The 42,484-nt window shown below is 62.5% G+C and carries 40 protein-coding genes and 4 pseudogenes; 17 read left to right on the top strand and 27 right to left on the bottom strand.

What is annotated here, in order from left to right; all coding sequences use genetic code 11:
- Nucleotides 1-376: 376 nt before the first annotated feature.
- The 15 genes from GCT13_RS36770 to GCT13_RS36700 form a co-directional block, all read right to left on the bottom strand.
- Nucleotides 377-571, bottom strand: a complete 195-nt coding sequence (locus tag GCT13_RS36770; RefSeq protein WP_152766791.1) for a hypothetical protein — start codon at nt 569-571, stop codon at nt 377-379.
- A gap of 8 nt (nt 572-579) precedes the next feature.
- Nucleotides 580-2,124, bottom strand: coding sequence for a methyl-accepting chemotaxis protein (locus tag GCT13_RS36765; RefSeq protein ID WP_152766789.1), 1,545 nt, complete (start codon nt 2,122-2,124; stop codon nt 580-582).
- 74 nt (nt 2,125-2,198) lie between these two features.
- Complete coding sequence (locus GCT13_RS36760; protein ID WP_152766787.1) at nt 2,199-3,236, bottom strand: XdhC family protein; 1,038 nt, start codon at nt 3,234-3,236, stop codon at nt 2,199-2,201.
- Nucleotides 3,237-3,287: 51 nt separating this feature from the next.
- Nucleotides 3,288-4,646, bottom strand: a complete 1,359-nt coding sequence (locus GCT13_RS36755) for an MFS transporter (protein ID WP_152766785.1) — start codon at nt 4,644-4,646, stop codon at nt 3,288-3,290.
- Nucleotides 4,647-4,705: 59 nt separating this feature from the next.
- On the bottom strand, nt 4,706-6,367 hold the full coding sequence (locus tag GCT13_RS36750) for a UbiD family decarboxylase (protein ID WP_152766783.1): 1,662 nt from the start codon (nt 6,365-6,367) through the stop codon (nt 4,706-4,708).
- 202 nt (nt 6,368-6,569) lie between these two features.
- Nucleotides 6,570-8,042, bottom strand: a complete 1,473-nt coding sequence (locus GCT13_RS36745) for an NAD-dependent succinate-semialdehyde dehydrogenase (protein ID WP_152766781.1) — start codon at nt 8,040-8,042, stop codon at nt 6,570-6,572.
- A gap of 78 nt (nt 8,043-8,120) precedes the next feature.
- A complete protein-coding gene (locus GCT13_RS36740) occupies nt 8,121-8,714 on the bottom strand; it encodes a UbiX family flavin prenyltransferase (RefSeq protein ID WP_321574864.1) in 594 nt (197 codons plus the stop codon).
- Nucleotides 8,701-10,368, bottom strand: a complete 1,668-nt coding sequence (locus GCT13_RS36735; RefSeq protein WP_152766777.1) for a UbiD family decarboxylase — start codon at nt 10,366-10,368, stop codon at nt 8,701-8,703. The genes GCT13_RS36740 and GCT13_RS36735 overlap by 14 nt, the downstream gene beginning before the upstream one ends.
- A 112-nt stretch (nt 10,369-10,480) precedes the next feature.
- Nucleotides 10,481-11,209, bottom strand: a complete 729-nt coding sequence (locus GCT13_RS36730; protein WP_152766775.1) for an enoyl-CoA hydratase/isomerase family protein — start codon at nt 11,207-11,209, stop codon at nt 10,481-10,483.
- 65 nt (nt 11,210-11,274) lie between these two features.
- Nucleotides 11,275-13,641 carry a xanthine dehydrogenase family protein molybdopterin-binding subunit gene (locus tag GCT13_RS36725; RefSeq protein ID WP_152766773.1) on the bottom strand — a complete coding sequence of 789 codons (2,367 nt, stop codon included), beginning with the start codon at nt 13,639-13,641 and terminating at the stop codon, nt 11,275-11,277.
- Nucleotides 13,642-13,645: 4 nt separating this feature from the next.
- Nucleotides 13,646-14,167 (bottom strand): (2Fe-2S)-binding protein, encoded by a 522-nt coding sequence (locus GCT13_RS36720; RefSeq protein WP_152766771.1) that lies wholly within the window; start codon nt 14,165-14,167, stop codon nt 13,646-13,648.
- Between the two features lie 19 nt (nt 14,168-14,186).
- Entirely contained in the window at nt 14,187-15,068 is an 882-nt protein-coding gene (locus tag GCT13_RS36715; protein ID WP_152766769.1) for an FAD binding domain-containing protein, read from the bottom strand.
- A gap of 30 nt (nt 15,069-15,098) precedes the next feature.
- On the bottom strand, nt 15,099-15,797 hold the full coding sequence (locus GCT13_RS36710; protein ID WP_152766767.1) for an SRPBCC family protein: 699 nt from the start codon (nt 15,795-15,797) through the stop codon (nt 15,099-15,101).
- A 113-nt stretch (nt 15,798-15,910) separates the two neighbouring features.
- Nucleotides 15,911-16,705, bottom strand: a complete 795-nt coding sequence (locus tag GCT13_RS36705; RefSeq protein WP_152766765.1) for an alpha/beta fold hydrolase — start codon at nt 16,703-16,705, stop codon at nt 15,911-15,913.
- Between the two features lie 164 nt (nt 16,706-16,869).
- Nucleotides 16,870-17,274, bottom strand: a complete 405-nt coding sequence (locus GCT13_RS36700; RefSeq protein WP_152766763.1) for a carboxymuconolactone decarboxylase family protein — start codon at nt 17,272-17,274, stop codon at nt 16,870-16,872.
- Between the two features lie 140 nt (nt 17,275-17,414).
- Between GCT13_RS36700 and GCT13_RS36695 the strand changes: the two genes are divergently transcribed.
- The 5 genes from GCT13_RS36695 (at nt 17,415) to GCT13_RS36675 (ending at nt 23,295) form a co-directional block, all read left to right on the top strand.
- The gene (locus tag GCT13_RS36695) at nt 17,415-18,101 is read left to right on the top strand and encodes a GntR family transcriptional regulator (protein WP_152766761.1); all 687 of its coding nucleotides are present in this window, start codon (nt 17,415-17,417) and stop codon (nt 18,099-18,101) included.
- 304 nt (nt 18,102-18,405) lie between these two features.
- A complete protein-coding gene (locus tag GCT13_RS36690) occupies nt 18,406-19,704 on the top strand; it encodes an MFS transporter (RefSeq protein WP_152766759.1) in 1,299 nt (432 codons plus the stop codon).
- Between the two features lie 147 nt (nt 19,705-19,851).
- Complete coding sequence (locus tag GCT13_RS36685) at nt 19,852-21,261, top strand: uracil-xanthine permease family protein (RefSeq protein WP_227747203.1); 1,410 nt, start codon at nt 19,852-19,854, stop codon at nt 21,259-21,261.
- 164 nt (nt 21,262-21,425) lie between these two features.
- Complete coding sequence (locus GCT13_RS36680; RefSeq protein ID WP_152766755.1) at nt 21,426-22,037, top strand: porin; 612 nt, start codon at nt 21,426-21,428, stop codon at nt 22,035-22,037.
- 160 nt (nt 22,038-22,197) lie between these two features.
- Nucleotides 22,198-23,295: a porin gene (locus tag GCT13_RS36675; protein ID WP_152766753.1), complete on the top strand. Its 1,098-nt coding sequence runs from the start codon at nt 22,198-22,200 to the stop codon at nt 23,293-23,295.
- 53 nt (nt 23,296-23,348) lie between these two features.
- On the opposite strand, the gene GCT13_RS36670 is transcribed toward GCT13_RS36675, so the two are convergent.
- The 3 genes and pseudogenes from GCT13_RS36670 to GCT13_RS36660 all read right to left on the bottom strand — a co-directional run bounded on the left by GCT13_RS36670 (nt 23,349) and on the right by GCT13_RS36660 (nt 25,067).
- Complete coding sequence (locus GCT13_RS36670; RefSeq protein WP_193727850.1) at nt 23,349-23,816, bottom strand: hypothetical protein; 468 nt, start codon at nt 23,814-23,816, stop codon at nt 23,349-23,351.
- Nucleotides 23,817-23,943: 127 nt separating this feature from the next.
- Nucleotides 23,944-24,627: pseudogene (locus tag GCT13_RS36665) on the bottom strand (IS6 family transposase).
- A 182-nt stretch (nt 24,628-24,809) separates the two neighbouring features.
- Complete coding sequence (locus GCT13_RS36660) at nt 24,810-25,067, bottom strand: hypothetical protein (protein ID WP_152766751.1); 258 nt, start codon at nt 25,065-25,067, stop codon at nt 24,810-24,812.
- 201 nt (nt 25,068-25,268) lie between these two features.
- Here GCT13_RS36660 and GCT13_RS36655 point away from each other — a divergent pair.
- Nucleotides 25,269-25,700, top strand: a pseudogene (locus tag GCT13_RS36655) (IS6 family transposase); the annotation flags it as partial.
- Nucleotides 25,701-25,742: 42 nt separating this feature from the next.
- Here the strand turns inward: GCT13_RS36655 and GCT13_RS36650 are convergent.
- The 4 genes from GCT13_RS36650 to GCT13_RS36635 form a co-directional block, all read right to left on the bottom strand.
- A complete protein-coding gene (locus GCT13_RS36650; RefSeq protein WP_152766749.1) occupies nt 25,743-26,027 on the bottom strand; it encodes a hypothetical protein in 285 nt (94 codons plus the stop codon).
- A 127-nt stretch (nt 26,028-26,154) separates the two neighbouring features.
- A complete protein-coding gene (locus tag GCT13_RS36645; RefSeq protein WP_152766747.1) occupies nt 26,155-26,433 on the bottom strand; it encodes a hypothetical protein in 279 nt (92 codons plus the stop codon).
- Nucleotides 26,434-26,443: 10 nt separating this feature from the next.
- The gene (locus GCT13_RS36640; protein ID WP_152766745.1) at nt 26,444-26,653 is read right to left on the bottom strand and encodes a hypothetical protein; all 210 of its coding nucleotides are present in this window, start codon (nt 26,651-26,653) and stop codon (nt 26,444-26,446) included.
- A 26-nt stretch (nt 26,654-26,679) separates the two neighbouring features.
- Complete coding sequence (locus tag GCT13_RS36635; protein ID WP_152766743.1) at nt 26,680-26,925, bottom strand: hypothetical protein; 246 nt, start codon at nt 26,923-26,925, stop codon at nt 26,680-26,682.
- Nucleotides 26,926-27,235: 310 nt separating this feature from the next.
- Between GCT13_RS36635 and GCT13_RS36630 the strand changes: the two genes are divergently transcribed.
- The 7 genes from GCT13_RS36630 to GCT13_RS36600 all read left to right on the top strand — a co-directional run bounded on the left by GCT13_RS36630 (nt 27,236) and on the right by GCT13_RS36600 (nt 34,737).
- Complete coding sequence (locus tag GCT13_RS36630) at nt 27,236-27,556, top strand: hypothetical protein (RefSeq protein ID WP_152766741.1); 321 nt, start codon at nt 27,236-27,238, stop codon at nt 27,554-27,556.
- A gap of 172 nt (nt 27,557-27,728) precedes the next feature.
- Nucleotides 27,729-29,885 (top strand): ATP-binding protein, encoded by a 2,157-nt coding sequence (locus tag GCT13_RS36625; RefSeq protein WP_152766739.1) that lies wholly within the window; start codon nt 27,729-27,731, stop codon nt 29,883-29,885.
- Nucleotides 29,882-31,507 carry a response regulator gene (locus tag GCT13_RS36620; protein WP_152766736.1) on the top strand — a complete coding sequence of 542 codons (1,626 nt, stop codon included), beginning with the start codon at nt 29,882-29,884 and terminating at the stop codon, nt 31,505-31,507. The genes GCT13_RS36625 and GCT13_RS36620 overlap by 4 nt, the downstream gene beginning before the upstream one ends.
- Nucleotides 31,504-32,136 carry a response regulator gene (locus tag GCT13_RS36615; protein ID WP_152766734.1) on the top strand — a complete coding sequence of 211 codons (633 nt, stop codon included), beginning with the start codon at nt 31,504-31,506 and terminating at the stop codon, nt 32,134-32,136. Before GCT13_RS36620 ends, GCT13_RS36615 begins: the two co-directional genes overlap by 4 nt.
- A 165-nt stretch (nt 32,137-32,301) precedes the next feature.
- Nucleotides 32,302-33,180, top strand: a complete 879-nt coding sequence (locus GCT13_RS36610; RefSeq protein ID WP_152766732.1) for a type 2 periplasmic-binding domain-containing protein — start codon at nt 32,302-32,304, stop codon at nt 33,178-33,180.
- Nucleotides 33,181-33,400: 220 nt separating this feature from the next.
- Complete coding sequence (locus tag GCT13_RS36605; RefSeq protein ID WP_152766730.1) at nt 33,401-34,420, top strand: SGNH/GDSL hydrolase family protein; 1,020 nt, start codon at nt 33,401-33,403, stop codon at nt 34,418-34,420.
- 125 nt (nt 34,421-34,545) lie between these two features.
- Nucleotides 34,546-34,737: a hypothetical protein gene (locus tag GCT13_RS36600; RefSeq protein WP_152766729.1), complete on the top strand. Its 192-nt coding sequence runs from the start codon at nt 34,546-34,548 to the stop codon at nt 34,735-34,737.
- A gap of 15 nt (nt 34,738-34,752) precedes the next feature.
- Here the strand turns inward: GCT13_RS36600 and uppS are convergent, their stop codons facing one another.
- From uppS to GCT13_RS48710, 3 genes are all read right to left on the bottom strand, one after another.
- Nucleotides 34,753-35,493: a polyprenyl diphosphate synthase gene (gene uppS, locus GCT13_RS36595; RefSeq protein ID WP_152766726.1), complete on the bottom strand. Its 741-nt coding sequence runs from the start codon at nt 35,491-35,493 to the stop codon at nt 34,753-34,755.
- Nucleotides 35,494-35,589: 96 nt separating this feature from the next.
- Nucleotides 35,590-35,916: a hypothetical protein gene (locus GCT13_RS36590; protein ID WP_152766724.1), complete on the bottom strand. Its 327-nt coding sequence runs from the start codon at nt 35,914-35,916 to the stop codon at nt 35,590-35,592.
- Nucleotides 35,917-36,356: 440 nt separating this feature from the next.
- Nucleotides 36,357-36,500 carry a hypothetical protein gene (locus GCT13_RS48710; RefSeq protein ID WP_193727849.1) on the bottom strand — a complete coding sequence of 48 codons (144 nt, stop codon included), beginning with the start codon at nt 36,498-36,500 and terminating at the stop codon, nt 36,357-36,359.
- A 207-nt stretch (nt 36,501-36,707) separates the two neighbouring features.
- Here GCT13_RS48710 and GCT13_RS36585 point away from each other — a divergent pair, with 207 nt between their 5' ends.
- Nucleotides 36,708-38,417, top strand: coding sequence for an APC family permease (locus tag GCT13_RS36585; RefSeq protein WP_227747202.1), 1,710 nt, complete (start codon nt 36,708-36,710; stop codon nt 38,415-38,417).
- Nucleotides 38,418-39,795: 1,378 nt separating this feature from the next.
- Here the strand turns inward: GCT13_RS36585 and GCT13_RS36580 are convergent.
- Nucleotides 39,796-40,518 (bottom strand): annotated as a pseudogene (locus GCT13_RS36580) (IS6 family transposase).
- Between the two features lie 335 nt (nt 40,519-40,853).
- On the opposite strand from GCT13_RS36580, the pseudogene GCT13_RS36575 reads away from it, so the two are divergent.
- The 3 genes and pseudogenes from GCT13_RS36575 to GCT13_RS36565 all read left to right on the top strand — a co-directional run.
- Nucleotides 40,854-41,015 (top strand): annotated as a pseudogene (locus GCT13_RS36575) (IS66 family transposase); the annotation flags it as partial.
- A 377-nt stretch (nt 41,016-41,392) separates the two neighbouring features.
- Nucleotides 41,393-41,716 (top strand): hypothetical protein, encoded by a 324-nt coding sequence (locus GCT13_RS36570; RefSeq protein ID WP_152766722.1) that lies wholly within the window; start codon nt 41,393-41,395, stop codon nt 41,714-41,716.
- A gap of 12 nt (nt 41,717-41,728) precedes the next feature.
- On the top strand, nt 41,729-41,911 hold the full coding sequence (locus GCT13_RS36565) for a hypothetical protein (protein WP_152766720.1): 183 nt from the start codon (nt 41,729-41,731) through the stop codon (nt 41,909-41,911).
- Between the two features lie 13 nt (nt 41,912-41,924).
- Here GCT13_RS36565 and GCT13_RS36560 read toward each other — a convergent pair.
- A partial coding sequence (locus GCT13_RS36560; protein ID WP_152766717.1) for an IS3 family transposase occupies nt 41,925-42,484 on the bottom strand: 560 nt, incomplete at its 5' end.

The following is a 42,484-nucleotide window of genomic DNA, read 5'->3' as shown; positions in this document are numbered from 1 at the left end:
GAGTGCACGTTTGCGCCTGTCACTTCGTACAGACTCCCACACATCTGCTTCGCCCGTCCATTTACGCGACTGCACCGCTTCGTCACCGCATCACGGACCATCTGCCAGACAGTTCGACCACTCATCGGGCAACGTCCCTGAACATTGCGGGCCATCAATCACCATAGCCTTCGCCACTTCGACCACATCGGAGCACTCCGCGGTTTCCTCCCTTCTGGTTTGTCCAACGCCTGCCCGCATGCGCTGACGCGCGCTTGCGAGCCTGCGGACATGGGCAGGCGTCGAACAAACCTAAAGATCAGCGGACTTACCGAAGGCGCGGAAGAGGCCAGCTGCGGCGAGCTGAGCGAGGCCGTTTGACACAAAAACCGTCGTGCTACACCAACAATTCAGCGCGCGGACTAGATGTGGAAAGGTACCCGGTCTCGACCGCTGCTTCTGCCAGCATCGATTCGTCCATCGTGTCCGGATCGAATAGCGAAGAGACCAGCTCGAGGTATGTCTTCTCCTGGAGCGCTTTCGCTTCCGCTTCGATGCCGTCGAAGGTCGGTAGCAGTCGCTGCTCGACCACGCACACTATCAGTTCAGCCGGAAGATCGAGACAGCGTCGCGCAACACATTCGCCTGGTCGTCGAGTGACGCCGCAGTTGCGGCCGCCTCTTCTACCAGCGCAGCGTTCTGTTGCGAGACTTGATCCATCTGTGACACGGCGACACTAACCTGTTCGATGCCATCGCGCTGTTCGTCGGACGCGTTTGTGATTTCCCGCATGATCGTCGCGACACGTGAGATCGAATCGCTAATCTCCAGCATCGTCTCGCCTGCGACCTTGACGAGTTTTGAACCCGAAGCCACGCGCTCGGCCGAATCGTCGATCAGTGTTTTGATTTCCTTTGCGGCCGTACCGGCGCGCTGCGCGAGCGAACGCACCTCCAAGGCGACCACGGCGAAGCCACGTCCATGGTCGCCGGCGCGGGCGGCCTCCACCGCCGCATTGAGCGCGAGAATGTTGGTCTGGAAGGCGATGCCTTCAATGACGCCAGTGATTTCGCCTATCTTCTGCGAGCTACTGTCGATTTCCGTCATCGTATTGACGACATCGCTCACGACCTGCGAACCGCGCGCGCTTCTGTTATGCGCGGATTCGGTCAGCGTTTGCGCGGTGCGCGCGTTGTCCGCGTTCTGCCGGACTGTCGCGGTGAGCTGCTCCATGCTCGCCGCCGTCTGCTGCAGCGACATCGCCTGCTCCTCGGTGCGTTGCGAAAGATCGTTGTTGCCGGCTGCGATCTGCCGTGTTGCGGCGGCAATGGCTTCGGCGCCGCGCGTGACCTGCCGCACCGTCGCTTCGAGGCCGCCCTGCATCTGTTCGAGTCCGTCGACGATCTGTCCCATTTCGTCGCGCGTGCGCGCCTTCAGCGGCACAGTCAGATCGCCTCGTGCGATGCGCTGGAGCGCCGCAAGCAGGCTGGCGAGCGGCACCGCGATCGAACGGCGCAAGCCGTACGCGCAGCCCACGCAGACGATCAGCCCGAACGCGATCAGCGCCATGCCCGCGAGACGCAGCCGCGCATTGAACTGCTGCGCGACGGTGAACACCTGCTTGCCATGCTCGTTCTTCCAATGATCGAGCGCGTCGGTGGTCGTCGAGAGCACTGTCGAGAGCGGCGACATCGTTTTCGTTGCAATACTGTCCGCCGTCTCGCGATCGCCCCGCTTGAGCGCATTGGCCAACGGCACGATGCCACGTTGTGCCAGCGCAGAGCGCGCTTCATCGACGCGATTGGCGAGTACCTGCTCGTCGGGCGCAAGCGGGATGGCCCGATAGGTGCGCCACGCACGATCCGAGTCCGACAGATGGCCGAGTGCCTTCGCGACGGCCTCCACCACATCGGGGGCCTCAGGGTGCATCAGCGCGCGATCCAGCACCACGCGCGCGATCTCCAGCTCCAGATTGGCTCGCCCCACTGCAATCGATGCCGCCAGCTGGTTCGAATAGGCGTAATCCAGCGCATCGTTCGAACGCTCGATGCCGAGCTGGCCGAGCATGCCGATCGCGAGGATGAGCACGCCCAGCACGCCCATCACGGCCGACAACCGGCTTGAAATGGAGAGACGAGAAAACATGTTGCCCCCGATGTTTCAGTTTGGTCCTGAAAGACTTTTTTATCGTGCTGCGAAAGTTTCGCTACCCATCCGAATCAATGACGCTGCATGACGGCGCAGCTTGTCTTTTCGTTCATCGCGATATCCAGCGTCGCTTTAGCTTCTTCGACCCGGAATTCGCTCGGCAATGCCACGCCGTTCTTGACCGCCGTGACCTCGGCAAGTATCGACACGGCGATCTCCGGCGGAGTACGACTGCCGATATAAATTCCGACCGGCCCGCGCAACCGGACGAGTTCGCTTCTGTTGAGATCGAAATGCTTTTCGAGCCGCTCGCGTCGTGCGGCATTGTTCCGGCGCGAGCCCAACGCGCCGACGTAGAACGCGGGCGTTCTGACCGCCTCCATCAACGCGAGGTCGTCGAGCTTCGGATCGTGCGTCAACGCAATGACGGCGCAGCGCTCGTCGAGCTTCATGTCGAGCACGGTGTCGTCGGGCATCGTCCGCACGAGCGTCGTGCCCGGTACGTGCCAGGTGTCGGTGTACTCCTCTCGCGGATCGCAGACAGTCACTTGATAGTCGAGCCCGAGCGCAATCTGACAAAGGTAGCTCGAGAGCTGACCGGCACCGATCACGAGCATCCGGTAACGAGGGCCGTGAACGGTCAGCAGCCGGTGTCCGTCGAAATCGACGCCGTCGGTCGCGTGCGCGGGCACGAGTCGCGCCGCGCCGCTTTTCATGTCGAGCGAACGTGCAACGAGCTGCCCGGCGCCGACCCGGCGACACAGCTCGTCGATGCAGCTCGCGCGCGTCAGCGGCTCGAGTACCAGTTCGATCGTGCCGCCGCACGGCAGTCCGAAGCGATGCGCCTCTTCGGCCGAGATGCCGTACTTCATGGCTTCCGGGCACGTCTGCTCGATACCGAGCTGGCGCACGCGGTCGATCAGATCGTCCTCGATGCAGCCGCCGGATACCGAGCCGACCACCGAGCCGTCTTCGCAGATTGCGAGCATCGCGCCTTCGGGCCGCGGCGACGAGCCCCACGTCTTGACGACGGTGACGAGCAGCACGCGACGACCGCTTTCGATCCAGCGAACGCTCGCCTTCAGCACTTCGAGATTGACGCTATCCATAAAAATATCGACCGGTTGCCTGAGCTTGATGTGGGCTTCGGAAGAAGTCCGTTAATGGCGCGATAGCGCCGAGCGCAAGGTCATTTCTCGCGCTGCTTCCGGCGTGATAGCTCTGTTGAGCATGAAGCAGGCGACACCGGCCGCCAGCAACGGCAACGCACCGAGAAGAAAGATCGTCCCGATCGGCGTTCCGATGGCGATCAGGACACCGGCGAGCAGCGGGCCGACGATAGCGCCGATGCGCGCTACCGCGAAGGACGCGCCAGTCGCAGTCGAGCGGATGAAGGTCGGATAGATCATGCTCGAAATTGCATTGAGGCCGATATTCCCACCCAGAACGAGCAGACCCGAGAGCAGCGCCATCGACATGGTGAGACCGGCGCCCGTGCCGACGGCCAGCCCGAGGGCCGCCACAGGAACTGCGCCGAGGATCATGGTTAGCGTCATCACCGATACGCCCTTCCTGTCGATCATCCAGCCGAAGAACCAGCTGAAGCCGGCACCAAGCTGGAACAGCGCCTGGCTGCGGGCCGCATTGGCATAGCCGATTTCATCGGTCAGCAGCGTCGTCATCCACTGCGACAGGAAGAAGTGCGTGACGAAGGAAAGACCGAGCCCGAGCCACAGGAAGGCGGTCATGGCCGAACGGCCCTCGGTGAAGAGGTGCCTCACGGGAACACCCGTGCGCGCCTTCTCCTGGATGGTGAAGCGCGTGTCGTCCGCGAATTGCGCGCCAGGCTTCAGCTTGCGGGCATAGCCCAGGATGCGTTTGCTGGTAGGGTTGCGCAGCGTCAGGTAGCGGATCGATTCAGGCAGGCCCGCGAACAGAATGAGGCCCGCGACCACGGCGCCCGCGCCGCCCACGTAGAAGACCGAACGCCAGCCATAGGCCGGGATGATCTCTGCCGCGAGCAGGCCGCCGCCGGACGAGCCGGCGGTGTAGCCGAGGTAGAGGAGGGTAATGATCAGCCCTCGCTTACCCGAGCGGGCGTAGTCCGTGATCAGCGAGACGGCCATCGGCATGCCCCCGCCGATGCCGAGCGCCGCGCAGAAACGCAGGATCGACAGTTCGACCAGGTTATGGGCGAACGGCACGGAGAAAGTGAAGACGCCGAACAGCGCGGTCGCCAGCAGGATCGCGCGCCGCCGGCCGATGCGGTCGGCCAGCATGGCGAAGACGACGGACCCCACCATCCAGCCGACGATGCTGATGTTGAACACAGGCGTCATCAGGGCCCGGTTGATGCCCCATTCCTTGATGATGCCGGGGGCGGCGTAATTCAAAGCCTGGTTGTCGAAGCCGTCGGCCAGCATCACGAGGGCGCACAGAATGAAGAGGCTCACAGTGAACCAGCTTCGCTCCTGCGTCTCGACGACCTGGGCGATATCGACGGTGTTGTTTTGAGTCATGAACGTCTCCAAATGCCTCTGCTCCACGGGTTGTTGACTTTCGGCGAGCGCGTTGGCGCTTATTCGCCGTGACCGCCCGAGGCATCGCGCACCGGCGTTTCCGGCTTCACGCCGCCGCGCCGGTTTGCCCACGTACGTTCACCCGTCTTGCGCCAGCCGCCGGAGGTCGCCGCGTCTGCATATTCGTCCCAGCGCGTGTCCCAGTCGCCCAGGTGATAGCCGTGCCATGGCGGCTGCGGCGTGAGGCTGGGGAGTTCCAGCTCTTCCCAGATCTTGCGTGCCGCCGTCATGTATTGCTCCTTCGGCAGAGCGAGCGGCGGCATCGCGTGCTTCAGTGTCGCGTCGATCAGCAGCGTACTTTCGAGCGGCGCGCGACCGGACTTGGGGCCGTGGCCACTGGTGCGATAGGGCGTCACATGCAAGTCGTGCGTGAAGTCCGAGCGATAGGCCAGCGACCAGAAAATCGCATCGGCATTTTCCGGGTTGATGTCCTCGGAAACCGCGATGACGAGCTTGCCGCATTGCGCCTGCAGCGTCGCGGCGCCTTGCAGGCCGCGCCAGACTTCCGCCTGCTGTGTGCCGCGCGCAAACTGCAGGAAGATCACTTTGCGCAGGTTGGTCAGCGGCTCGTGCATTACTACGCGCTTGATGCCGCGCACGCCCATCACCTTGCTCAGATGCTCGAGGTACAGGGGCTCGTAGGCCACTTTCTTCAGCACGGAGCTTTCGCTAGGCGTGACCTGGCTGATGATCGAGACGAAGACGGGCTTCTTCTTCATCGTGATCGCGGTGACGTGCATCGACATGTTGTAGTCTTCGAGGGCGATATGGCCGTGGCTTTCGCCGAACGGGCCTTCGGGCTCGAGCGCGTCGGTGTCGATCAGACCTTCGATCACGATTTCGGCATCGGCGGGAACGACGAGATCGATGGTCTTGCAGCGCACCACTTCGACGGGCGCGCGCATCAGGCCGCCGGCCACTGCCATTTCATCCTGATCGATCTGTAGCTTCTGCGGGCCGGTGAACAGCACGGCGGGCGCGCAGCCCAGCACGATCGCGCAGGGCATCTTCTCGCCGTTGGCGCGATATTTTTCCCAGTGAAGATAACCCCCGGCACCCGACAAACGGCTCGCCATGCGCACACCGAGCCGGTTCTCCGACTTCAGGGCGGCGCGGTACGTACCCATGTTCTGGACGCCGCTTTCGGGATCTTTGGTCACGCAGAGCGTCGCGGTCAGATAGGGCGCTGCGTCGAAGCCGGGCGTGGAAACCGGCACGGGCAGGCGCGACAGACCTTTCTCCTTCAGCGCATCGCCGCTGATCACTACTTCCTGGCACGGCGCCTGTTCGACCATAACGGGCGGAACCGGCTCGGCGATCGCCTCCGTCCAGGCCTTGCCGATCTGCTCGACGGGCAGTCCCAGGCCGGTAGCGTAGATCTCGGGCGAAGCGGCAAGCCCGCCGATCAGCACCGGGATGTCATAAGTCCGGCCGTCGCCGTCAACCACGTTGGTGAACAGGAAAGCGCGGCGCTGATCTTCGTGCAGCCCGCCCTGAAACTGCCAGCGCGCGAGCGGGTGTAGCTCCGTATCCTTGTTGATCGGCCGGTCGATGCGGGTCAGCAGCCCCTTGGCCTCCAGCCGGGCGATATGGTCCTGCAAGTCGCGCGGTGCGCCCTCGGCGGTTGCCGTTCGCGAACGATCGTGAGGGGTTGATGACATTCCGTCTCCTAAATGTAAATTCCAGCGACTGGGTAAATCGGTGTGATTGTATGATTGCATGCCAATACTACAACTGTCAACGCGGCTTTACTGACTGACGCACGGCGCCACTGGTGGCGTCCGGACTGCCGTCATACGACGGCTGGGCGTCGGTTTTGCCACGATGAATCCGGCTGGTAGCCGGCTGCCGAAGCGGCATCGTTCAGACGCCACCCATGCACAGGTATTTGATCTCGAGATATTCCTCGATCCCATACGTCGAGCCTTCGCGCCCGAGTCCGGATTGCTTGACGCCGCCGAACGGTGCGACCTCATTCGAGATCAGGCCGGTGTTGATGCCGACCATCCCGTATTCGAGCGCCTCGGACACGCGCCAGATCCGGCCGATGTCGCGGCTATAGAAGTAAGCGGCGAGACCGAACTCGGTGGCGTTTGCGGCCGCGACGGCCTCCTGCTCGTCGCGAAAGCGGAAGAGCGGGGCGACGGGGCCGAAGGTTTCCTCCGTCGCGAAGCGCATCGACGCCGTGACGCCATCCACCACAGTCGGCTGGAAGAAGAGCTTGCCGGCGGCATGACGCTCGCCGCCCGTGAGCACCCGTGCGCCGTGCGCCACCGCGTCGGCGATATGTGCTTCGACTTTCTCGACGGCGGCCTCGTTGATGAGCGGGCCTTGCGTGACGCCGCTCTCGAAACCGTTACCGACCTTGATGCGGGCGACGGCTGCCGTGAATTTTTCGGCGAACGCGTCGTACACGCCGTCCTGCACATAGAAGCGGTTCGTGCAGACGCAGGTTTGACCGGCATTCCGGTACTTCGAGGCGAGCGCACCCTCGACTGCGGCATCGAGATCGGCATCGTCGAACACGATGAACGGTGCGTTGCCGCCGAGTTCGAGCGAGAGCTTCTTGATAGTCGGCGCGCACTGGCTCATCAGCATGCGGCCGACGGGCGTCGAGCCGGTGAACGAGAGCTTGCGCACGATCGGGTTGCTGGTCATCTCCGCGCCGATCGAGCGCGGATCGCCGACGACGACGCTGAACACGCCGGCCGGCAGGCCCGCGCGATGCGCCAGTTCGGCCAGCGCGAGCGCCGACAGCGGCGTGGCTTCGGCGGGCTTGACGATCATGGCGCAGCCGGCCGCGAGCGCGGGCGCGACCTTGCGCGTGATCATCGCAGCGGGGAAATTCCACGGCGTGATCGCGGCGCACACGCCGATCGGCTCCTTCGTCACCAGCATCCGCTTGTCGGCGGCCGGCGAGGCGAGTACGTCGCCGTCGATCCGTTTGGCCTGCTCGGCGAACCATTCGATGAACGAGGCCGCGTAGCCGATCTCGCCTTTCGCCTCGGCGAGCGGCTTGCCTTGCTCGGCCGACATGATCGTTGCGAGGTCGTCCGTGTTCGCGACCATCAGCGCGTGCCAGCGCTTCAGGATTGCCGCGCGCTGCGCTGCCGTGAGAGCGCGCCAGCGGCGCTGCGCGCGTTCGCCGGCTTCGATCGCGCGGCGCGTTTCGGCGCCCGTCATGAGCGGGACGTCGGCGATCTTCTCGCCGGTGGCGGGATCGTTGACAGTGAAGGTGCGCGCATCGTCGGCGCCGCACCATGCGCCGTCGACATAAGCGAGCGTGCGCAACAGGCTCGCGTCCGCGAGCCGGGAAAGCAGGTTGGATTCAGTCATGATCATCGCGAGAGGCGGCCCGCCGCGCGCGCAGCACGGCGGGCCTGTGAGGATGGAGAAAGCGGCGCGGCGCGCGCGTTACAGATCTTGCTGCGGCTCTTTCCAGCGCCTGACCACGCCGGTTTCGATGTCGAACAGATCGAGCATGCGGCCTACCGTGTGATTAACGATGTCGTCGATCGTTTGCGGCTTCTGGTAGAACGCCGGGACGATCGGCGCGATGACGGCACCCATGTCCGAGAGCTGTACCAATGTGCGCAGATGCCCGCCGTGCAGTGGCGTTTCGCGCACGCCGAGCACGAGACGCCGGCGCTCCTTCAGCACGACGTCCGCCGCGCGGCTGATCAGCGAACTCGTGATGCCCGTGGCGATTTCGCTCATCGAGCGCACCGAGCACGGCACGATCAGCATGCCCTTCGTCTTGAACGAGCCCGACGAAATGGCCGCGCCGATGTCGCCGGGCGAATACCAGTGCGACGCACGCGCGCGCAGATCGGCGGCGCGGATGTCGGTTTCGTAGGTCATCGTCAGTTCGGCGGCCTTGCTGATCACGAGATGCGTCTCGACGCCCGCCTCGGCGAGCAGTTCGAGCGCGCGAATCCCGTAGATCACGCCCGACGCGCCGGTGATGCCGACGATGATCCGTTCCGGAGTCCTCTTATTCGTTGCCACGATCGGCCTCGACGCCACGTACCGGCGAATTCGGCTCGACGCCGCTACGGCGGCGAGCATGGTAGGACGCGTCGCGCTGCATCCATTCGCCGCGCGTTGCCTGCTCGGCGTTGCGGTCCCATTCTTCCGACCAGTCGCCGAGCGAGTAGCCGTACCACGGCGACTCCGGCTTCAGCTTCGGCAGGCCGAGACGTTCCCACAGCAGCTTCGCGTTCTCCATGTATTCCTTCTTCGGCAGCGCGAGCGGCGGCATGGGCGCTTTCATTGTCGCGTCGATCAGCATGGCCGAATCGAGTCCGGTTGCGTGGTCCGAGCGCGGACCGTGGCCCGGCTCGCGGTACGGAATCGTCTTCACGTCCTCGACGGGATTGCAGCGATAGCCCATCGCCCAGAACACTGCGTCCGCGTTGTCGGGATCGATGTCGTCGTCGATCGCGATCACGAACTTGCCGATCGCAGCCTGCAGCGACATCGTGCCGTACAGCGCGCGCCAGACCTCGGTACGCTTCGCGCCGCGCTCGAACTGCAGGAATACGAACCGACGCAGATTCGTGAGCGGCTCGTGCAGCGACACTTTCTTGATGCCGCGAATGCCGAGATGGTCGCGCAGATGGCGCAGGAACATCGGCTCATACGCGAGACGTTTGATGACGCTCGATTCGGACGGCGTGACCTGCGAGATGATCGACGTCAGCACGGCATCCTTGCGGCGCGTGATCGCCGTGACTTCGATCGAGAGGTTGTAGTCTTCGAGCGCGACGTAACCGTGGCTTTCGCCGAACGGACCTTCCGGTTCGAGAAATTGCGGATCGACGTAACCCTCGACGACGACTTCCGCTTCGGCGGGCACCAGCAGATCGACCGTGCGGCCCTTGACGACGCGGATCGGCACGCCGGCGAGGCCGCCCGCGACACTCAGTTCATCGACGTTCGGGCGCAGCTTCTGCGGGCCCTGAAATGCGACGAGGGGCGGTGCGCCGAGCACGATGGCAACGGGCATCTTCTCGCCCTTCGCCGCGTACTTGCGCCAGTGATCGAGACCGCCCGCGCGCAGGTTCACGAGCATCATCATGCCGAGGCGCGTGGCCGACTTCAGGTGGCCGCGATACGTGCCCATGTTCTGCACGCCCGTTTCCGGATCGCGCGAGATCACGCCCGTCATCGTCATGTACGGCGCGGCGTCGAAGCCGGGCGTCGAGATCGGCAGCGGCAGCGATTCGAGGCCGTTGCCGGGACCCTCGAGATCCTTGCCTTCGATCACGATGTCATGCACGGGTCCGCTTTCGACCACGACGGGCGGCACGGGATTGTCGATCGCGCGATTCCATGCGTCGCCGATATCGTCGAGCGACGCCACGTTCATGCCGATCCGGTAGATCTCGGGATTCGCGGCAATGCCGCCGACGATGACGGGAATGTCGTACTTGTGGCCCTTGCTGTCGACGATATTCGTGAAGAGAAACGCCTTGCGATCGGCTTCGGGAATGCCGCCGCGGAACTGCCAGCGCACGAGCGGATGCATCTCGGTGTCCTTGTTGACCGGTTCGTCGATCCGGTACAGCAAACCTGCCGCTTCGAGGCGTGCGATGTGTTCGTGCAGGTCCGCGTAACCCTCGTTCGCGGAAGACCTGGAAGTGATGTCTTGATCAGCCATGGCTAGAGTCCCGTGAAGCGCCGCGTTGCGCGGCGCCCTTATTGCTTGAAGTGTTGCCCGACGCGCGCGAGGCGCGACACGTCGGTGATGTACAGCGTGCAGCGGTGATGTATCAACGGCGCATCGACGTCATCGCGTTCGCGAGCGACGCACCCGCGACTTCGCTCGCGAGCGAGAAGTCGGGAATCGTGATCTCGCGGAAATATGTCTTCAGCGTCGCGATGGCGATCCGGTCGCGTGTGCAGATCGAAGCGATCATCGCGTCCGCACGCTCGGCCAGTTTTGCAGCCGGCACGACTTCGGCGACGATGCCCCACTCGCGCGCATTCGCGGCGTCGATCGTCTCCGTCAGGTAAACCATGTGCGCGGACGCCTTCGGCGGCACTTTGTGGCGCAGCACGGACAGCACGAGCGTCGGCGGGAGGTTCTTCTGCAGTTCAGGAAGATTGAAGCGTGCGTTGTCCGCGGCGATGGCCAGGTCGCACGCGGTCACTAGCGCGCAGCCAAACCCTTCCGCATCGCCTTGCACTTCGGCGAGCAGCGGCACTTCGCTTTCGTGCATCGCGCGGTAGACGTCGAGAATCGGATCGGCGACGTTGCGGCGGAACTGCGCGGACGTCGGTGGCGTGGCCGGCGGCGCGCTGACGGCGCGGCCGCGGCAGAACGCAGGACCGGACGCGCGGATGCGGATGATCTTCACGTTGCTGTCGCGGCCGGCCTGGCGGATGTCGGCGGCGAGCGCGCGCATGGCGTCGAGCGTCAGCGTGTTGCCGAGGTCCGGCTGGGAGAGGGTGAACCGGTATTCGGATTCGTGGAGCGCTGCAGTGAATTCGGTCGTCATGGAGTAAAGGTCCAAACAATGAAAACAGGGAAGGGACGCCCGCGCTGAGCGGGCGCCTGCGCAGGTCAGCGCGCGTAAGCGCCGGCCTCCTTGAGCTTCTGGAACACACGCTGCGGTATGAGCGGTGCTTCGGTGAATTCGACGCCGTATTCCGAAAGCGCGTCCTCCATCGCCGCGACGATCGCCGCAGCGGCCGGAATCGTGCCGCCTTCGCCCGCGCCCTTGACGCCGAGCGGGTTCAACGGCGACGGCGTTTCGAGGTGCACGATGTCGATGTTCGGCACGTCGGTTGCCATCGGCAGCAGGTATTCGCCGAAGTTCGTCGTGGTCGGTTGCGCGTTCTCGTCGTATTGCATCCATTCGAGCGTTGCGTTGCCGATGCCGTGCGCGACCGAGCCGATCACCTGGCCATCGACGATCATTGGATTGATGAGCTTGCCCGAATCGTGTGCCATCACGTAGTTGAGGATCGTGATGTGGCCCGTCTCGCGATCCACTTCGAGTTCGACGACGGCGGTGCCGTTGCAGTACGTCGACTGCGCGGGCGAGAAGTATTTCGTCTCTTCGAGGCCGGCGGTGAGGCCCTTCGGCATCGTGAAGCCGGGCATGCCTTGCGAGATCTTCGCGAGCTGGCCGTAGCTCATGCGCTGTTCGATGCCCGAGCGTCGCGCCACATGACCCTCTACGAGCACGAGCTCGGCGGGTTCGCACTTCCACAGATGGGCGGCGAGCGTGAGCATCTTTTCGCCCACGGCCTGAGCGGCGATGTAGACCGAGTTGCCGGCATTGACCGTCACGCGGCTCGCGAACGTGCCGACGCCCATCGAGATGCCGCCCGTATCGCCCGTAATGACATCGATCGTTTCGAGCGGCACGTTCAGCTGTTCGGCGCAGATCTGCGCGAACGTCGTTTTGTGGCCCTGGCCTTGCGGCGAGGCGCCCGTGATCACGACGACGCGGCCGTTCGCCTGCACGCGCACCGTCGCGCCCTCGAACGGTCCCATGCCAGTGCCCTCGACGAAGCTCGCCATGCCGATGCCGATGAAGCGGCCTTCGCGGCGTGCCGCGGCTTTGCGTTCGGCAAAGCTCGCGTAGTTCGCGCGCTCGAGCGCGGCTTTCTGGCAGGCCGGATAGTCGCCGCTGTCGTAGCGCAGCGGGCTGCCGTCGCGATAGATGAAGCCCGCGTCATAGGGCATCTGCTCCGGCTGGATCAGATTGCGCCAGCGCAGCTCCGCACGGTCCATGCCGATTGCGCGCGCGGCCTTGTCGAGAATCCGCTCCATCGCGAACACCGCCTGCGGACGGCCTGCGCCGCGAACCGGTGAGGTTGCGCACTTGTTCGTGTAGACGACGTCGAGCTTCGCGGCCATCGCGGGGATCACGTAAGGGCCGGGCGTCGTCGTGATCGAGATGTACGGCGTGATGATGCCCCACGGCAGGAACGCGCCGTTGTCGTGCACCATCTCGAGTTTCACGCCGCGAATCTTGCCGTCGTTTCCGAGCGCCATGCGCACGGTCCACCACTGGTCGCGCTCCTGCGTGACGGCGAGGAAGTGCTCGCGCCGGTCCTCGATCCATTTGACGGGACGCTTGAGCGCGACGGCCGCGATCGCGACGAGCGCTTCCTCCGGATAGAACGGCAGCTTCGGACCGAAGCCGCCGCCGACGTCGTTCATCAGCACGCGCAGCTTCTCAGCATCCCATTCGAGCAGTTCGACGAGGTTCTTCTTCTCGTGGTGCGGTGCCTGACCCGACGACCAGACGGTCAACTCGCCGTTGGTCGCGTGGTATTCGGCGAGATAGCCGCGCGTCTCCATCGGATGCGCGGACCCCCGGTTCTGCCAGTACGTTTCCTCGACGACGTGCGGCGCATCGTTGAAGGCGGCGTCGATATCGCCGAAACCCATTTCGATATGCGCGACGACATTGTCTTTTGCGTCGGTGTGGCAAAGCGGCGACTCGGGACGCAGTCCGTCGCGGCAATCGGCGACGGCGGGCAGCGGATCATATTCGATCTCGATCAGACCGCACGCGTCTTCTGCGATATAGCGGTTGTCCGCGACGACGAACGCCACCGCTTCGCCCGCGAACGTCACTTCCGTCGACGCGAGCAGTTCCTGGGTACGCTCGAAACGGATCGCCGGATTCGGCAACATCGACGGCGCACGGCCGCGTGCGCGGCCGCTCAGGTCCGCGTGTGTGTAGACGGCCTGCACGCCCTTGAGTTCGCGGGCCGCAGTGCAGTCGATCGAGACGATCTTCGCGTGCGCGTGCGGGCTGCGCAGCACCGCGGCCTGCAGCATGTTCGGCAGGTGCACGTCGTCCACGTAGGAGCCCTGGCCCTGCAGCAGCTTTTTGTCTTCGGTGCGCGCGACGCGCTTGCCGATGTAGCGCTGGTCGGTGGGCGCGCCCTTCAGGTCGGAAATTTCCATCGTGTTACTCCGTAGCGTGTGCTGCCGGTGCCGCTGGTGTATCAGCACGCTGATCGCGAATGCGCTGTGCAGCGAGCAGGGCCGCAGCCACGATCGGCTGATAGCCCGTACAGCGGCACAGATTGCCCGTGATCGCTTCGCGGATCTCGGCTTCCGTCGGCGAGTCCGTTTCGTTCAGCAGTTCGGTCAGCGTCATCAGCATGCCCGGTGTACAGAACCCGCATTGCAGCGCGTGGGTTTCGCTAAAGGCCTTCTGCAACTCGTTGAGCGTGCCATCCGCGTGGGCAAGCCCTTCGACGGTGGTCAGCGAGCGGCCGTTCACCTGGGCGGCGAGGGTGAGGCAGGCGCGCGCGGTGCGGCCTTCGATCAGCACGGTGCAGGCACCGCAAACGCCGTGCTCGCAGCCGTAGTGCGTGCCGGTGAGATTGAGGTCGTGACGCAGGAAATCACCGAGCATGCGGCGCGATTCCACCTCGTGCTCATAAGCGGTGCCGTTGACGACGACTCTGACGATACGAGTCTCCATGTCCATCTCCTCTGTCACTCTACGATTGTCTTGCGACGCGCGAGAACGCCCGTTTCAGCGCTCTTTCGGTCAGGACGCCGGCGAGATGCTGGCGGTAGTCGGTACTGACGTGCGCGTCTGTCATCACGTCGAGCGCGCGGGCGGCGTCGCTCGCGATACGCAGCGCGCTCTCGTCCAGCGGGCGTCCGCGCAGGGACGTCTCGACCTCGTGCATCCTTACGGGGCCGGGCGCAACGCCGCAGATCGTCAGCGATACGCGGTCGAGGTGCCCTTGCGCATCCGCGGTGCAAAGCGCTGCAACACCGACGATTGCGTAATCGCCATGGCGCCGCGCGAACTCTTCGAATGCATAGCCATGGCCTTCGGGCCAGATATCGAGCGAGATGCTGGCGAGCAGTTCGCCTTCTTCGAGCGCGGGCGTCATGTACATCAGCGCCCAGTCGGACATCGGCAGCTCGCGGTGCGTGACTGCGCCGTCTTCGTAGCGGGCGATCGTCAGCACGCCGTCGAGCGCGGCGGTAAAGCACGGCTGCTCCGACGACGGATCCAGCTGGCACAGGCTGCCGCCGAGCGTGCCGCGGTTGCGGATCTGCTTGTGGCTGACGAGCTGGTATGCCTCGCGGATCAGCGGTGCGCGCTTCGTGACGAGCGGCGACAGTTCGATGTCACGTTGCCGGGCCATCGCGCCGATGTGAAGGCGGCCATTGCGCTCTTCGATGCGGGTCAGTGCCTCGACGCCGTTCAGGTCGATCAGGTGACTCGTCATCAGATACCGGAAGTTCATCATCGGCATCAGCGACTGGCCGCCGGCGAGCACTCGCGCGTCATCGAGCGTGCCGAGCAGCTGCGCGGCCTCGTCGACGGTGGTCGGCGCGTGATACTGGAATTCACTGGGTTTCATGCGTGCTCCGATAGTGCGGCGGTGACTTCTTCAGTGATGCTGCTTGACCCCGAAGAGCCGCGTGAAGAAATTCCGGATCGATTGCCACATCGCCTTGCGCATGAGTGCGCCGGCGTCGAGCGGCGCGACGGGTGCCGGGGCGGGCGGCGGGCGGCGCGCTTCGGTGGCCGGCCTGGGCGCATCCGTTGCCGCTGCAGTGGTGGGCGCACCTGGCTCGCTCGCGGTGTCCGGTGCGGCGGCGGGAGCGGCCTGGGCGGCGTGCGCCGCGTCCGCTTCGATGAGGGCGGCAAGGTTCTTTGCGAACTGGTTCAGCAGTTGCTGCGAGAGCGCCTCGATCATCCCGGCGCCGCGCCCGTACTGCGCGACCGTGCCCGACAGATTGACGTCCGACACGACGTCGACTTTCGTCTTGCCGCCACCCGCGTCGGCGACGGCTGCGTTGATCTGCGCTTCGGCGCCGCCGCGGCCTTTCGTGTCGGTGCCGCTGGCGGACACCACGACCGTGCGGTCGGCGTCGTTCTGTTCAGCAATCTTGAATTTGCCCGCGAACTTCAGCGTGAGCGGGCCAAGCTTGACGGTGAAGCCGCCCTTGTAGCTGCCGTCGGGCTGCTGTTCCTTGAGTTCCGCGCCCGGAAAACACGGTGCGGACCGTTCGATGTCGATCATGGTCGCCCACACGTCCGTGGGCGGTGCATCGACCGTGAAAGACGATCGGATTGTGATTGCCATGCTGCCTCCTGGGAGCGATCGGCCCGTGCGGGCGCCCCTCCATTTATCTGATCACTACTGAGCCGCGTGGCGCGTAAAACTGTCCCAACGCGCGGGCGAGCTCGCGTTTCATTTCATTCAGTGAGCGTCGACAGAAAATCGTCGAATATCGCTGCGAAGTCTGCACGCATGTCGAATGCGCCAAAATGCGCAGCGCCCGGCACCACGACGAAACGGCTGTGCGGCAACGCATCGGCGATCTTCTGCGATACGGCCGGCGGAATGCTCGCATCGGCACCGCCCGCGACGACGAGTGCCGGTGCCGACACGTTTGGCAGTTCGCCGAGATTGTCGAGCAGCGAGATTGCCCGCCAGTTCGCGCTCCAGCTGTACCAGTCGTCCGCGGCGAGCCGCTCGCGACACTTCTGGACGAGGTCGGGGCGCGGCGTGTCCGTGAGGAACCAGCGCGCGATCGTCTCGTCGATCACCTCGGACATCGAACCTTGCCGGCTCATGTCGCCGCGCGCGAGAATGTGCGGGCGCACTTCGTCGCGAAAGCCACCCGCTGTTCCGCAGAGGATCAGCGCGCCAACGAGCGCGGGGAACTGGATTGCAACACGCTGCGCAATCATGCCGCCCATCGATACGCCAATCAGCGTGGCGCCCGTCAGGCGTTCCTGGCGTAGCACGGCGGCGACGTCGGCCGCGTGATCGGCAAGCGTGATGGGGGCGGTGACGGCGCTCGACTGACCGTGGCCGCGAATATCGATCGCGACGACGTCATACGATGCGGCCCAATGCTCGACGTGCTCGTCCCACCAGCTTCGGTCGACGCCGATCGGATGAAGCAGAACCAGCGGCCGGCCCGACCCGCGACGGGAGTAGGCGATGCGGCCGGCTGGGATTTCGCAGAAAGTTGAATGAGACATGGCTTGTACGGGTAAGGCTCGGGGTGCGACAGGTGCTTGGTGCGATTGGCTACCGACTCGGCAACCCACAGCGCGAAACGCCTGCGACCCACTGAACTACCAGGCATGCGCGCCTGGGATGAGATGACGGATCGCCGGGCGACTTCACGAAACGCAAGCCGTTTTCAGGCAGTCGCCGCGGCTTTCGCCTTCAGGTCGAGCACGACCGCCTTCGCGCGACGCAACCCTTCGGCCGCAACAGGAATGCCTGCGTAGACGCCTGCCTGCAGCACCACTTCGGCAATTTCCTCTTCCGTCACACCGTTGTTCACGGCACCGCGGGTATGCACTTCGAATTCGTGCCAGCGGCCGAGCGACGCCAGCATCGCGAGGTTCAGCATGCTGCGCGTTGCGCGCGTGAGGCCCTGGCGGTTCCACACATTGCCCCAGCACGCGTCTTCCGTGTATTCGCGGAAGACGGTGTCGAAAAGATGGGGATCGGCGTTGCCAGCCGTGTGGCTCGCGCCCAGCACTTCCTTGCGGATCTTTGCGCCGATGGCACGACGTTCGGTTAGCGTGATGTCTTCCATGAGTATCCTTTGGGTTTGTCCAGCGGTTGTAGGATTGTATAATTGGAGGACAGTATCCGAGCTTCGTTTTCGAATGTCAATATGATTGTATTACGAAGTTTTGGCGGGGCTCTCCTCAATTCATATGGCAAAGGGATGGAATGAATACCAACAGACTGGTAGTCCGACCGGTAGCAACGCTGCGCCAGCAGGTGATCGACAGCTTGCGCGGGTGTATCAGCGATCTGACTTTCAAGCCGGGCGACCGGCTGGTCGAGCGCGAACTGTGCGAGATGTTCGGCGTGAGCCGCACGCTCGTTCGAGAGGCACTGAGTCAGTTGGTGGCCGAAGGGCTCGTGCAGATCATTCCGCACAAGGGTCCGATCGTCTCCGTAATGACGGGCGACGAGGCGAGAGGGCTTTATGAAGTGCGCGCGGTACTCGAGGCGCTGGCGGGCCGCCAGTTCACGGAACGGGCTACGGACGAGCAGCGCGCCGCGCTGAAACAGGCGTTGAATGAACTCGCATCGTTACGGGACATGCAGGGGCAGGACGGCACGATGCGCTTCCTGAGACAGAAGGCCCAGTTTTATGACGTGATGCTCGAGGGCGCCAGAAACCCGGTACTCACGGAGATGCTGCGGCTGGTCCATACGCGCGTGATGATGCTGCGCGCGACGACGCTCTCGCAGGAAGGGCGTCTCCCGCAAAGCTACGACGAGATCGCGGCGATCGTCGACGCTGTCATGCGAAACGACGCCGACGCGGCAGCTGCGGCGTGCAAGCGACATGTGGAGCAAGCCGAAAAACTGGCGGTTCAGGTGCTGGCCGTAGCGGCCAACGACTAGGTCGACCGAAACGCCGCATCCGCCGGTTTCTTCCTCGTCCGATGTGTTTAGCAGAGGCTGGAAGGGCCGCGTCGCGGCGTGTCGGCTGGCGAACCGGCCTCCGGAACGGCGAGAAGATTCCGCCTGATCTTGCGTCATCCACGATCCGGCGGACGATCATGATCGACGCATTGAGCCGTAATACAATAATCTGTATTGCAATCTAATTGCATTACGCTATACTGCGCCCCATGACGAAACGGGCGCCATGACCCGTACCAATTAAATCGCCCGGTTTCGCGGCGAAAGATCAGGAGACGGGACAATGGGCACAACGCAGTGCGCGAAGCCGGCGTCGGTGGCTTCGGCCGAGCCTCAGGGATTCAGGTTGTCGCGCTATCAATGGCTGGCGCTGATTTCGGCGTTCCTCGGCTGGATGTTCGATTCGATGGACCTGAATCTCTTCACGCTCGTGCTCGTGCCGAGCGTCGGCCAGCTACTGCACAGTGTCGATGCGACCGAGATCAGCAAGATCGGCAGCTACATCATTGCGGGCAAGCTGCTCACGTGGGGCATCGGCGGCGTGCTGTTCGGCGTGGCCGCCGACCGCTTCGGCCGCTCGCGCGTCATGGGCTGGACCATCCTCATCTACGCGGCGTTCACCCTGCTGAGCGCATTCTCAAGAACATGGACGGAACTCGCTGTCGCGCAGGCGATGGCCGGTTTCGGCATCGGCGGCGAATGGGCGGCAGGGGCCGCGCTCGTCGCCGAATCGTGGCCGGGCCGGCAACGCGCCCGCGCGATGCAGATCATGCAGATGGCGTTTGCGTTCGGCTTTCTCGCGGCGGCGCTCGACAATCTGCTGCTCGGCCGCTTCGGCTGGCGGGTCGTGCTCGGCGTGGGCGCCGCGCCCGCGCTCGTCACGATTCTCGTGCGCCGCTTCGTGCCTGAACCGCAACGCTGGGTGCATGTGCGCGACAGCGTTGTCGCCGAATCCGCGATGCAAACCTTCACCGCCATCTTCGCGCCAGGACTTCGCCGCAAGACGATCATCGGCGTGGTCGTCTCGTCGGCGGCCATGCTCGGCTGCTGGGGCGGTCTCACGTTCCTGCCGAGCTGGATTCATCAGCTGTCGGTCACGGCTGCCGATCATCGCGATATCGGAACGACTGTCAGCTACGCGTTCATTCTCATGATGATCGGGGCGACGCTCGGCTACCTGTCGCTGATCTGGATGCTCGACGCACTTGGCCGCCGGATGTCGTATTTCATCTTTTCGGCAGGATCGCTCGTGATATCGCTGGTGCTGTTCATGACGGTGCATGACATCGGCGGGGTGCTGTGGCTGATGCCCGTGTACGGTTATTTCGTGATCGGCGCGTTCGGCACATTTGCTGCCTATTTGCCCGAGCTCTTCCCGACCCGCGTGCGTGCGACGGGGCAGGGCTTCTGCTGGAACATGGCCCGTGCGCTGACAAGCATTGGTCCCATCGCCGGCAACGCCGTGGTCGCGAAGTTCGGTTCGTTTCCGGCAGCATCGGCGGCGGTGTCGCTGCTCTTTATCGTCGGCATGGTGTCGATCTGGTTCGGTCCCGAGACGAAGGGCGTTCCGCTCGACAACTGAGGATCACTGACGATGCGGGCGGCGAGCCGTCCGTCACGGAAATACGGCTGTTTCCTTCGTGCAATGGCGTCTGAAGGGAAAGGGTGCGATGCGGCCATAGTCTGCGTCGCCGGACAGGATTTCGTTTTTGATCTAATGGAACGCACCTTGAGCACAGACATACCGAAACCCGGCGCGGCAATCCGGGAGGCCGCTGCAGAGCATGCTTCTGCGCGCGTCTTCGACGTCGGAATCAACGAGCGGTTGCCACTCTCGCAACTGGTCGTGCTTGCGCTGCAGAACGTTTTCGGCATGACGGGCATGTTTGTGTTCCCGGGAATCCTCGGCCGCGCATTTCATCTGTCCGATCCGCAGATCGCGTACCTGTACGGGACGACCTTCATGTCGTGCGGGATTATCACGATCCTGCAATCGGTGCTGCTGTTGCGCCTGCCCGTCGCGCAGGGCCCTTACGCGGGCAGCTTCGGTGCGCTGCTGACAGTCGGTCATTTGCAGTCGGGCGGGCTTGGCACGGCATTCGGATCATTCTTCGCCGCTTCGCTGATCTGGTGTCTGCTCACGGTGCCGATCCGCGGACGCAGCATCGCGGGCATGTTCGCGCGGCATCTGCGCCTGCCCATCATCTCAGGGATGATCGTGATGCTGATCATGGTGCAGATCTCCAGCGTCGCGCTACCGACCTGGATCGGCAGCCCGAAGAGCCCAGGCTTTCCGGTCGTGAACCTGCTGTCCGGCGCGGTCGCCGTGGCGGGTATTGTGTTCGCGATGTTGTGGGGCGGCCGCCGGCTGCGCCGCGTCGCGATTCTGCTCGGCCTCGCGCTCGGCACGCTGGCCTATACGCTGTTCCAGCCGGCGTCGTTTGCGGCCGTGGCCGCTGCGCCGCTCGTCGTCGAACCGCACATCTTTCCGTTCGGCTTCGGCGTGCGCCCCGATCTCGTCGCAGTGTTCCTGCTCGTGCTGATTCCGGCGGGTATGGGGTCGATGGCCCTCTATCAGACAGTCGCCGAATGGGGCCGGGAGACGCTAAGTCCGGGCCGCATGTCCGAAGGTCTGTTCGGCGTGGCGCTCGGCTCGGTTGTTGCGGCAATATGGGGCGGCTTCAGCACGATCGCGTATCCGGACAACATCGGCATTCTGCGTGCGACGCGCGTCGGTTCGCGCTACGTGACGCTCGCGGCAGGCATTCTCCTGATCGTGCTCGGTGGTTGCGTGAAGTTCGACATGCTGCTTGTCGTAGTGCCGATCCCGGTGATCTCGGCCGCCGCGACGCTGCTGTTCGGTATCGTCTTCATGCACGGCGTGCACATTCTCGCCCAGGTCGAATGGGACGATCAGCGGCTGATCGCAGCGGGGCTCGCGTTTCTCGTTGGCCTCGGTGGTCTCTTCATCTCGCCTGAGGTCATTCATGCGATGCCGCTGATGCTGCAGCTCGTGCTTCAGCAGCCGGTGATCTCCGGTGGTCTCACGCTCGTGGTGCTGCACTCGCTGCTTTGCTCGAAGCAGCAGCCGTCGAAAACATCAGCGGCCGCGCACGCCCGCGCGCAAAACCAGGCTTAGACAAGACCGTAAAACCTGTTCGGGCGAGCTGCCCGCCCGGACCCTTCGACGTGCTGCTGTTCCTGAAGAGTTCGTGCACAGACATCGATACAGCCCGTCAATACAGATTTCATATTTTGTACTACATATTAACAAAATGGTGATCCTACGAAGCCTCGCCAATCGTGCTGCACAGCTACGTTGGCGTGAATGGGCAAGGCGTATTCGGCAATGCGGGCGAGTGGTGGAACTCGGTGTTCTACGCCACGCCGACCTTCAACGGCCTCACCGGGCGGGCAATGTATTCGTTTGGCGGCGCGCCGGGCCATCTCGGCCAGAACAAGTGGATCGGCCAGATCTCCTACAACACCGGCGGTTTCGCGACGTCGGTCGTGTATCAGAAGATCAAGTACAGCCTGAACGCGGGCGACCTCGGCACTGTGCTGCCCGGATTGACGACGCAGTCGGTGGTGAACGTCGGCGCGTTGTACGACCTGAGTTTCGTGAAGCTGTATGGCCAGTACCAGCACGTCTGGGATTCGATCTCGAATGGCGATGTCGGTATCGATACCGGACAGATCGGTTTCTCGATTCCCGTCGGTCTCGGCAGGATTCTCGGCTCGGACGCGTATTCGAAGAGTTCCGGCCATAGCTCGGTTTATCGCAACACCTGGGCACTCTCGTACGACTACGCGCTGTCAAAGCGCCCCGACATGTACGTGGCGGTGCTGTCCGATCGCGCCAGCAGGATGTCGACGGGCACCACGGTAGGCCGCGGCCTGCGCACGCAGTTCTGATCGATTAGCGGCGGGCACGCGAATGCGTATAGCGGGACGCAAGTTCGCGGCACGCAGATCGGGCTGGACCTTCGTGCAATCAACGGTTGACGGCACGGGAAGGGTGCGCATTGGCGCACATTCCCCGCCCTACAAATTTAACGATGTCAATGGAGGAGATATGTTTGAAACTGGAAGAGCAGGTGGTGGCGCACGCAGGATTGGCCTGTGGCGTTCGCTGGCAGCAATGACCTTGTTGGGGCTTTCGGGCGGTGTGGCTCACGCACAAAGCAGCGTTACGTTGTATGGCTCGCTGGACGGCGGGCTGCGCAATCTCGTGAACGGTACGAAGGCAGGCGGCGCGGCGCTGACGATGGCATCGAACGGCGTCTACAAATCGAATCGCTGGGGCTTTCTCGGCGTCGAGGACCTGGGCGGTGGATACTTCGTCCGCTTCGATCTGGAAGCGGGCTACATTCTGTCGACGGGCGCCAACAGCAGCACGACCAATCAGTTGTTTCAACGTAATTCCACGGTCGGGTTCGGCGGACCGTTCGGGCAGGTCGACATCGGCCATCAGTTCACGCTGCAACACCGGCTGATCAGGGACTTCGAACCGTTCAACCTGCGCTATCTGGGCGTTACCGAAGCGGCGGCGATTTCCGGCGGCACCAGCGGCCGCGACGACAACGCGATCCATTACCACGGCGATTTCGGTCCGTGGACGGCGCGCGCGGTCTACGCACCGGGCGGCATCGCAGGTAGTCTTGCCAGCGGGACGATGCTCGCGGGCGGCCTGAATTACCACACAAGAATGTTCAAGTTCGGTGCAGGCTATACGCACCGCTCGAACCCGCTTTCGACCACGGCAGCCACGACCCCGTATTTTGCCAACAATCAGTACACGGCCGGCGGTGCAGTGTCGCTCGGTCCCGTCGAGGCGATGGGTGGGTATTCGCTTGCCATGCAATCCGTTCCCTCGACGGTGCACGGCGCGACGCGCAACCAATACTTATGGGGCGGCCTGCGCTATGAGGCGACGCCGTTCCTGAATGTGACGGCCGCGTATTACGACAACAAGAATTCGACGGCCGGCGTGGATGGCCGAAAGGACGTCGCCATTCTGGGCGTCACGTATGCGCTATCGAAACGGACCCTGCTTTACGCTGACATTGACTACACGCATTTCACTGGCGTCTACGTGACCAATGCCACGCTGAACCCGTCCGGGCACGAGAAACAGACGGGCTTCTCGATCGGTATGAACCATGATTTCTAAGCACCGCTGACACATGCTGCAAGAGGAGGGGGCGCGGACACGCCCCCTCACCGCTACGAACCGCGTTGATTCTCGACCCGGTTAAACGGGCGCAAGGCGTGCGGCGTGATCGAATCCTTGTTGCAGCGGTCAATCAATTCCTGACGCACCGCAAAGGGCAACGCATGCGAGGCCTTACAAAACGCCCTCGTCAGCGATTCAGTCGCCAACGGATTACCGATGTACGAATTGAGCAGGGAGGGATGACTGGGTCGGCCACGGTAGTTTTCGACGTAGGTTTGAACCAGTTGCGCCGTCACCGGACTGACAGGAATTTGGCGCACAGAATGAACGGTATTGATGCTTGGCTTCGAGTACATCGGGTCAATCGGTTCGTCAGCGTCGTCGTCCTCGTATTCGTCTTGCCGCACATTGATCCAATGGCGGAGCATCTGCCGCTTTTTGTCGAAACCGGATCTCACGCAATCGGCCGTCAGCAACAGCAGTTCGCCGCGACGCAGGCCTTGATGCAGCATCAGCACGAAGGCGACGTAAATGCGCCAGCGTGTTTTGGGACCTACATCTCTGTCAAAGCCATTTTGAATTGTCCGCTTGGCGCTGGCACGTTGAGTTGTTCGCGACGCAATGACGGAGAGGGAGCCCGTGCTCTCAGAAAGCGGACGAACCTTGGGTGAGCTCAGTGAAGTGACGCCATGCGACAAAGCGCGCGGCGAGCGGGTTGCGATAAAGGGAGGCGCGTAGCAAATGTCTCTTGAGCGCGAAGAGCTGCCGGATCGGGGCGAAGCTCGACAGGAGCGCCTGGGTGCGTTGAGGGGCTCGGAAACCACGCATCCGACGCTCGCGTTCCCGCGTGGGCTGATGACTGTTTTCGGCGCGGTTGTTCACCCGGGCGCTGCCTTTGACGAATACATGCCTGACGTTCGCCAACTCGGCGATTTCGGCTTTCGCGGCCCGATAGCCGCGCAGTTGGCCGGTCACAATCTTGCGCGGTGCTTCGGCACAGCAGGCCAGAACGCGCTTGAAGAACCGTTTCGCCACGGTCCTGTCGCGGCGCTTCTGGAGAAGAATATCGGGTTCGACGCCGTGTTGGTCGACCGCACGCTACAGCGGCCAGGGTTCGACGCGCAGCGTCACGAACACCTCGTCGAGGCGCCATGTCGCGCCAGGTTTGCGCCGGGAAGCCTTAACGCGATGCGCAAAGCCCGTGCCGAATTTATCGCACCAACGCCGGATCGTTTCATAACTGACCACGACGCCACGCTCGAACAGCAACGCTTCGATGTCGCGCAGGCTCAACTGAAACCGGAAGTACCAACGCACCGCGCAGCTAATGACCGCCGCAGGGAACCGGTGTGACCGTTGGTCTTTGTCATCTGGTCATCTTGACTCGACCGCCCTTGCCAACGTGACAATGCCCTACGAATATATGTCGCACGGCTCGCCGGCCGGTTGGGCCACGCTGGCGCAGGCGGGCGGTATCCGATGCAAGCTCGTAGACGATGAACGCTGCGACTTCAATCGTCGAAATATCCCGCCGCCAGCGCCTCGTCGAAATCGGTGATCCACGGTGCGAAATGATCGGTGTCGTAGATCGCCATCTTGCCGTTGGTGATGCGCGTTACGGAGATCTGCCGGATCGCTCCTTTTTCGCCACCGGAGGGGGCGTTGTCCGTGATCTTGAACTCGCGCAAATCAAGTCCCCGGCTTGCAAGCACAGCCTTGACGTCTTCCTGTTCGTCCCACGAAAACTCGATGAAGTCATGGGCTGCCATGTTCGTCTCTCGGAGCGGTGAGGGAAAGACATCCTAGCATGAGGGCGTGACATGCCTGATACGGTTGTGGTGCGACTCTGCCCCGTCGTCCGTTACGCCCAAGCTCTTGACGGGCGTTGTCAACTCGGGATCGCCGAAAGATAGAATGCCGGCACGAAGAAGAGCAAATCGCCGTACCATGGCTTCCGTTTTCCGGCATCGATCATCGGCTGCGCAGTGCGCTGGTACTTCCGCTTCAACCTGAGCCTGCGCGACATCGAGGAGCTGTTGCTCGAGCGCGGCGTGACGGTCACGTACGAGTCGGTGCGCGGCTGGTGCGACCGGTTCGGCGTGCAGTTTGCCCGTCGTGCCGAGGCCGCATGCAGCAAGCCGGGCTCGACGTGGCACCTCGATGAGATGATGGTCAGTCTGCGTGGCGAGCCGTACGCGTTGTGGCGTGCCGTACGCGTTGTTGCGAGCCGTACGTGTTGTAGCGAGCCGTACGTCTTGTAGCGTGCCGTGGACGAATACGGTACCGAACTGGACGTGCTTCTGCAAAAGCGCCGCGACAAGGCAGCGGCAAAGGGTTTCTCCAGGTGCGTACTGCGTTCGAACCCGGTGCCGCGCAAGATTGTCACCGACCAGTTGCCCTCGAACCGCCAAAACGACCCTGAAAAGTTTCCCCTCGTATGGCGCTCACAATTGAAGCATCCTGCCTGAAGTGAGCTCGAAACCATTCGCCAGCATGGCATCGATAAGGGCGCGAGCCTCGCGGTCAACGCAAGTGAGAGCGATTCTGTCCGAGTCGTATATGACGGGATCGGCAAAGTCACCGATGATCTTTTGTTTTGACGTCCCCGTACGCAACGACCACGAGACGCGGTATCTCAGCGCGATTCCATCGGACGAACGGGCCGTCCGCGGCTCTATGCGCGCTTCAATGACGAATCCACGATAACGCCCGACGATCTGGTGTTTCATTGATTGACTCCAGACTCCACAAATTTCTCGAGCAACGGCATCTACAGCATGGAATTGCCGAGCATCGCCGAGCGCGGCGACGATGGCCGTGGTTGGACCGATGGCACCGCCGGTGTCTTAGTGTCCGTCAGCGTACGTGACCATCCGCACCCGGACGCGCATTGAAGCGCGGCTCGTTGATCCATGCGGCGAGCCAGTCGTGGAATTGCCCCCAATCGTCGGCGAGGTCGAGTTCACGTGCGTGCATTCCGCTGTGCCTGCCATCGTCGCCCTTGCCGATCCACGCGTAGATTGTCCGCGTGCCATTCCACCAGGCGATCATGCCGTCCGTCAGATTGGCTATCGTCCCGCCGGGCATCGTGACCAGCAGGCGCGACAAGCGGGCATCGAACTCTTCGAACCTCATCGCCCGCCTCTCAATGCACGAAGCCGAAGAACGCCATCGCGCCTTCGGCCGGCGTCAGGCCCGCCTTGAAGTACCCCTCGAGCCGGTCCGCAATCGCTTGGTCGAGCGTGAAGGGCGGATGGATGTACCCAACATTGAACGCATGGTCGTACCAGTGGCTGAGCCACGCGCGCAGTTCGATCACATATTGCGGCAATGCATCCGAAGCGTCGTCGTGCATGTGCGTCTCCTTGGCTTGCAGAACGATCAGGCTGCCTTGCGGCCTGTCCCCATCTCCGGTCGGCGCCTGTCTGGCGGAAACACATGCCATGTGCCGTCGGCATGACGAAAGAAGAAGAGGGAGAACGACCCGGTCGGCCGGTCGATCTGAATGCACACGCGGCACGTGCCGCCCGAGCGGGAGCGTTCCAGCAGGCGCACGCGCGCTGTTCGGCCACGCGTCGAGCCGACCAGTTTTTCGACCTGAGAGCGCAGCGATTTGTTGCCCGCCATGACTTTCCCCGCGATGCACGATGAAGCGATGCTACGGGGGATCGGTGCGCGCGCCCAATCGGCGGCGACGGAATGTCGTCTCAGGAAGCGCTGATTTCAGCCGTCAGGATTTCCTGAACCCGGGAGAGCGTGAAGCAATGGCATATAAGGGTTTTCACCCGTCGGCGGGTTTTCTGCATGAATGGCGTTAAGGATCTCCTGACACGCGAATCAGGATGTCACACGACTGTCTTTGCGCTTGCGCTGACTGCGACACGCGTTCTGATCGCAGATGATGAGCCATCGAAACGCGATGTTGAACCGATGCATCATGATGGCCTATCTGTCCGAGCGGGAGAACATTGTCGAGCAGGTCGATTCGCTCTGTCTGCGGCTGTTCGACACCTGGTGCGAGACGCGCAGCGTGACGCCGCTCGCCTATCTGTTGCATTGCTGGCCGCTGACCGACAGCGCGCCGGGTGCTTTGCGGCGAGTGGGTGAAACGATGCGCTATTTGCGGCGCCATCATGCGGATCAGCTCGACGCGTACGGCTTTCACGCGCTGTGCGAAATGGCCGATCTGATCGACGAGCTGATAGAACGTCCGGCTCGCACGGTCCGGCTGATGGCGGTGGGCGAGGTGCCGGAATAGCAAACGACAACGCAGGCAAAAACGAGCAAAGGCATGCGGGCAGGGCGTAGTGACTGGGGGCGGGCGCGCGTTGTTTCATCGGACGTTTGAAACCCGGGTGGGGCGCGGTAGACCGGGCTTTGGCATCGAGTGCAGAATAGGACACACACAACGGCGGCACTCGCGGGAAGATATGGCTCTCGACAGCTTCGACGCATGGTGGAGCGGGCTCCGTTACGTCCGGCGCAGCGTGGTGCTGCGGCTGCTCGCGACGGTGCTCGCCTTTAGCTGCGCGATCACGCTGATCCTGACGGCGGTGCAGCTCTATCGCGACTACGAGCGCGGCATCGCGCAGATTCAGAACCGTCTCGTCGATATCGACCGCAGCTATCGCGACAGTCTCGGCGAAGCGCTATGGCGGCTCGATCAGCCGCAACTGAAGCTGGAACTGGAAGGCATGCTTCGCCTCGCGGATATTCGCGCGGCCGAAGTACGGGAGTCGCCGTCGGCCGGGACACAGATGGTCGTGGCCGTGGGCGAGCGCATGACGGAGATGACGGTCGCGCGGGAGTTTCCGATCCTGTACCGCGTGCAGGACAAGGTGGAACGTATCGGCACCCTGTATGTGGAGGCGACGCTCGCCAATCTCTATCACGAGCTTGCGCGCACCGCGCTCGTGATTCTCGTGAGCCAGGGCGCGAATACGTTTCTGGTCGCGCTCTTCACGTTCTATATCTTGTGGCGGCTCGTCACGCGGCATCTCGCGGCGATCGCGCGCACTGTCAGCGATTACGATTTTCATGAGCCGCCGCAGCCATTCGTCCTGCGGCGTACGCCGCCGCGCGAGGCGGATGAACTCGACCGCGTGGTGTCGGCGTTCAACGCGATGGGGATGCGCCTGCATCGTGCGTATCTCGACGAGCGCGAGGCGGCCATCGAGCGCGAAGCACGGCGCTCGGCGGAAGCGGCCAATCGCGCGAAAGGGGAGTTCCTCGCGAATCTGAGTCACGAGCTACGCACGCCGCTCAACGGCATTCTTGGCTATGCGCAGATTCTCGGGCGCGATAGCACGTTGAGCGTGCGTCAGCGCGATGGTGTCGCTGTGATCCAGCAAAGCGGAGAACACCTGCTGACGTTGATCGACGAGACGCTCGATTTCGCGAAAGTCGAAGCGGGCAAGCTGCGCATCGAGATCTGCGATGTGCCGCTCGCCGGTCTTGTCGATACGATACGGGAAATCATCGGCGTGAAGGTCGAGCAGAGACGGCTTGCGTTCGAATGCACGATTGCGGCCGATGCTCCATCCGGTGTGCGCGCCGACGAACGCCGCTTGCGCCAGGTGTTGCTCAATCTCCTGTCGAACGCCGTGAAATTCACCGACGAAGGCGGCGTGCGTCTGCATATCGGACGAAGCGCAAGCGGCGCAGTCCGCTTCGAAGTGCACGACACGGGCATCGGCATTCACGTGGAACATCACGAGAAGATATTCATGCCGTTTGAGCAGGCGAGCGGTGCGGAACGGCGTGCGGGCGGCACGGGCCTCGGCCTTGCGATCACCCGACAGTTCGTTCGCGCGATGGGCGGCGAGGTGCACGTCGAAAGCGAAGTAGGCCAAGGCAGCGTGTTCTGGTTCGAACTGCCGCCGTCGCATGTCGAACTGCCGGCGTCGCGCGCGCGGGTTCCTGCGTCTGTCGTCACGGGGTACGAAGGCCCGCGTCTCAAGGTGCTCGTGATCGACGACGTGCAGGTCAATCGCGCCGTCGTCGTCGAACTGCTGGAGCGTATCGGCTTCGATACCGTCCAGGCCGACAACGGCCGCGACGGCATCTCGATCGCGCAGGCGGAGAGTCCCGATCTGATACTCACGGACATCGTGATGCCGGGCATCGATGGTCTCGAAGTGACGCAGCGTCTGCGCGCGATGCCCGAATTCGCGCACGTGCCGATCATAGCGATATCGGCGACGCCGTTCGGCGTGGACGGCGCGAAGAGTCTCGACGCGGGTGCGAACGCGTTCATCGCCAAGCCGGTGGATTTTGATGTGCTGCTCGCACGCATGGCGGATTTGCTCGGCATCACATGGATTCAGGGTGCCCTGTGGGCCGACGTTGCGCCGGATACACCTCTGACGTTTCCCGCCGCGATGTCCATCGCCGCAATGAACGAACTGCATCAGCTCGCGCGCGACGGCAACATGCGCGGCATCGTTCAGTGGGCGGAGCGCATCGCGGCAAGCGATCCGGCGCATGCGGCGTTCGCCGCGCGGTTGCATCAACTGGCGCGCGCGTATCAGTCGAAGGCGATCCTGCAACTCGTCGAGCGGTACCTGGAAGGGAACACCGCATCATGAGCCATCTCGCCGCTTCGGTTGAACATACGGGCACGGTCCTGATCGTCGACGATACGCCCGCGAATCTCGGCGTGGTCGTAGACAGTCTCGAAGCGCGCGGCATTCGCGTGCTGGTGGCGCTCGACGGTGTCGAAGCGTTGGAGCGCGCGGCTTTCGCGCAGCCCGATCTGATTTTGCTTGACGTGAAGATGCCGGGCATCGACGGCTTCGAGACGTGTCGCCGTCTGAAGCGCGACGAACGCACGCGCGATATCGCTGTTATCTTCATGACCTCGCAGACAGGCAACGAGGATCGCGTCGAGGGCTTTTCGGCGGGCGGGGTCGATTACGTGACGAAGCCGTTGCGCATCGACGAGACGCTGGCGCGCGTCGGCGCGCATCTTGAGCTGCGCGCGATGCACAAGCAGCTTCTCGTACAGAACCGGCAACTGCTCGCCGAAGTGGCCGTGCGCAAGGAAACGGAGGCTGCGCTATCGCAGGCGCGCGACGATCTCGAACGGCGCGTCGCGTTGCGCACCGAAGAACTGGCGCGCGCCAACGCGAACCTGCAGGCGCAGATCGACGAGCGGCGGCGCGCGGACGCGCGCCTGCAGGCAAGCGAGGCGCGCTTTCGCGCGATCGTCGAAACGAGTCCGGTGCCGTTGTGCATTACGTCAATGCCGGAGGGGCACATCCTGTACACGAACGAGCCGCTGCGCGAACTCTTCGGCATGGACGAAGGGATGTCGGCCAATATCGCAGATTTCTACGCCGATCCAGGCGAGCGCGAACATCTGATACGGCATCTGAGGACGGAGGGCAGCCTGCGAAATGCGGAGGTGCAGTTCCGGCGCCCCGATGGCACGCAGTTCTGGGCGATGGCGACGGCGCGCGTCGCGACCTACGACGATTCTCCCGCGATCTATGTCGGCCTTAACGACATCACGGGGCGCAAGGAGATGGAACAGGAACTCGTCGAATCGCGCGAGCAGCAGCGCGAACTATCCGCGTACATGGAGGCGATCCGCGAAGAGGAGAGAAAGCGCATCGCGATGGAGATTCATGACGAACTTGGCCAGTTGCTGACTGCGCTCAAGATGGACGTGTCGCTGCTCAAGATGCGCCTCACGCACGATCCGGAAGCAATCAAAAAAGCCGACGACATGCGCGAACTGGTCGAAGGCACGATCTGGATGGTGCGCAACGTCGCGAGTCATTTGCGGCCGGCCGCACTCAATTTCGGCATCGTGTCGGCGCTCGAATGGCTCGTCGACGAGTTCAACCGCCGCAATCCGATTCCTTGCGAGTTGCGCATCGTCGGTGGCGAGCCCGCGTTGTCGGATGCGCACGCGACGGCCGTGTTCCGCATCGTGCAGGCGTCCCTGACGAACGTCGCGCGTCATGCTGACGCGACGCGCGTGGACGTGACGCTGATCTCGACGGCGGAGAAGCTCGAACTGCACGTGCGTGACGACGGCCGCGGCTTCGACCAGCAAGTGGTGAGGCGCAATTATTCATATGGCCTGCTCGGCATGAACGAGCGCGCACGGCTGATCGGTGGGTCGCTTTCGATCGGCAGCACGCCGGGCGCGGGCACCACGGTTTCGATTCACATTCCGCTCGATGGCGAACCTCAAACATGATCAGGATACTTATTGCAGACGATCATGCGATCGTCCGTGGCGGACTCAGGCAGATCATCGCAACGACGAGCGACATCGTCGTCGCGGCGGAAGCGGCGCAAGGGGCAGAAGTGGTCGACAAGCTGCGCAGTTGCGTCGTCGATCTGCTGCTACTCGACATGACGATGCCCGGCATCAGCGGCGTCGATCTGATCCGAAGAGTACGGGCGGAGCAGCCTGCGCTGCCCGTACTCGTCTTGAGCATTCACGACGAGGCGCAGGTGGCCTCGCGCGCGTTGCGCGCGGGCGCAACGGGTTATCTGACCAAGGACAGCGACCCGGACGTGCTGCTCGCGGCGATCCGCAAGCTCGCGGACGGCGGCCGCTTCATCGATCCGAAACTCGTCGATGCAATGGTCTTCGAAACACAGCGCGGCGACGTGCCTCCGCATGAAGTGCTGTCGGACCGCGAATTTCAGGTGCTGCAGATGCTCGCGGCGGGCAGGAGCATCAACGAAATTGCCGAGGCGTGCTCGCTCAGCGCGAAAACGATCAGTACACACAAGATGCGACTGATGCAGAAACTCGGGCTTTCCAACAATGCTGAGGTGATCCGGTACGCGATCCGGCACGGATTGATCGTCGAGTAGAGGGATGCTCGCGCCGCGAAATGCAGGGATGACGTGAGTATCGGTGAGCATTCAGTCAGGGGGTTTGTCCGCATTTTTTTGCGGCACGGCCCGTGACAGGATTTCATCAGGCTCGCCGGCAATACGCGAGCCACCTGTACGACCCAGTTTCAGTCACCAGTGGTTATGCATCGCAGGCGCTTTATTATCACGGCGGCGAGTGCCGCCGCGGGCGCGGTGTTTTCCGCGCGGGCCGCACCGGACCAGCATTTCGACATTGTCTATCCACAGATCAGGCCGGGTCGCGACGTGCATGCGGCGTTCGCGCTCGCGACGCTGGATGTCGCGATGAAAGCGGCCAACGCGTCCTATACGACGCGTCAGATCGAGGTCGTGATGGAACGCAGCCGCGCGCTCGCCGAACTCGCCAGCGGAAACACGATCAACCTCCACTGGACGAGCATGGAGGCGCAGGCCGAGCGCGGCCTGAACGTCGTGCATATTCCAATTCATCGCGGTCTGATCGGCTATCGCGTGTTTTTGATCAGACAGGACCGCCAGGTCGATTTCGACCGGATCGAAACGCTGGAGGACCTTCGCTCGATGACGGGCGTGCAGGGGCTCGGCTGGATCGATGCCAGGATCATGCGCGACGCCGGCCTTCGCGTGCAGACACCGTCGACGTACGAGACGATCTTCAAGATGCTGGAAGGCCGACGCGTCGACTATTTCCCGCGCGGCGTGATCGAGGCGTATCCCGAACTGGAATCGCGCCGGGCGACGGAACCCGATCTCGCTGTCGAGCAAAGTCTGCTGCTCGCGTATCGTTCCGATTTTCTGTTCTACGTGTCGCCGAATCATGGAGAGTTGGCCGCGACGATCGCGCGTGGCTTCACAACCGCCTGGCGCGACGGCTCGTATCTGAAATTGTTCAATACACATCCGTACATTCAGAATGGATTGAAGCGCGGGAATCTGGCTGGCAGGAAGGTGATACGGCTGGACAATCCATTCATGTCGGACGAGGATCGAGCAATTCCCGATACATACTGGATGCACCTTTAGACGGCGCGCGGGCGTTGTCAACTTGAGGCGGATCGTTGCACGGCAACGACCGTGTGTCAGCCAGTCGGCGCCCGTTTGTCCGACGAATATGTGATGTATTCTAGGGCTACGCAGGGTGCCTCTTTGCGATGGCGATGGTTCATCGCGGGTCATGTCAGGCACGTGACCAGGAACCATGATGTGGAGGCATGGCGGTCCGGTCGCGTGGTGGAGAACCCCGATGAGACGAATTCGTCACTGGGCATACGTGGCATTGTTTGCCGTACTGATTGCACTGCTTGCCGCATGCGGCGGAGGCGGAGGCGGCGGCGGTGCCAGTGGTGCGAGCAGTCCGCAGGGCGGAGTTCGTCTTCAAGTCGTCTCCTTTGGCGACAGCCTGTCGGACGTGGGAACCTTTGCGCCGATCGCGAGCGCCGTGGGCGGAGGCCGTTTCACGACCAACCCGGGGCAGGTATGGACTCAGGATGTGGCGCAATATTATGGCGACACACTGAGCGCTGCCTTCACGATCAGTGTCGATCATAAACTGAGCGCACACGACGGCTTGGGTTATGCGGAGGGCGGTGCCACGGTTTCGACGCCAGCCAACCTGAATGATTTTCTTGTCGACGTGATCGGCAACGTTGAAATGCCCGTCAACCAGCAGGTTTCGAGCTATCTTGCCGCTCACGGAAGCTTCAATGCCGGTCAACTTATCCTGGTCTGGGCTGGCGCGAACGACGTGCTTCGCGCGGGCTCGCCGCCAGCCGCTGTGACGACGGTGCAAGCGGCCGCAACTACACTGGCCCAGATTGTGGGGCAGATTGTCCAGAACGGCGGCACGCACGTCGTCGTAGTCAATGTTCCCAACGTCGGTGTCTCGCCCAAGGGGCGCGTCTCGTCCGACGGTGGGGCGAACCTGACCCAGTTGTCGCAACTCTTTAACACAACGTTGAACGCTGCCTTGCAGGGCAGTGGCCTGCAGGGCAAGGTGATCCAGATCGATTCCTATAACTGGGTGAACCAGATCATCGCGAACTTCAAGGCCAACGGCTTTGCCGTGTCCAACACGGGGCAGGCCTGCGATCCCGCGAAGACCCCCGATGACACGGCGTTGCTGTGCTCGCCTGCTACATACGTCACACCCAATGCCGATCAGACGTATATGTTTGCAGACGACCTTCATCCGACCACGCGTTTGCATACGCTTTTCGCCCAGTTCGTCGAGCAGCAGATCGCCGGTAGCGGTCTTGGGCGCTGAGCATCGGAAGACCGGCGCTGTGACGACATCAGCCTCGACGAGGTCGAGTGAATCCAGATAGCAATGGCGCATTGGCCTTGAGGATTAAAATTCTCGCTATGCAATCGATGCGCGGGAGGGCGATCATGACGAGGCTTTTCGGCATACTGACTCTAGCGGCAGGCGTTGCTGGATGTGTTGCCGCCCAGCCGTACAGCGGCTACCCGGCTGACGGATACGGCCCAGGCTATTACGCGCCAGGTCCCAGCATTGGCGTCGGCGTCGGAGGTGGCAGCTACGGCGGTGGCGTGGGTGTGGGTATCGGCGTCGGTTTTTAGCCGATGAGATATTCGTCACGCAGTTGCGCGTCCAAAGCGACGCTCGCGGGCCCGGTACGAGGCCAGAGCGGCCTCGAGCGCGGCGTCGTCAAAGTCCGGCCAAAAGGTGTCGGTGAAGTACAGCTCGGTATACGCAAGGTGCCACAGCAGAAAGTTGCTGATGCGCCGTTCTCCGCCGGTACGGATGAAGAGATCCGGTTCCGGCGCGTAAGCGAATGCGAGATGCTGCGCGAAGCTGGCTTCGTCGACCAGCGCGGGCCGTCCGTCGGCCGCAGTCTGCTCGACAAGCTGCCGGGCGGCCTGGAGTATGTCCCAGCGTCCTCCATAGTTCGCGGCAACCGTCAGCGTCATGCGCAGGTTGTGAGCTGTTTTCGCTTCAGCGCGCTGAATCAGCGTCCGGAGGCTCGCATCAAACATCGATAGGTCGCCCACGACGCGCAGCCGGATGCCGTTCTTTTCCAGCCGCGTCGTCTCACGCTCCAGTGTTGAGGCGAACAGGCGCATCAGGAACGACACCTCGTCGCGGGGGCGGCGCCAGTTTTCCGAGCTAAACGCGAACAGCGTCAGGTAGCCCACGCCGCGTCGCGCGCAGCCTTCCACGGTCGTGCGCACCGCCTCGACGCCTTTCGTGTGGCCCGCCACACGAGGCAGCTTGCGCTGCGTTGCCCAGCGCCCGTTACCATCCATGATGATGGCGATGTGCCTCGGCACGGCGCCCACCTCGGGTACACACACAGTCGAACTGGTATAACTCATCGGAGTTGGCTTGTCATTGCAAGCAATCCATGGGTGAGACCGGGATCACGCGCGGCCACCCTGCAAGCATGTTCCTTTCCCAATGGCATTCGCGCGTCAATGGTAAGTACTATTGTCGAAGTGCACGGAGTCGCTTACGCGTGCGATTTCGTTGGCGAATGTAACCTTTGGCGCCTTGCTGCAATCATCGACGATCAGGCCGGCGGGCGCTTCGGCGTCGATGACGAGCGCGCTATCCGTCTTGACGAACTGCCTGTTCGTTCCCGTCACCCGATCCATGAGAACAGGCACGCCGTGATTCGCCATCGACAGCAGGTTCTCGCATTTGAGCGGGGATGAATGAATGATTAGCGTCGACTGCGCAAGCGCAACCGACGATGCGCAGAGCGTGGATACGGTAACGATCATTGATAGGGTTCGCATGATTCTGGCTCCTATGTCGACAGCAGCTGGCGCTCTAGCGCTTACTCTCGCCCCATACAACATGGTTGAAAAGTTTCCGCATTGGCTCGTCTTACGCGTGACCATGCTCGTCCCCGCCTATCGCGACACTATTCATGCTCGCGTAGCGATGACGCAGCATTCCTTTTCTGACGCACGATTCGAACGATAGGCCGTTCATGCTCACGGCGTCTTCGTGTCTTCAATCTAGGTAGGGCGGATTAAACGAGACTTAAACCGCCTGGTGATGGGCGTGCAGCGTGCGAATCGACAAGTGCGATGCGCAACTGCCTGTTTCGCGTCATACGGGAAGCAGGCAGGTGCGTGTTGTGCCGACAGAACGGGTTGTCGTTAGTGGTTACCGCTCAGCAAGCGTGCCACCGAAGGGCAACTGACACAATCGCTGAAGTGGCACCCAAAGGTCAGGTTCGCGGCAAGGTCCGAAAAAAAGCCGCGAGCAGCGTCACCACGGCAGCGCCGACGCCGAGCGGCAGCACCGCCAGCAGTGCTGAGGTCTGCTGCGGCGCGTCGATGGATGAGGGCAGGAGCTTGTAGCCGGTCAGCATCGGACGCAGCAGGTTGTGTCCTTTCGCTTGAATGTATCACAACGTGACATAAAATGAAGGAAGGCCTTCCTGTGACCGCCGCCTCAGTGAAAGACAGGCCACGCAGGCATGTGGACATCGTCGCGCAGGGGGCGGCGCACGACGAGGGGACGACGCGCCGGGTCTCGATCGACGGTAATCCGTCACCCCGAAGGCCGGGGCGACACGATGCGCGAAGCCCGTAACGGAATGTCGACATCATCCCGGGGGCGATGGACGCCATGTTGCAGTGTGGAGCGACGCCTCCCGGGCATAGCCGGAGATCAGGAGGCCGCCATGGCGGAAGTATCAGATGCTAGCGGTACCAAAACCTTGCGCAGGGATGCGGGCATTATTGGGCTGCTGTTCGCGAGCACGACAAGCATCGTCGGCTCGGGATGGCTCTTCGGGGCGTTTCATGCCTCGAAGATCGCTGGCCCGCTGAGCATCTGGAGCTGGGTCGCAGGCGCCATCATCATCATGCTGATCGCGTTGTGTTTCGCAGAACTCGCCGCGCTGTTCCCGCGCAGCGGCGCGCTTGTGCATATGAGCCATGCGAGTCACGGCGATGGCATGGGCAGGATCTGGAGCTGGATGCTGTTTCTCGCGTATGTGCCCGTGCCCGCCGTCGAGTCGGAAGCGATCGTCACGTACGCCAACAACTATCTTCCCTATTTCCTCCAGCCGGGCGGGGAAGGCCTGCTCTCGACAACGGGGTTCATAACCTGTGCCGCAATCCTTGGCATCATGGCGCTGCTGAACCTGATGACCGTCCGCTGGTTGTTGAACGTCAATTCGACCGTCACCTGGTGGAAGCTGTTCGTTCCGCTCCTGACCGTCGTTGTCTTGCTGGCGGCAAGCACGCACTGGAACGTGATGTCGGCAGACCCGAACGGTTATAAGGCTACGGGCATATTCACCGCGCTGCCTGCTGCCGGCATTATTTTCAGCTATCTCGGCTTTCGTACCGCCATCGATCTCGGCGGTGAGAGTGCCCATCCCGGCCGCAACATACCGCTCGCGGTCATCGGCTCCGTACTGTTGGCGGCTATCCTTTACATCCTGTTGCAGGTGGCATTCCTGTATGCGCTGGCGCCAGCCGACCTGGCGCATGGCTGGGCTCACCTCAGCTATACGGGACAAATGGGCCCGTTCGCCGGCCTTGCCGCTACGCTCGGGCTCGGGTGGATGGCGACATTGCTCTACATCGATGCGTATGTGTCTCCAGGGGGTACCGGCCTCATGTACGTGACGGGAGGTTCACGAATCCTGTTTGCGATCGGAGAAATGGAAGCCGGCCCGCGCGCATTGACGAAACTGAACCGCAACCGGGTACCGTGGGTCGCCATCGTAATCATGTGGGTGGTCGGCGCGGTGTTCCTGCTGCCGTTCCCTGCCTGGCAACAGATGGTGAACTACATCACGTCGATCACCGTTCTCACGTATGGTCTGGGCCCCGTCGCATTGCTCGTGCTGCGTCAGAGCATGCCGGATCTCGCGCGGCAATTCCGGCTCAAAGGCGCAGGGGTGATCGCACCTGCCGCATTCATCTGTAGCAACTGGGTGATCTATTGGACGGGCTTTCGCACGAACGCATTTCTTTTCGCCATCGTCGCGATCGGATTCGTCCTTTACGCCGTTCACCATCACTTCGTGGCGCGCAAGCCCGCGAGCGAATTCGGCTGGCCGCATATCGCCTGGCTGTTGCCATGGTTCGGCGGAATGCTGGTGCTGTCCTGGCTCAGCGACATTGGTCACGGACTGGGCGTGCTCGATTTTGGATGGGGTGTCGCATGCGTTGCGATCTGGAGCCTTCTGGTTCTCGCGATGGCCCTGCGAACGGCACTGCCGGCACAGGATACAGCTCGGATGATGGGTCTGATTGACGCGACTGTGTAATGAGTACGGCCAAGAGAACGGAGGATGCAGAGATGAATCGTCGGGCGATGAGGTGCGCGGTGGCCGTCATGCTCGCTCTGGTAGCGGCAGGTCGAGGCTTGGCCGATGCTGCGCCGGGCGGTATGCGCGGGGCTGCCGCGTTGCGTTTCGCCAACGACGCTGAAGACTGCCGCGCGTATCCCGTCACGGGCGCAGCGACAGTGGTAAAACAAGAGGAGGGTGTCGTGGTAGACGGACTATCCTCCGGTCCATTCCGGACTGTCCCGCGACGGATGAACGGATGCAGCGGAGTGAGCGGATCGCGCTCCGGCGTTTCCCCCGTCAATGCAGCGCCTCGTGATCAGCACGTGATTTTCATCTGGCCGATGTTATAGCGACGAGCGCCGATCTTGCGTGGCCGTACTGCGTGGTTATCCTGGCCGTATGCTGCCTTCTGGCTTTTACCGTAATCGCGTTTCCGGGAGCGAACGACGAGCTGGCATTCGTCCTGTTTCATGGCGCAACGCGGTCGTCGGCGCATCTCTCCCTGTCCCTGCCAAAACGAAGAACGAGACGATATGTCGGAAAACCGCCTGCTCTCAAGCGGCGTCGATGGATGCTTTGGCCCACGTAGGAGGGGTCCGGACGGCCGACGACGTCGCGGGTGGCACCTCAGGCTTGCACGCTGCACGAAGAGCGGCGCGCCTGCAATGAAGGGGATGGACAAGAACAGCATCGTTTTGCATAACATACTATTCATCTTATCATTGCGTCATATATGTCATAACGTGACGTAATGCAAACCGATATGGCTAGTAATGAAAGTATCGCGTTTTGGCAGAAGGAGGACCACTAACATTCTGACTCCCCTGCATACGAACCAGTTGCCGTCGCACACCTTCAGGCCCGGATTATGCGTGTCATCGGAATCAATGCAGACAGACATGGTGTTTGCGAAGCAATCGCGCTCAACCATCGGCAGTCAGCTATCGGTCTGACCAGCCAGGAGCAATATGATGCTTACCGTACCAACGTTTCTCTTTCTCGTAGCCCTTTTCGCGTTACTTGTGGCCATGCACCGCGGCGTGACCCGCAGGGCAGACGCGAGCCTTCGCGCGCAATTCGAGGCGGAAGGCCCGGACAGCGAGGTGTCGCGCCACTTGATGCGCGATTCCGGATATAGCGTCTGAGTTCCTGCGCACCTCTGGAACATTGGCCGGACGTACCGTAGGGGCAGACCGGCCTGGAGCATCAAGTCGCTGGTGACCTTCCCGGACGCATTGCGGGCCCGAGCCCATGCCGAACAGAACCCGCCAATTCTCCGCCTCTTTTAAGTAACATCACGGCGCTGGCACGTTGAGTTGTTCGCGACGCAATGACGGAGAGGGAGCCCGTGCTCTCAGAAAGCGGACGAACCTTGGGTGAGCTCAGTGAAGTGACGCCATGCGACAAAGCGCGCGGCGAGCGGGTTGCGATAAAGGGAGGCGCGTAGCAAATGTCTCTTGAGCGCGCAGTGCTGCCGGATCGGGCCGAAGCTCGACAGGAGCGCCTGGGTGCGTTGAGGGACTCGGAAACCACGCATCCGACGCTCGCGTTCCCGCGTGGGCTGATGACTGTTCTCGGCGCGGTTGTTCACCCGGGCGCTGGCTTTGACGAATACATGCCTGACGTTCGCCAGCCCGGCGATTTCGGCTTTCGCGGCCCGATAGCCGCGTAGTTGGCCGGTCACAATCTTGCGCGGTGCTTCGGCACAGCAGGCAAGAACGCGCTTGAAGAACCGTTTCGCCGCGGTCCTGTCGCGGCGCTTCTGGAGAAGAATATCGAGTTCGACGCCGTGTTGGTCGACCGCACGCTACAGCGGCCAGGGTTCGACGCGCAGCGTCACGAACACCTCGTCGAGGCGCCATGTCGCGCCAGGTTTGCGCCGGGAAGCCTTAACGCGATGCGCAAAGCCCGTGCCGAATTTATCGCACCAACGCCGGATCGTTTCATAACTGACCACGACGCCACGCTCGAACAGCAACGCTTCGATGTCGCGCAGGCTCAACTGAAACCGGAAGTACCAACGCACCGCGCAGCTAATGACTGCCGCAGGGAACCGGTGACCGTTGGTCTTTGCCATCTGGTCATCTTGACTCGACCGCCCTTGCCAACGTGACAATGCCCGGCGCGGCCAGGCCACGACGCCTCTACGCTCGCGAATCGCACAAAACCCGGCGTGGGCGAGTCCATGCACTTCAATGTACGCGCGCATTTGCAGCGCTAGCCGGATTGCCTCGCCATCGCTGCCGTACTCGTCGTCACGAATGATCTCTTCGCCGGGCAGGCCTAGCAGGCTGCGGAAATACCTATGATTATTCGCGATGCGCGTTTCGTTCGAGCGACGTTGGACGCACTTTGCGCGGCTTCGCTCGCGTCGCTCGGCGCGTGCAGCGGCGGCGGCTGCAGCCGGACTTCGTGATCGCGCCGATGCCAGCACGTCCCTTGCCCGGCAGCCACGCGAGTCCGTCGATGATCGCCGCCGTCGCGGCAGGGAAGTACATCGACGGCACGCCACTGTACCGGATGGAGGATGTGCTCGCGCGCTCGAACGTCTCGGCTAGTCGCGGCACGCTGGCGTAGCTCGCTCAGACTGTCGAGTGTTCGCTTTTCGCTATCGCGAACGGTCTCTTGAGGATCGATTTGCTGCGTTCGCCGTCGGCCCGGGTTCGCCCAGTTACGGTCGGATCGGGTCCGGCTCGTCGATTGTTCTCACGATAAGGGTGGTATTTCCTTGTTTCGCCCCCGTTAGCCACGTACGCGTTCTCTGCAACAGCCTAGTCTTCCGATTACGCGCCGTTCAATGGTTCAAATGCTCCATTGATATGTGCCACGATGCTTTCTTCAATTAGAAGGGGAGGGGGATGAGCAGGTGAAATGCCGTCGTGCGCGCGCCTTCTATCTCGAACATATTCACGACAGGATTCCTGGCTAACGCGAACATTCAGGAGATCGCTATGCGATATAGAGATGTTTTAAAGTCCATCCGCGAACGCAACCCGTCCTTTTTGCCAGTCCTGCTGATGCTAGCTTCACTGAGTGCGCTCGAGCCAGCCTTGGCGAACGCGCAAGAAGGAAATTCTGCGAATGCACCAAGGCAAAACAAGTCCACCGCTGCGGCATCTTACAAGGTCCCTCCTTTACCGAACGGATCCGCGCAGGTCAATGTCACACCGGGTATGTCGAAGAAAGATTGGGAAGAGGCCTATAAAGAAACGGGCCGCCCCCGATTTGGCCAGAGCACAGTGAACCGCCAAAATGGTAACGTTGAACGGGACTAGCGGAGAATAACCGTGAACAAGACCTTTCTTATTCTTGTGCTTCTGGCGGGATTCTCACAATTGATGTTGCCCGGGAGCGCTCGTGCTCAGGCTACCACTGCGCATACGCTTATTCTGTACGATAGTCCGCAGAATGATCCGTACTCAAAGCTTGGACTGATGTACGCAATCATGCTTCGCAATTTGCTTGGTTGACCTGCCCCCGGTATTAGTCCGGACCGCTGTTAGAGTCCGAGGTTAAAAGCTGCTTCGCTTCATGTGCCTGTGTGAACTGCCTGGGCGTCAGATATCCGAGCGAGCTGTGAGGCCGTTCGGTGTTGTACTCGTTTCTCCATTCTTCAATCAGGCGTCTGGCATGACGCATCGAGACGAACCAGTGCTCATTCAGGCATTCGTCACGGAAGCGTCCGTTGAAGCTCTCGATGTACGCGTTCTCGACGGGCTTGCCTGGCCGGATGAACGACAGCGTRACGCCGGCTTCGTAAGCCCATGCATCCAGCACCTTACCCGCGAATTCCGGGCCGTTGTCTACCGTGATGGATGCAGGCAATCCACGCATCTCGCCTAACCGTTGCAACACGTGCTTTACGCGCAGACCCGGCAGTGAAGTGTCGACTTCGATAGCCAGACATTCCCGCGTGTAGTCGTCGACCACATTCAGGCAGCGAAACCGCTGGCCGTAAGCCAGTCCATCAGAAACAAAATCCATCGACCAGCTCTGGTTCGGGCCTGTCGGCACCGGCAGCGGTTTTCGCTCGACGGCGGCAA

Origin of the sequence: Paraburkholderia franconis, from assembly GCF_009362735.1 — a bacterium.
GTDB classification, from domain to species: Bacteria; Pseudomonadota; Gammaproteobacteria; order Burkholderiales; family Burkholderiaceae; genus Paraburkholderia; species Paraburkholderia franconis.
The sequence above is the reverse complement of the archived record's forward strand: the minus strand, read 5'-3'. Positions and strand labels throughout refer to the sequence as shown.

Bases quoted from the DNA above. Each gene is read 5' to 3' on its own strand.
- GCT13_RS36585 (WP_227747202.1), top strand. From the start codon at position 36,708: ATGCGCGAAGCCCGTAACGGAATGTCGACATCATCCCGGGGGCGATGG.
- GCT13_RS36590 (WP_152766724.1), bottom strand. From the start codon at position 35,916: ATGCGAACCCTATCAATGATCGTTACCGTATCCACGCTCTGCGCATCG.
- GCT13_RS36570 (WP_152766722.1), top strand. From the start codon at position 41,393: ATGCGATATAGAGATGTTTTAAAGTCCATCCGCGAACGCAACCCGTCC.
- GCT13_RS36725 (WP_152766773.1), bottom strand. From the start codon at position 13,641: ATGGAAATTTCCGACCTGAAGGGCGCGCCCACCGACCAGCGCTACATC.
- GCT13_RS36625 (WP_152766739.1), top strand. From the start codon at position 27,729: ATGGCTCTCGACAGCTTCGACGCATGGTGGAGCGGGCTCCGTTACGTC.
- GCT13_RS36720 (WP_152766771.1), bottom strand. From the start codon at position 14,167: ATGGAGACTCGTATCGTCAGAGTCGTCGTCAACGGCACCGCTTATGAG.
- GCT13_RS36640 (WP_152766745.1), bottom strand. From the start codon at position 26,653: ATGCACGACGACGCTTCGGATGCATTGCCGCAATATGTGATCGAACTG.
- GCT13_RS36645 (WP_152766747.1), bottom strand. From the start codon at position 26,433: ATGAGGTTCGAAGAGTTCGATGCCCGCTTGTCGCGCCTGCTGGTCACG.
- GCT13_RS36710 (WP_152766767.1), bottom strand. From the start codon at position 15,797: ATGGCAATCACAATCCGATCGTCTTTCACGGTCGATGCACCGCCCACG.
- GCT13_RS36695 (WP_152766761.1), top strand. From the start codon at position 17,415: ATGAATACCAACAGACTGGTAGTCCGACCGGTAGCAACGCTGCGCCAG.
- GCT13_RS36675 (WP_152766753.1), top strand. From the start codon at position 22,198: ATGTTTGAAACTGGAAGAGCAGGTGGTGGCGCACGCAGGATTGGCCTG.
- GCT13_RS36615 (WP_152766734.1), top strand. From the start codon at position 31,504: ATGATCAGGATACTTATTGCAGACGATCATGCGATCGTCCGTGGCGGA.
- GCT13_RS36630 (WP_152766741.1), top strand. From the start codon at position 27,236: ATGATGGCCTATCTGTCCGAGCGGGAGAACATTGTCGAGCAGGTCGAT.
- GCT13_RS36620 (WP_152766736.1), top strand. From the start codon at position 29,882: ATGAGCCATCTCGCCGCTTCGGTTGAACATACGGGCACGGTCCTGATC.
- GCT13_RS36650 (WP_152766749.1), bottom strand. From the start codon at position 26,027: ATGAAACACCAGATCGTCGGGCGTTATCGTGGATTCGTCATTGAAGCG.
- GCT13_RS36750 (WP_152766783.1), bottom strand. From the start codon at position 6,367: ATGTCATCAACCCCTCACGATCGTTCGCGAACGGCAACCGCCGAGGGC.
- GCT13_RS36605 (WP_152766730.1), top strand. From the start codon at position 33,401: ATGAGACGAATTCGTCACTGGGCATACGTGGCATTGTTTGCCGTACTG.
- GCT13_RS48710 (WP_193727849.1), bottom strand. From the start codon at position 36,500: ATGCTGACCGGCTACAAGCTCCTGCCCTCATCCATCGACGCGCCGCAG.
- GCT13_RS36690 (WP_152766759.1), top strand. From the start codon at position 18,406: ATGGGCACAACGCAGTGCGCGAAGCCGGCGTCGGTGGCTTCGGCCGAG.
- GCT13_RS36765 (WP_152766789.1), bottom strand. From the start codon at position 2,124: ATGTTTTCTCGTCTCTCCATTTCAAGCCGGTTGTCGGCCGTGATGGGC.
- GCT13_RS36760 (WP_152766787.1), bottom strand. From the start codon at position 3,236: ATGGATAGCGTCAATCTCGAAGTGCTGAAGGCGAGCGTTCGCTGGATC.
- GCT13_RS36600 (WP_152766729.1), top strand. From the start codon at position 34,546: ATGACGAGGCTTTTCGGCATACTGACTCTAGCGGCAGGCGTTGCTGGA.
- GCT13_RS36730 (WP_152766775.1), bottom strand. From the start codon at position 11,209: ATGACGACCGAATTCACTGCAGCGCTCCACGAATCCGAATACCGGTTC.
- GCT13_RS36755 (WP_152766785.1), bottom strand. From the start codon at position 4,646: ATGACTCAAAACAACACCGTCGATATCGCCCAGGTCGTCGAGACGCAG.
- GCT13_RS36660 (WP_152766751.1), bottom strand. From the start codon at position 25,067: ATGGCAGCCCATGACTTCATCGAGTTTTCGTGGGACGAACAGGAAGAC.
- GCT13_RS36635 (WP_152766743.1), bottom strand. From the start codon at position 26,925: ATGGCGGGCAACAAATCGCTGCGCTCTCAGGTCGAAAAACTGGTCGGC.
- GCT13_RS36705 (WP_152766765.1), bottom strand. From the start codon at position 16,705: ATGTCTCATTCAACTTTCTGCGAAATCCCAGCCGGCCGCATCGCCTAC.
- GCT13_RS36745 (WP_152766781.1), bottom strand. From the start codon at position 8,042: ATGACTGAATCCAACCTGCTTTCCCGGCTCGCGGACGCGAGCCTGTTG.
- GCT13_RS36715 (WP_152766769.1), bottom strand. From the start codon at position 15,068: ATGAAACCCAGTGAATTCCAGTATCACGCGCCGACCACCGTCGACGAG.
- GCT13_RS36610 (WP_152766732.1), top strand. From the start codon at position 32,302: ATGCATCGCAGGCGCTTTATTATCACGGCGGCGAGTGCCGCCGCGGGC.
- GCT13_RS36735 (WP_152766777.1), bottom strand. From the start codon at position 10,368: ATGGCTGATCAAGACATCACTTCCAGGTCTTCCGCGAACGAGGGTTAC.
- uppS (WP_152766726.1), bottom strand. From the start codon at position 35,493: ATGAGTTATACCAGTTCGACTGTGTGTGTACCCGAGGTGGGCGCCGTG.
- GCT13_RS36700 (WP_152766763.1), bottom strand. From the start codon at position 17,274: ATGGAAGACATCACGCTAACCGAACGTCGTGCCATCGGCGCAAAGATC.